Below are 53,747 nucleotides of genomic sequence, written 5' to 3'. Positions count from 1 at the left end.
CGCCGGTCAGGTGCCGGACCATGGCCGCGCGGGCGCCGTCGGCGTCGTGCGCGGCGATGCATTCGACCAGCTCGGCATGTTCGGCATACGCGTCCTGCAGGCGCTTGGGGTTGGTGGCGGTGGCCGGCCCCAGCAGGATCATGGGCGTCTGCAGCGCGCGCAGCGTGCTGATCACATAGCGGTTGTGCGCGGTGCGGTACAGCGCGTTGTGGAAGCGCCGGTTGTGGCGCTCGCGCTCGATGGGATCGTTCAGGACCGAGCGTTCGAACTCGAGCATCTCGCGCAGGACGTCGATCTCGGCATCGGTGGCGTTCTTGGCCGCCATGCCGACCGCCGCGGGCTCGATCACGAAGCGCAGCGCATAAAGCTCGTTCACCATCTGGTGGTCGAGTTCGGCGATCACGCGGCCCAGATAGGGCTGGTGCACGATCAGGCCGTCGGTCTCGAGCCAGGCGATGGCTTCGCGGACCGGCGTGCGGCTGATGGCGAGCCGGTCGGCCAGCGCGTTCACGCTGACGCGGTCGCCCGGCTTGAGGACGCCGGTTTCGATGGCTTCCTGCAATTGCCGATAGGCGGCCTGGCCTAGCGATTCAGGCTTCTTTTCTGGAATGTGTGGCATGGATTTCACCGCTCGGCGAGGAGGGACGGGCAGCGCGGTCGTAATGGTGCCACGTTTCGTGCCTGCGGTGGTTCGAAGGGGTACCGGCAGGCCCCGTCGGGGCGGCGGGGCCTGCGTACGCGGGGCGTCAGTCCGCGCGGATGTTGTTGCTGCGGATGATGTTCCCCCACAGCGCGATCTCGCTCGCCACGTAGGCGGTGAAATCGCGGCTGCCGCGGAACTCAACCTGCACGCCGGTCTTGCGCATGACCTCGGCCACCGCCGGATCTTCCAGCGCACGGCGATTGGCGTCCTCCAGCTTCTGCACGACGGCCGCCGGCGTTCCCGCCGGCGCGAACACGCCGGCCCAGGTGGCCGATACCACCGAGGGATAGCCTTTCTCGGCGAAGGTCGGCACGTCGGGCAGGGCGAAGTGGCGCGCGGGCGCCGCGACCGCCAGCGCGCGCGTCTTGCCCGCGCGCAGGTTGGGCAGCGAGACCGCCACCGTGTCGAACATCATGGTGATGTTGCCGGCCAGGAGATCGAGCGAGGCGGGGGCGCCGCCCCGGTAGGGCACGTGCACCAGATCGACCTTCGCGGCCTGCTTGAACAGTTCCCCGGCCAGGTGCAGCGAGGTGCCGTTGCCGGCCGAGCCGTAGGTCAGCTTGCCGGGTTCGCGTTTGGCCTGCGCGACCAGGTCCTCGACCGACCGGATGCTGGACGAGGCGTTGACCGCCAGCACGTTCGGCACCGAGCCCCAATGGGCCACGGGCACGAAGTCCTTGACCGCGTCGTAAGGCATCCTGGCGTACAGCGACGGATTGACGCCATGCGTGGCCGACGTGCCGACCAGCAGGGTATAGCCGGTGGGGGCCGCCCGGGCGACCTGCTCCGCGCCTATGTTGCCGCCCGCGCCGGGCTTGTTCTCGATCACGATGGGCTGGCCGAGTTCGCGGCCGAGCGCCGCGCCCACCGCGCGGGCCATCTGGTCGATGGCGCCGCCGGGCGCGAACGGCACGATGAGCTGGACCGGCCGGGTGGGGTAGTCCTGCGCGGCGGCGGCCAACGGCCAGCCGAAGGCGGCGGCCAGCGCGAGCATGCCGGCCCGCCGGGTGGGGCGGAAGAAGGAAGTCATGTTGTCTCCTGGTTCTTGGTCTGTGGCGGAGCCACGCGGCGATCGTGTGGGTGAAAAGGCCGGGTCGCCGAGGCCGGCCGAGGCGTTCAGCCCTGGGATTCCTTCTTGGCTTCGTGATCGGCGATGTTGGCCAGCAGTTCGGCGCCGCGGTTGGCGGCCGACAGCCCCCGGAACAGGAAGCACAGGCTGACGACCGCCTGCATTTCCTCCCAGGTCGCGCCGGCGCGGCGCGCGGCGATGCCATGCAGCACGGCGGCGTCGCTCAGGTCCATCAGCAGCATGCCGAACAGCATCAGCTGCGCGGTCTTCACGTCGAAGCACTTCGGGTACATCGCGTGCTCGCGCATCTTCTCCTGCAGGTCCACCAGCTTGGGATCGAGCGCGCCGGTCACCGCCAGGCGGGCCTCGATGCGGGGCGGAACGAAGCCGATCAGTTCCTGGTAGATGGCGGCGCGCTCGTCCAGGCTTTGTTCGGTGTCGGCGTAAGGGCCGATGCGGGAGTCGACGGCGGCGCGGTCGATGCGTTTGGGTAGCATGGGAAAATCCTCCTGATTGTCGATTTTCGTTTATATTTATTTAAATCGATTTTACAGTCAATATCGATTTTATGGCTGACCCCGGTCCATGAGCACATCCCTGACCTCCCAATTGACCCAGTCGCTGCGCGACGAATTGCTGAACGGCACCTTTGCGCCGGGCCAGCAATTGCGCCTGAACCAGCTCAGTCAGCAATTCCACGTCAGCCTCAGTCCGCTGCGCGAGGCTTTATCGCGGCTGGCGGCCGAGGGGCTGGTGATCGCGCAGGACCAGCGCGGCTACCAGGCCGCGCCCGTGTCCATGCGCAATCACCAGGAAATCACCGACCTGCGCACCATGCTCGAGCCGCATGCGCTGCGGATTTCCATGCAGCAGGGCGGCGAGGACTGGGAGGTCGCGGTGCTGGCGGCCCACCACCGCCTGCAGCAAGTCGAGAAGCGGGCCGCCTCCGATCCCGAGGCGCTGGTGGAATGGGAAATCCGCCACCGCGAGTTCCACCTGACGCTGATCGGCGGCGGCCAGATGCCCGTGCTGGCGCAGTTCTGCGAGAAACTGCTGGCGTTCTCCGACCGCTACCGCCGCATCTTCCTGCGCGAGCGTCCGCTGGACCGCGACATTCCCGACGAACACGAGGCCATCCTGCGTGCGACCCTGGACCGCGACGAGGCGCGCGCGGGCGAACTGCTGGCCCAGCACATCGGCCGCACGGCGGCCAACATCGCCATCCTGCTCGAGCAGTGGGAGTCCGGCGACGATGCCGCCGCCTAGGGGGCGGCGATGCCATAATGCCTGGCATGGAAATGATTTTCATCTATGGACCCGTTGCATCCGGCAAGTTGACCATTGCACGGGAGCTCGGTCGCCTGACCGGTTTTTCCGTCTTCCACAATCACTTGATTGTCGATGCCGTGGCGTCCGTGTTCCCCTTCGGTACCGAACAGTTTGTCAGGCTGCGGGAACGCATGTGGCTTGACATGATGCACGAGGCCGCGGTGGCCGCGCGCTCCCTGGTCTTCACGTTCGCGCCGGAGCCGTCGGTTGCCGAGGGCTTTGCCCAGCGCGCACGGGACATCGTGGAAGCCGCCGGTGGCAGGACACGGTTTGTTCGATTGAGCGTTCCAGCGGCCGAGCAGGAAAAACGCCTGGTCGCGCCGAGTCGTGCCGAGTTCGGGAAGCTGCGATCGCTCGATCTTCTACGGGAATTGCGCGAGCAGTTTGCGGCGTCCGAGCGCGCCATGCCGGAGCCGCAAGTAGCGATCGATACCTGCGCACTGGCTCCTGCGGAGGCGGCCCGCGCGATCGTCAGGGCCCTGGCCTTGCCCTTGGCATCCACCAAATAAAAAAGGCCCGCGGGGCGAACCCCGCGGGCCTTGGACCGCCAACCCAGCAACGGAATCAGGCGGGCACTGCAGCCGTTTCCGGCGCGTCGGCTTCCACCGACGAGCGGATCAGGTGATCGAAGGCGCTGAGCGCAGCCTTCGCGCCTTCGCCCGCGGCGATGATGATCTGCTTGTAGGGCACGGTCGTCACGTCGCCCGCGGCGAACACGCCGGGCACCGAGGTCTGGCCCCTGGCGTCGACCTCGATTTCCCCATGCTTGCTCAGCGACAGGGTGCCCTTGAGCCATTCGGTATTGGGCACCAGGCCGATCTGCACGAACACGCCTTCGAGTTCGATGTGGTGTTCTTCGCCCGATTGCCGGTCCTTGTACTTCAGGCCGTTCACCTTCTTGCCGTCACCGGTGATCTCGGTGGTCTGCGCCTGGGTGATGACCGTGACGTTGGACAGGCTGTTGAGCTTGCGCTGCAGCACCGCATCGGCGCGCAGCTCGGGGGCGAATTCGAGCAGGGTCACGTGCTCGACCAGGCCGGCCAGGTCGATCGCCGCTTCCACGCCGGAGTTGCCGCCGCCGATCACCGACACGCGCTTGCCCTTGAACAGCGGTCCGTCGCAGTGCGGGCAATACGCCACGCCGTGGTTGCGGTACTCGCGTTCGCCCGGGACGTTCACCTCGCGCCAGCGGGCGCCGGTGGCCAGGATGACGGATCGGCCCTTGAGCACGCCGCCGTTGGCCAGCCTGACCTCGATCATCTTGGCGCCGGGCACCAGGGCCTCTGCGCGCTGTACGTTCATGATGTCGACGTCGTAGGCCTTGACGTGTTCTTCCAGCGCGGTGGCGAACCGGGGCCCTTCGGTCTCCTTGACGGAGATGAAGTTCTCGATCGCCAGCGTGTCCAGGACCTGGCCGCCGAAGCGCTCGGCCACGACGCCGGTGCGGATGCCCTTGCGCGCCGCGTAGACGGCCGCGGCCGCGCCCGCGGGCCCGCCGCCGACGATCAGCACGTCGTACGGTTCGCGCGCGCTGAGTTTTTCGGCGTCGCGTTGGCCGGCGCCGCTGTCGAGCTTGGCAAGGAATTCTTCCACGCTCATGCGGCCCTGGCCGAATACTTCACCGTTCAGGTAGACCGTGGGCACGGCCATGACCTGGCGCTTCTCGACTTCGTCCTCGAACAGCGCGCCGTCGATCGTGACCTGGCGGATGCGCGGGTTCAGCAGCGACATCACGTTCAGCGCCTGGACGACTTCCGGGCAGTTCTGGCACGACAGCGACACATAAGTCTCGAACGAGAAATCGCCGTCCAGGTTCTTGATCTGCTCGATCACGTCGGCATCGAGCTTGATCGGGTGGCCGCCGACCTGGAGCAGGGCCAGGACCAGCGACGTGAATTCATGGCCCAGGGGAATGGCGGCAAAGCGGATGCCGATGTTCTCGCCGGGGCGGTTGATGGTGAAGGAGGGCTTGCGCTCGTCGTCGTCGCGTCGCTCGATCAGCGTGATGCGTTCCGACAGGCTGGCGATTTCCTTCAGGAGTTCAGCGAGCTCGCGAGACTTGTCGCCGTCGTCGAGGGACGCGACGATCTCGATCGGCTGCGTGATTTTTTCCAGGTAGGCCTGCAACTGGGTCTTGAGATTGGCGTCCAACATATTTCGCTCCCTTCGCTCCGTATCTTGTGTTCTCGGATGGCGCCCGGGCCGCTTGTGGCGCCCCGGGCGGTACTGCGTTTGCTACTGCTGCCGCGATTGCGTGCTTAGATCTTGCCGACCAGGTCCAGCGAAGGAGCCAGCGTCTTCTCGCCTTCCTTCCACTTGGCGGGGCAGACTTCGCCCGGGTGGTTGGCCACGTAGATGGCGGCCTTGACCTTGCGCAGCAGTTCCTTGGCGTCGCGGCCGATGCCTTCGGCGGTCACTTCGACGGCCTGGATCACGCCTTGCGGGTCGATGATGAAGGTGCCACGGTCGGCCAGGCCTTGGCCTTCACGCAGGACTTCGAAGTTTTGGGTGACTTCCCAGGTGGGGTCGCCGATCATCGTGTACTTGATCTTGCCGATGGCGGGCGAGGTGTCGTGCCAGGCCTTGTGCGAGAAGTGGGTGTCGGTCGAGACCGAGAACACCTCGACGCCCAGCTTCTGGAATTCGGCGTAGTTGTCGGCCAGGTCTTCCAGCTCGGTCGGGCACACGAAGGTGAAGTCGGCCGGATAGAACACCACCACGGCCCACTTGCCCTTCAGGGTCTGGTCGGTGACTTCGACGAACTTGCCTTCCTTGAAGGCGGTCGCTTTGAACGGCTTGACCTGAGTATTGACTAGAGACATTGCAGTTTCCTCTCTTGCTGGGTTGAAAAGACGTATATGAATGGTATACGTCACTGGATAATTGATCAAATTGATTGATTCAATGTCGCTGATCGTAAAATGCTATCGATCATCGTAGGCGACGGATGCTGCAGGAACATGTCGGAAGGGAGATCGTCCGTCCGGCCCCGGCCCCCGGCCCGGATGGAAAAGGATATGAGGCCGGACCGCCCGCTTACAAGCGATGTTGCAGTTGGACGTGCCGGGCTCAGGCGCGCAGCGAGGGCATGCGGCGCGCCTGCGGGCCGGCGGCTTCCAGCATGCGCTCGAGCCACTGCGCGACCACGTCGTCCTCGGCCAGGATGGGAAAGTCGCTGACGCAGCGGGCCCACTGGAAGCCGCCGAAGACGATGTAGTCGGCGTAGGCGGGGGCGTCGCCGCACAGGAAGGGCTGGGCCTTGAGCACCAGCCGCAGCGGGATCAGGCCGGCCCGGAAGTCCTCGACGCGGGTGTCGCGGTCGGCGCAGGCGGCGGCCAGCGGCATGCCCAGGCGTTGCTCGCGGCTGCTGTGGAAATAGGACCGGTCGCCTTCGTGCAGCGTGGCGGGGATATCGACCAGCACCAGGCGCGTCAGGCCGGGCAGTTGCACGGAATCGGCCCAGCTGTTGACGAACCTGGCCACGGCCTGGGCCTCCTGTCCGCCGAACAGCGACGGCGCATCGGGATAGGCCGTCTCGAGGTACTGCGCGATCTGCCAGGAGTCGGACACCACCCGGTCGCCGTCGACCAGCACCGGCACGCGGCCCTGGCCCGAGAACGCGAGCTTGTCCTTTTCCGTGAAGCGCCACGGCACGGTCTCGGCCTCCAGTCCCTTGTGCGCCAGTGCCAGCCGCGCGCGCCAGCAATAGGGGCTGAAGCGAAAGTCGGGATTGGCGCCGGCAAGGTCGTACAGGAGTCTGGCCATCGGTCGGGTCTCGAGGTGAAAGCGGAGCGAGCGACAACTATACCGCCATGCGGGGAACGGGGCTTGCTGGCAGGTGCAGCCAACCGTACATCGAGTGAGCACATCATGGGACCGAAGAAAGAGGACGAAAAGCTGCGCCCGTCGAACGAGCAGGGGGTGGGACAGCTCGCGTCGCTGCCCGAGAGCACCGGCGCCGAGGACGGCACGCCGCCGTCCCGGCGGGCGGAGCACAAGCCGGCCACCAGCTATGACGGATCGCCGCAGCCCGACCCCCGGCAGGATCGGCCCGGCCTGAGCGCGCCACAGGACGATACGCCCGCCGTGCTCGAGAAGCGGAAAGGGCGCAAGTAGGGGGCGGCCATCCGAGGGGCGCGCCGCCCGGGTACGTGGATTGCTGAGACCCCACGGTCTTGATCACAGGAGAATTGCCATGCATCGATTGCAGACCGCCGTATTGGCCGCTGCGCTGGCGTTCGGCGCCGGTTCGGCCGCAGCCGCCGACCTTGCCCGCAAGGACGCGCGCTTTCTACAGGACGCCGCCGAGAGCGGACAGCTGGAGATCGGCGCCAGCCAGATCGCCGAGCGCAACGCCTCGCATCCCGACGTGAAAAGCTTCGCCAGGATGATGGTGGACGATCACACGAAGGTGGACGGCGAGCTGAAGACGCTTGCTTCCAGCAAGGGCGTGCAGCTTCCGGCCGAGCCGACCCGCAAGGTCCGCTCGTCGCTGAGCGACCTGCAGAAGAAGAGCGGCCCGGATTTCGACAAGGAATACGCCGACGACATCGCGGTCGATGCGCACGAGGACGCCGTCAAGCTGTTCGAGAAGGCGGCCAAGGATGCCGAGGACGCGGACGTGAAGGCCTTCGCCACCAAGACGCTGCCCAGCCTGCAGCAGCACCTGGCCAAGGGCAGGGAGCTGAAAAGCCTGGTGAAGTCCACCCAGGACAACGCCAAGATGAAGCGTTAGCGTACGCAGGCGGACGCTCTTGCGCGGGGAGCGTCAGAACAGGGCCGGCTGTCGGCGGCTTTCCCGCGCCGCCAGCCGTACCCCCTCGTGTTCCAGCAGCCAGACCTTGCGGTGCAGTCCGCCGCCGTAGCCGGTCAAGCTGGCATTGGCGCCGATGACGCGGTGGCAGGGGACGACGATGCTGACCGGGTTGGCGCCGTTGGCCAGCCCCACTGCGCGCACCGCCTTGGGTCGTCCGATGCGTTGGGCGAGTTCTGAATAGCTGATGGTCTGTCCCACCGGGATGCGCCGGAGTTCGCGCCAGACGTCGCGCTGGAAGTCGGTCCCGGCGGTGGCTACTTCCAGGTCGTCGATGGCCGGCAACTCGCCCTGCATATAGGCATCCAGCCGTCGCCGCGCCTCGCTGGGGGCGCCGCGGTCGCGCAGCGCATAGCCCTGCCTGCCGTAGTGATGGCCCAGCAGTTCATGCATGCGCGGCTGGTAGTCTTCCCAATCGACCGCCCGCAGGCGGCCTTCCTCGTCGGTCAGTATCAGCATCCGCCCCACGGGAGTTGGGCGGTATTCCACGAGCAGTGTCAGCGTCGTCATGAGGAATGGGAATGGCGGGCGGTTCGCAGCAGCGCGTCGCGCAGTACGAGCGCATGATTGTGGTCGGGGTCCTTCGCGCCGTACAGCAAGGCGATCGGGCGGCTGCCGGCATCGCGCAGCAGGGCGGACAACCCCTGTCGCTGCGCGTCGCCCTTGAGTTCGGCGGCGTAGCGTTCGTGGAATTCGGCCCATCGTTCGGGACGGTGGCCGAACCAGCGGCGCAGTTCGGGGCTGGGCGCCAGGTCCTTGGGCCATGCGTCGTAGGCCAGGTCCTCGCGGCGGACGCCGCGCGGCCACAACCGGTCCACCAGGACCCGGTAGCGTCCCGGCGCGACGCCAGCGTGGTCGTAGACCCGGTGCAGTTCGATCTCGGGTTTCATCGCCATGTCTCTCAAGCCAGGCGGCCGTCGCGGAAATCGCTCAGCGCCTGGAAAATCTCCTGCTGGTCGTTCATGACGAACGGCCCGTACTGCGCGATGGGTTCGTGCAGAGGCTGGCCCGCGATCAGCAGCGCGCGGGCCGGTCCGCCGTGCGCGGCCAGGACGACGCCGTCGGCATCGGGCGTATTGTCCAGGATGGCCATGCGGCCGGCCTCGACCGTGGCGCCGCCGATGGCGACACTGCCGCGATACGCGTAGACGAAGGCGTTGTGGCCGGGGGGCAGGGGCTGCTCGAACCGCGCGTCCGCCGGCAGGTGCACGTCGAGGTAATACGGGTCGGTCGCCGGCCGCGACACCGCCCCTTCGACGCCGTGGCTGCGGCCCGCGATGACCGTGGCTTCGACGCCCGCGGCGGTCCTGGCGCGGGGCAGGTCCGCAGCCTGGAAGTCGCGATACCAGGGCGTCGACATCTTGTCGCGCGCGGGCAGGTTCAGCCAGAGCTGGAAGCCCTCCATGACGCCTGCTTCCTGTTGCGGGAGTTCGGAGTGGATCACTCCCCGGCCCGCGGTCATCCATTGCACGCCGCCGTTCTCCAGCAGGCCCTCGTGGCCGGCGCTGTCCCGGTGGCGCATGCGGCCCGCGATCATGTAGGTGATGGTCTCGAAGCCGCGGTGCGGATGGTCCGGGAAACCCGCGATGTAGTCATCGGGGTTGTCCGTGCCGAATGCATCCAGCATCAGGAACGGGTCCAGGCGGCGCTGCAGGTGCTGGTCGATCACCCGGGTGAGCTTGACGCCCGCCCCGTCGGACGTGGCGCGGCCGGCGACGATGCGTTCGACGTCGCGGAGGCGGCTGACCGTTTCGGAAGCGGCGAGCGGAGTGGACATGATGGGCTCCTCTTCGTGGCCTTTCAGCATAGATCCAAGTCGGCGCCGGGGGCAAAATGCCCGCGCGCTTGCTCTTGAAAAGGTGCCCGCCGATAATTAAGGACAAATGCAACAAATTGATAAATGAGAAACTGGGGGTATCCAATTGCGCCGACTTTGTGAATTCTCGAATTTGCCGGTACGAGCCTTGGCTGGCGGACTGGCGGCTGCGGTGTTGGCCGCGCTGGCCGCCTGCGGCGGCGACGGGGCCATTCCGCCACCGGTCGATCCCTTGCAGCCGTACCGCGACCAGGTTGTCAATTGGCAAAAGTGTGATGCCGATGTCGTGGGCGGAGGATCCTTCGTCCCCAAAGAGATCCTGGCCCGTTTGAGCTGCGCGACCATACGCGTCCCGCTCGACTACTCGAACCCCACGAAGGGCGATGCCGTCGTGGCCGTGTCCCGCGTGGCGGCGGGCGAGCCCTCGCAGCGGCTGGGCGCCATCCTGGTCAACCCGGGCGGCCCCGGCGGCGACGGCCTGGCCTGGTCGCTGAACCTGGCCGTGCTGTGGGGCAACGCCAGCGAATCCACGACCACGGGACAGCAGCTTCGCACGATCGTCCAGCGCTACGACATGATCGGTTTTTCGCCGCGCGGCGTCGGCGCCAGCAGCCGCATGTATTGCGGCACGAGCGGCATGCTCAGGCCCGAGCATCATAGTTCGGACCGCAGCGAGGCCAACGTCGCGGCCATGCTGTTCAACGCCAATGCGCTGGGCGATGCCTGCCTGCGCAATCCGCTGGTCAAGTACATCAACACCGATGCCACGGTCCGCGACATGGACCTGATCCGCGGCCTGCTGGGCGACGCCAAGTTCAACTACGTCGGCATTTCCTACGGGACCTGGCTGGGGGCCTGGTACGCGTCGCTGTTCCCCGAGCGGGTCGGGCGCATGGTGCTGGACAGTTCCATGGACGTCACCGGCAACATCGACGTCAACGTCGTGATGCAGCCCATGGCCATGCAGCGCGTGCTGGACCAGTTCATCTCGCCCTTCGCTTCCCGCCATCCCGACCGTTTCGGGATAGGGACCAACGCGGCCGAGATCGCGAACGTCTATCGCACCTTGCCCGAACCCATGCGGGTGGCGTTCGGCCAGCAGGCAAATCTGCATGCCATCCTGAGCAAGACCAATCGCGTTGCCAAGGGGGCGCAACTCATCGCCGCCGCGCGTGGCATGAACCAGGTCCTGATCGACAACCCCGGTATCGATGACCCCAGGGTGCTGGACGCGAAGCTGATGGAGTACGAGTTCGTGCCGGACTCCTTCGGCGACGATCTCGAAATCCGGGGCCTCGCCCAGGCCATGATCGAGCCGTATTTCCGTGCCTTTACGCCGACGGCTTCGCCGGTGGAGCTCAGCACCTTCAACTCCGTGTTCAACACCGTGGTGTGCAACGACACGGTGGCCACGAGCACCGACCCGCAATACTGGGTGAAACTGGGCAACGAGATGGCGGTCAGCTATCCCTACGAGGGCGGCTCTGTCACCCGCAGTCTGTGCGCGACCTGGGGCGGTCCTTCGGTCGCCAAGCCGCCGCTGTCGCGCGCCGGCGCGTCGGCCCCCATCCTGATGTTGCAAAGCGAATTCGATGCGCAGACCGCGACCGAAGGCGCGCGGCGCTCGTTCGACGCACTGCCGCCGGCGCACCTGGTCGTGGTTACGGGCGCCTATTCGCATGGCGTGGTGCCGGAAAGCAATGCCTGCGTCGATGCGACGATCGGAACCTACTTCGCCAACGGCGTGGTTCCGGGGCGCAGCAGCACGTGCGTGGAGCCGCCGCTGCCCTACGAGGGAACGGCGGATTCCGTTCGCATGGCCAAGGCCAGCGCCGGCGAGGCCGACGCGGCCGCCCAGGCCCGCGAGGCGCTGCGCCAGAGCCTGGACGCGATTTCCAACTCGGGCGCGCGGTTCTAGGCGGCCCAGCAGGAATCGTCCAGCCGCCCGGCTTTGAGCCGGGCGGTTTTTTTCGTTCCCGCGATGTCTATTGCTTGCAGGGGTAGGCTTCCCCCAGCGCGTTCACCAGTATCACCACGGCGGGCAGGCCGTGATCCTGCGGCCGGCTGGCCAGCCGCTCCCGGAAGAGTTCGACCGTGCGGCCGGTCGACACGTTGCCGGGCGCGCAGAACGGCAGCGGCGTCCGGGTGGCCATGGACTGGACACGCATGCCATCGATCGCGCCCATCACGAAGGAAGAGCAGCCCAGCGAGGCTTCGCCGCTTGCGCCCGGGGCGCATTGTTCGTTCCAGAACGCGCCCGTCCAGGGCTCGGCGGCATGGGCCGGCAGGACCGCCAGCGTGGCGAGCAACAGCAGGGGAGCGGCGATTTTCATGGCAGTGATCGGTAAGGCGCAGGCTTTGCGGAGCCGGGCGCAATGGAGTCGGAAAGAGGACGCGCGGCCCTCATTTGGCGCAGTTTGCGCGTGCCTGGTCGACATCGATCTTCCGCGTTTCCATGATGCGCACGAGTTGCGAGGTGGCGGTCAGGCAGGCATTGGCGGCTGGCGCGGCGGTGCGCGGTCCGGCGTTCGGCGCGCCGGGCAGCGAGGGCAGGGACGGCGCTGCCGGCACCGCGCGCACTGCCGATTGCGCGCGCGCCTCGCAATAGGCGGCCTTCAGATCGGCATCGCTCATGGCTTTCAGTTCGTCGTCGGTGCGCGGCATGCACGAGGCCATGGCATTGTGCGCGGCGAGGGCGCCGGCGGCGAGGAGGGCGAGTCTCAGCATGGCGGTCCTGTATGGAAAGGGGTATTCGCGATCCTGGACGGGTCCGGCGCGAGCACGGACTGCCGTGGCAATGGCCGATAGTATAAAAGTCATTCTCGACCAACCCTACTTTCGCAGCGACCACGAAAACATGCTTATCCGCGCCTACCGGACCGCCGACGAAGCGGCCATCATCGCCCTGTGGCAGGCCTGTGGCCTGACCCGGCCATGGAACGATCCCAGGAAAGACATTCAGCGCAAGCTCACCGCGCAGCCCGAATTGTTCCTCGTCGGGGAGTCCGAGGGCGCACCCATCGCCTCCGCCATGGTGGGCTTCGACGGGCATCGCGGCTGGGTGTACTACCTGGCGGTGCATCCCGGGCATCAGCGATGCGGTCATGGCAGGCGGCTGATGGCCCATGCGGAGCAGCTCCTGGTCGAGCGGGGCTGTCCGAAGATCAATCTGCTGGTGCGTACCGCGAACGGCGCGGTGGTCGATTTCTATCGAGCCCTGGGATATGTGCAGGACGAGGCGGTCAGTCTGGGCAAGCGGCTGATTCCCGATCTGTAACGGCCGATGGTTGCCCGATGGTAGTCAGCACGATCACCTCAAAGAACCGATAAGACCGGCGCGGACGTGTTTCCATTCCACGGGAAATCGTTTTGGATTCTTTGCAATCTGCCGTCGAATAACCAGCCGGCGCAGAAAAGAAAAACCCCGTGGATGGGAAATCCACGGGGTTTGTCAGGGGAGTTGGTGGAGCCGGCGGGAATTGAACCCGCGTCCGGAAGCCCTCTACAGACAGTTCTACATGTGTAGTCGATCTATTTGGATTTAACCGTGTGCTTAGCCAACCGACAGGCCGGCACACAGCGATTCACGTAGTTTAAGCATGAACCGTGTGACCCCAGTCCATACCGATTCCTTGAGAATGACACTGCTGCGGTTCAGAATCAGCTGCTTCGGGGGTTATGGCCCTAGACAGGGATCCTTAGGAAAGTTGCCCTTCCTCCGCCCGACCCAAGGACAGATCGGTGCAGCGGCTCACCGCTTAAGCGGCGAGAGCGAAACGCTCGTCGTTGGCGTTTATTTGCGTTCCAGTGGTTTAACGAGCTTACTGGTGCTCGACATGCCCTGTTCTGCTTCGCGACCCCCGTCGAAACCGGTACGGCCCCTTGAGGAGGATTGTATCCCATATGGAGGCATGGGGCGGGTTTTCAAGAGGGGCCAGCCCCATGGCCCCAGGCGTCATGCCGGCAGCAGGCGCCGTATCGCGGGCAGCAGGGCCGCAACCGAGTCGACGACCGCGTCCGCCCCCCAGGACTCGACGGGTACGCCGTTGCCGCAATAGCCATACGCGGTGGCGATGGTCTTCATGCCCGCGGCCTGGCCGGCAATGATGTCGCGCTGGTCGTCGCCCACGTACAGGCAGTGCTGCGGCGCGATGCCGACTTCCCGCGCTGCATGCAGCAGCGGTTCGGGGTGGGGCTTGGAGTAGGCGGTGGTGTCGCCGCAGACGACCACGGCGCTGTGCTGCTCGAGCGCCAGGTGGCGCACCAGCGGCGTGGTGAAGCGGGTGACCTTGTTGGTGACGATGCCCCACGCCCAGCCTTCCTGGACGAGATTGGCCAGCAGGTCTTCGACGCCGGGGAAAAGCACCGTGTGCACGGCGATGTTGGCGGCGTAGTCGTCCAGGAACTGTTGCTTGCACGCCTCGTATTCGGGGGCGTCGGGCGTGAGCCCCAGGGCCACGCCCAGCAGGCCGCGCGCGCCGTGCGAGGCCATGGGGCGCAGTTGCTCGTAGGGCAGGGCGGGCAGGCCGCGGCGCAGGCGCTGCTGATTGGCGGCCGCGGCCAGATCGGGGGCGGTATCGGCCAGGGTGCCGTCGAAGTCGAAAAGAACCAGCGGTTTCATGAGCGTATCGTCGCCACCATGTAATTGACGCTGCTGTCGTTGCTCAGCTTGTATATCTTCGTCAGGGGGTTGTATTCCAGCCCCTTGATGGCCGTTGCTTCCAGCCCGGCCTGCCGGGCGGCGCCCAGCAGTTCGCTGGGACGGATGAAGTGCTCGTAGCTGTGCGTACCCCGCGGCACCAGGCCCAATATGTATTCGGCGCCCAGGATGGCAAAGGTAAACGATTTTAAATTGCGATTCAGTGTGGAGAAAAAGACACGGCCGCCGGGTTTGACCAGCGAGGCGCAAGCGTGAATCACGGATTCCGGATCCGGCACGTGTTCCAGTAATTCCATGCAGGTCACGATATCGAAAGCGGCGGGCTGGTCGGCAGCCAGCTGTTCCACACTGATATTGCGGTATTCGACCTTCACGCCGCTTTCCAGGCTGTGCAGCCTGGCGACCTTCAGCGATTTCTCGGCCAGGTCGATACCGGTAACCGTTGCGCCGCGCGCCGCCATGCTTTCGGCCAGTATTCCGCCGCCGCATCCGACGTCCAGCACGGATTTGTTGCCCAGCCCCCCCGCCATCTGGCTGATCCATTCCAGGCGCAGGGGGTTGATGGCGTGCAGCGGCTTGAATTCGCTTTGCGGGTCCCACCAGCGCGAGGCCAGGGCGCTGAACTTGGCCAGTTCGGCCGCATCGGCATTGACGGGCCGGGATTCCTGGGCGGTGGTCGTCATGACGGACTCCATGTGACAGCACAAGAATGCCCCCCACGCTTGCCGCTGCGCGGCGGGGCTGCCCCCCGAGGGGGCGCTTTTTGCCTTGGGGCGGCCCGGCGGCAAAAAAACAAACCCCGCAGAGCGGGGTTTCAGCCGGCGATATCCCGAAGGATACCGCCGGAATCCAACTGGCAGGCAGTGGATTACTTGTTGCGCGTACCCACGACTTCGACTTCCACGCGGCGGTTCTTGGCGCGGCCGGCGGCGGTCTTGTTGTCGGCGATGGGCTGCTTCTCGCCCTTGCCTTCGGTGTAGACGCGGTTGGCTTCGATGCCCTTGCTGACCAGGTAGGCCTTGACAGCTTCGGCACGACGGACCGACAGGCGCTGGTTGTAGGCGTCGGTGCCGATCGAGTCGGTGTGGCCGACGGCGATCACGACTTCCAGGTTGATGCCGCGGATCTGGTTGACCAGCTCGTCCAGCTTGACCTTGGCTTCGGGCTTGACGACGGACTTGTCGAAGTCGAAGAAGGCGTCAGCCGAGTAGGTGACCTTCTGGCTGACCGGAACGGGCACGGGTGCCGGGGCCGGGGCAGGAGCGGGGGCGGGAGCCGGGGCAGCGGCGGGCGCAGCGACCTTCAGCGCGCCATCGCAGGACGGATCAGCGGTGGCGGGGGTCCAGAACCCATTGCGCCAGCACAGGCCGGTAGCGTTCTTGACTTGCACGCCGAACGCGGATTGCCAGTTGTCGTTGACCTTACCGGCTTGAGCAGAGGCCACGCCCGAGGCCGTCACGGCAGCGAAGGCGAGCGCCAGAGAGATTCCAATTTTGGAGCGTTTGTTCATGTTTCTCCTCTTAGCTTGAAATGAAACTCGCAGCGAACCCCCGCCGCAACATGGATATACATGCCCAGTATAGCATTGCGGTTGTTCTCTCATGCCACTCACTCCTGGGATAAGTAAGTGTTTGTGCCAGAAATCACACCGGCTGCACGCAAGCGCCACTGCGATATCCGGGACATTATCCTTTCGAGATCGCTTTTTGATGTTGAATTGGCGAGTTGTAGCTTTTTCGCAACTGATTGGCCACCGACCCAGACCTCTTCCACGTCCTCCCTGCCGGCCGCGTAGACCACGTGGGAAACCGGGTCGAATACCGGCGCGAGCCGGGCGGAATCGAGCCGGATCGCCACCAGGTCGGCGTATTTGCCCAGTGTGATCGAGCCGATTTCGCGGTCCCAGCCCAGCGCCTTCGCGCCGCCCAGGGTGGCCGCATGCAGCGCCCGGTGAGCGGGCAGCGCCCGCGCATCGCCGCTGGCCCCTTTGGCCAGCAGGGCGGCCAGGCGCAGCTCCGACAGCATGTCCAGGCGGTTGTTGCTGGCGGCGCCGTCGGTGCCTATGCCGAGGTTGACGCCGGCCTCGAGCAGGCCGGCCACGGGCGCGAAGCCGCTGGCCAGCTTGAGGTTGGAGGCCGGGCAATGGGCCAGGCTGACGCCGTGGGCGGCCAGCAGCGCGATGTCGTCAGAGTCCAGGTGCACGCCGTGCACGGCCACCAGGCGCGGGGACAGCAGGCCGAGGTGGGCCAGGCGCTCGGTGGGGCGCATGCCGTGCGTGGCCAGGGCTTCCTGCACTTCCTGCCGGGTCTCGTGCAGGTGGATGGCGATGGTCAGGTCGGCCTCTTCGGCCACCGCGGCCAGGTGGCGCAGCATGTCGTCGCCCACCGTATAAGGGGCGTGCGGGGCCAGCATGACGCGCAATCCCGGCTCGCCGCGATATTTTTCGTGGGCCGCCAGGGCCTGGGCGAGCATCTCCTGGGCGGGGGGCGCCCCGGGTATCTCGAACACGGTGCCGCCCACCGCCGCGCGGATCCCCATCGACAGCGCGGCGCGGGCGACCTCTTCGGGATGGAAGTACATGTCGGCGCAGCAGGTGGTGCCGCCGGCCAGCATCTCGGCGAAGGCGAGGGCGCTGCCGTCGTAGACGAAATCGGCCGACATCAGCTTGCGTTCCAAGGGCCAGATGCGCTCCTGCAGCCAGGCCATGAGCGGCAGGTCGTCGCCGGCGCCGCGCAGCAGGCTCATGGCCGCGTGCGTGTGCAGGTTGACGAAGCCGGGCAGCAGGGCGCAGCCGGGCAGGGCGCGTTCGGCGGCGTCCGGATGCCGGCCGCGCAGGACGGCGTGCGGTGCGATGTCGGCGATCCGGCCGTCGCGCACGGCGATGCCGTGGCCGGCCAGGACGGCTCGGTCGGGTTCGACGGGAATCAGCCAGTCGGGAAGCAGCAGGGTGGTCGAGGCCATGGACGGGTCGGGGGGCGGGCGGGCCCTAAGCATAACGCCAGGCCGGGGTGATAAACTCCCAAGCTTCGCCCGCCGTTCGTTCGCAAGCTGTTTTGCCCTCGCGAAATGCCTTGCGAGCGGGATGCGACAACACCTCTTGAAGCAGCTTGCCCATGGATTCCTTCGCCAAGGAAACACTACCGATCTCTCTTGAAGAGGAAATGCGCCGCAGCTACCTGGATTACGCGATGAGCGTGATCGTCGGCCGCGCGCTTCCCGACGTCAGAGACGGTCTGAAGCCCGTGCACCGGCGCGTGCTGTACGCGATGCACGAACTGAACAACGACTGGAACCGGGCCTACAAGAAATCGGCCCGTATCGTCGGCGATGTCATCGGTAAGTACCACCCGCACGGCGACCAGGCGGTCTACGACACGATCGTGCGCATGGCGCAGCCTTTCTCGCTGCGCTACATGCTGGTCGACGGCCAGGGCAACTTCGGGTCGGTCGACGGCGACGGCGCGGCGGCCATGCGTTACACGGAAATCCGCCTGGCCAAGATCGCGCACGAGCTGCTGGCCGACATCGACCAGGAAACGGTGGACTTCGGGCCCAACTACGACGGCAGCGAGAAGGAACCCCTGCTGCTGCCGGCCCGCCTGCCCAACCTGCTGGTCAACGGCAGCTCCGGCATCGCCGTGGGCATGGCCACCAACATTCCGCCGCACAACCTGGCCGAGGTCGTCGACGGCTGCCTGTACTGCCTGCGCAATCCCGAGTGCACGGTGGACGAGCTGATCGAGATCATCCCCGCCCCCGACTTTCCCACGGGCGGCATCATCTATGGCATGTCCGGCGTGCGCGAAGGCTATCGCACCGGCCGCGGCCGCGTGGTGATGCGCGCCAAGACCCATTTCGAGGACGTCGAGAAAGGCGGCCGCCAGGCCATCGTGGTCGACGAGATCCCGTACCAGGTCAACAAGCGTTCGCTGCTCGAGCGCATCGCCGAGCTGGTCAACGAGAAGAAGGTCGAGGGCATCTCCGACATCCGCGACGAGTCCGACAAGGACGGCATGCGCGTCGTGATCGAGCTCAAGCGCGGCGAAGTGCCCGAGGTCGTGCTCAACAACCTCTACAAGAACACCCAGCTGCAGGACACCTTCGGGATGAACCTGGTGGCGCTGGTGGAAGGCCAGCCGCGCCTGTTGAACCTGAAGCAGATGGTGGAGTATTTCCTTGCGCATCGCCGCGAGGTCGTGACCCGCCGCACGGTGTTCCAGCTGCGCAAGGCGCGCGAGCGCGGGCACGTGCTCGAAGGCCTGGCCGTGGCGCTGGCCAACATCGACGATTTCATCGCCATCATCAAGGCGGCGCCGACGCCGCCCATCGCCCGCCAGGAACTGATGGCCCGCACCTGGGACTCGTCGCTGGTGCGCGAGATGCTGACGCGCGCCGAGGCCGACACGGCCGGCGGCCGCGGCGCCTATCGTCCCGAAGGCCTGCCCGAGGAATTCGGCATGCAGGGCGACGGCCTGTACCGCCTGAGCGATACGCAGGCCCAGGAAATCCTGAACATGCGCCTGCAGCGCCTGACCGGCCTGGAGCAGGACAAGATCGTGGGCGAGTACAAGGACGTGATGGCCAACATCGCCGACCTGCTCGACATCCTGGCCAAGCCCGAGCGCGTGACCGTCATCATCGGCGACGAACTGTCGGCCATCAAGGCCGAGTTCGGCACCGACACGAAGGACGTCCGCCGTTCGCAGATCGAACTGAACGCGACCGAACTCGACACCGAGGACCTCATCACCCCGACCGACATGGTGGTGACGCTGTCCCATTCGGGCTACATCAAGAGCCAGCCGCTGTCCGAGTACCGTGCGCAGAAGCGCGGCGGACGGGGCAAGCAGGCCACGGCCACGAAGGAAGACGACTGGATCGACCAGCTCTTCATCGCCAACACGCACGACTCCATCCTGTGCTTCAGCAACCGCGGCCGCGTGTACTGGCTGAAGGTCTGGGAAGTGCCGCAGGGCACCCGCAACTCGCGCGGCCGGCCCATCGTCAACATGTTCCCGCTGTCCGAAGGCGAGAAGGTCACGGTGGTGTTGACCGTCAAGGCCTATAGCGAGGACCACTACGTCTTCATGGCCACGGCCAAGGGCACGGTCAAGAAGACGCCGCTGTCCGATTTCTCGAATCCGCGCAAGGCCGGGATCATCGCGGTGGACCTGGACGAGGGCGACTACCTGATCGGCGCCTCGCTGACCGACGGCAAGCATGACGTGATGCTGTTCTCCGACGCCGGCAAGGCCGTGCGCTTCGACGAGAACGACGTGCGTCCCATGGGCCGCACCGCCCGCGGCGTGCGCGGCATGATGCTGGAGGACTCGCACACGGTGATTTCGCTGCTGGTGGCCGAGAACGAGACCCAGAGCGTGCTGACCGCGACCGAACATGGCTACGGCAAGCGCACGCCCATCGGCGAATACACCCGCCATGGCCGGGGCACCAAGGGCATGATCGCGATCCAGACGTCCGAGCGCAACGGCAAGGTCGTGGGCGCCGTGCTGGTGGATCCGGCCGACGAGATCATGCTGATCACCACCGGTGGCGTGCTGGTGCGCACGCGCGTCAGCGAGATCCGTGAAATGGGCCGGGCCACGCAGGGCGTCACGCTGATCAACATCGACGAAGGTACGCACCTGTCGGGCGTGCAGCGCGTGGTCGAGTCCGACACCGAGGAGCCCGAAGGCAGCGGCGCCGACGCCGAGCCGCAGGCCCCGTCTTCCAGCGAGGCCGAATAAGGCGGCTGCCATGAATCGACCCTATAACTTCTCGGCCGGACCGGCCGTACTTCCCGAGGCCGTGCTGCAGCAGGCGGCGGCCGAAATGCTGGATTGGCACGGCAGCGGCATGTCCGTGATGGAAATGAGCCACCGCGGCAGGCACTTCGAGCAGATCTGCGACGAGGCCGAGGCCGACCTGCGCGAACTGCTCTCGATTCCGGACGACTACGCCGTGCTGTTCCTGCAGGGCGGCGGGCTGGGCGAGAACGCCATCGCCCCGATGAACCTGATCGGCCTGCGCGCGGCGCATGCGGCCGACTATGTGCTGAGCGGTTCGTGGTCGGTCAAGTCCTGCGCGGAAGCCCGGCGCTACGGCGACGTGGCGGTGGCGGCCACGGCCGAGCAGGCCGCCGTCGTGGACGGCGCGCAGCAAGGCCCGTGGACCTACATGCCGGACCCCGCCTCCTGGCGCGTGCGCCCGCAGGCGAGCTATCTCCACCTGTGCAGCAACGAGACCATAGGCGGCGTCGAATTCATGGACTGGCCGGACCTGGCCGCGCTGGGCGCGCCCGACACCGCGCTGACCGTGGACGCGTCCTCGCACATCCTGTCGCGGCCCATGGACGTGCGCCGCGCGGGGCTGATCTACGCCGGCGCGCAGAAGAACATCGGACCGGCCGGCCTGACCATCGTCATCGTCCGCAAGGACCTGCTGGGCCACGCGCTGCCCATCTGTCCGTCGGCGTTCGACTACACCATCGTGGCCAAGGAGCGCTCGCGCTTCAACACGCCGCCCACCTATGCGATCTACATCGCCGGGCTGGTGTTCAAGTGGCTCAAGCAGCAGGGCGGCGTGGCGGCCATGGAAGCCGCCAACGTGGCCAAGGCCGGGCTGCTGTACGACTACCTCGATGGTTCCTCGTTCTATCGCAACCCGGTGCACCGGCCCGTCCGGTCGCGCATGAACGTGCCGTTCATGCTGCGCGACGATGCGCTGAACGCGCCGTTTCTGCAGGCGGCCGAAGCCGCGCACCTGCTGCAGCTCAAGGGGCACAAGAGCGTGGGCGGCATGCGCGCGTCCATCTACAACGCGATGTCCATCGAGGGCGTGCGCGCCCTGGTCGACTTCATGAAGGAATTCGAGCGCAGCCATGGATGACGATCTGCAAAAGAAGCTGGGGCCGCTGCGCCAGCGCATCGACGCCATCGACGCCCAGGTGCTCGAGCTGCTGTCCGAGCGCGCGCGCACGGCGCAGGCGGTGGGCATGGCCAAGGAACACCACGCCGGGGCCGTGTTCCGGCCCGAACGCGAGGCCCAGGTCATCCGGCGGCTGCAGGAGCTCAACGCCGGGCCGCTGCCCGGCCAGGCGCTGTCGGCGATCTGGATGGAGATCATGTCGGCGTGCCGCGCGCTGGAGCAGCCCGCCCGCGTCGCCTATCTCGGTCCGCAGGGCACCTATTCCGAGCAGGCCGTGCTGGCGCATTTCGGCCATGCGGTCGATGCCATCTCGTGCGGCACGATAGACGAGGTCTTCCGCTCGGTGGAAACCCGCCGCGCGGACTTCGGCATCGTCCCGCTGGAGAACTCCAACGAAGGCGCCGTCAATCGCACGCTGGACCTGTTGCTGTCCTCGCCGGTGAAGGTGCTGGGCGAGCGTTCGGTGGCCGTGGTGCAGTGCCTGATGACCCAGAGCGGCACGCTGGACGGCGTGAGCGTCATCCGTTCGCATCCGCAGTCGCTGGCGCAGTGCCAGGGATGGCTGTCCGATCATCATCCCGAGCTGGCCCGCGCGTCGGCGGCCAGCAATGCCGAGGCGGCCCGCCTGGCGTCCGAGGACCCCACCGTCGCGGCCATCGCCAGCGAGCAGGCGGCGCAGCGCTGGGGGCTCAAGATCGTGGCCTCGGGCATCCAGGACGATCCGCACAACCGTACCCGTTTCCTGGCCATCGGCCATCTCGAGACCACGCCCTCGGGCCGCGACAAGACCAGCCTGATCCTGGCCGTGCCCAACGAAGCGGGCGCGGTCTACCAGATGCTGGCCCCGCTGGCCGAGAACGACGTGTCCATGACGCGCTTCGAATCCCGCCCGGCCCGCACCGGCCAGTGGGAATACTATTTCTACGTCGACATCGAAGGCCATCGCCAGGATCCCAAGGTCGCCAAGGCCCTGGCCGCGCTGCAAGCGCGCGTGGCGTTCTTCAAGGTGCTGGGGTCGTACCCGGTATCTGCTTGAGCGGAGACCTACCCATGTCGCATCCGGATTCGGCTCGGGGAACCCCAGGTTTCCCGCGGCCCCTGGTGCCGGTGCTCGCGGTCGTGGGCGTGGGGCTGATCGGCGGCTCGTTCGCCGCCGCGCTGCGGCGGGCGGGGCAGGTGGGCGAGGTCTGGGGCGTCGGCCGCCAGGCCGCGACGCTTGAACAAGCGCTCGAACTGGGCCTGATCGACCGGGCGGTCTCGCTGGAAGACGCCGCGCGGGCCGATCTGGTCCTGATGGCCGTACCGGTGGGCGCGACGCGCGCGACCCTGGACGGCCTGGCGCCGCACCTGGGGCCGGACACCATCGTCACCGATGCCGGCAGCACCAAGATGGACGTGGTGCGCGCCGCGCGCGAGGCGCTGGGCGCCCGCATCGGCCAGTTCGTGCCGGGCCATCCGATCGCCGGCAGCGAACGAAGCGGTCCGGCCGCCGCCTTTCCCGACCTGTACCGTGGCCGCACGGTGATCCTGACGCCGCTGGACGAGAATCCGCCCGCCGCCGTCGACCTGGTCGAACGGGCGTGGGCGACCTGCGGCGCCGAGATCCGGACGATGCGTCCGGGCGAACACGATACCGTGCTCGCCTCGGTCAGCCACGTGCCGCACCTGCTGGCCTTCGCCTACATGGCCCAGGTCCTGGAAGCCGCCGATGCGGGCCTGCGGCTGGATCTGGCCGGCAGCGGTTTCCGCGACTTCACCCGCATCGCCGGCGGCTCGCCCGATATGTGGCGTGACATCTTCCTGGCAAACCGCGACGCCATGATGCAGGAGACCGCCGCCGTGCGGCGGGCCCTGGATGCCTTCGAGCAGGCCATGAGCGAGGGCGACGAGGCGCGCCTGCGAGCCATGCTGGAGGCCGTGTCGGCGTCCCGGCGCGCCTGGCGGGCCGGGCAGCCATCCCCCGATACGAACGAATGACCATGACCGATTCCCCCCGCCATCCGCCGTACCTCGACCTGGCCCCGGCGCGGCACGCGCGGGGCGCCATCGACCTGCCCGGCTCCAAGAGCATTTCCAACCGCGTGTTGCTGTTGTCGGCACTGGCCGAGGGCTCGACCCGCCTGACCGGCCTGCTCGATTCGGACGATACCCAGGTCATGCTGGCGGCCCTGCGCAAGCTGGGCATCGCGATCACCGCGGGCCCGCGTCCCGACGAAGTGCTGGTCGAGGGCGCCCGGCGCTTTCCGGTCGGCCAGGCCGACCTGTTCATGGGCAACGCCGGCACGGCCATCCGTCCGCTGACCGCGGCGTTGGCGATGATGGGCGGCCTCTATGTGCTGCACGGCGTGCCGCGCATGCACGAGCGGCCCATCGGCGACCTGGTGGACGCGCTGCGCATGCTGGGCGCGCGCGTGGCCTACCAGGGCCGCGAGGGCTATCCGCCGCTGTCGCTGGGCTGGGGCGAACTGGACCTGTCCCGGCCGGTCAAGGTCAACGGGTCGGTCTCCAGCCAGTTCCTGACCGCGTTGTTGCTGGCCGCCCCGCTGGCCACCCAGGCCACCGGCCGGGGTTTCGTGGTCGAGGTCGAGGGCGAGCTGATTTCCAAGCCCTATGTCGAGATGACGCTGAACCTGATGCGCCGCTTCGGCGTGACGGTCGAGCGCGACGGCTGGCGGCGTTTCACCGTGCCTTCGCAAGCCGCCTACCGGTCGCCGGGCCATATGCTGGTCGAGGGAGACGCCTCGTCGGCTTCCTACTTCCTGGCCCTGGGCGCGATCGGCGGCGGACCGGTGCGCGTGACCGGCGTCGGCCGCGACAGCATCCAGGGCGACGTGGCGTTCGCCGATACCCTGGCGGCGATGGGCGCCCAGGTCGAGATGGGGCCGGACTGGATAGAGACGCGCGGCGTCAAGGTGGCCGAAGGCGGTCGCTTGAAGGCCTTCGACGCGGATTTCAACCTGATCCCGGATGCCGCGATGACGGCGGCGGTGCTGGCCCTCTATGCGGACGGGCCGTGCCGCCTGCGCAACATCGCGAGCTGGCGGGTCAAGGAAACCGATCGCATCCATGCGATGCAGACCGAGCTGGCCAAGCTGGGCGCGACCGTGACGGCCACGCCGGACAGCCTGACCGTGACGCCTCCGGCCACCTGGACGCCGGCCGAGATCGGCACCTGGGACGACCATCGCATGGCCATGTGCTTCTCGTTGGCAGCGTTCGGCCCCGTGGGGGTGCGCATCCTCGATCCCGGCTGCGTGAGCAAGACCTTTCCTACGTATTTCGACGTCTACGCGGGACTGGTGGGGGCCTGAGGCGCGGCGGCCAGGTGCCCGGCGCGCCGGCCCCGGTCCCAGAACTTGTCGAAGAAATAGTGCACGACGGTGTTGACGGCCGGTTCGATGAAGGTGACCGCGCCGCTCAGCGCCACGCTGCCGGTAATAATGTAGGTGACACTGAACGAGGTCACGATGTGCAGGCCGCCAAAGGCAAGGGTCTTGGCCATTGCCGTCTTCCTTGATTGGTAATGAGAATCGTTATTGAATTGTGCGTCCATTTCTGTCGCGGCGCCAATTGATCGATACGATAAAAACGATAGGTTTCATAAATGAATGGTTCCACCGTCCCCATGATCGCCATCGACGGGCCGACGGCCTCGGGCAAGGGCACCATCGCGGCGCGGGTGGCGGCCCAATTGGGTTGGCATCTGCTGGACAGCGGGGCCCTGTACCGCCTGACCGCGCTGGCCTGCCTGCAGCAGGGCGTCGCCGCGGATGACGCCCAGGGTGCGGCCGCCGCCGCGGCGGCGCTGGACGTGCGCTTCGTCGCCGACGGCGTCTTCATGGCCGGGCGCGACGTCAGCGCCGACATCCGCCGCGAGGAAGTCGGCAACATGGCTTCGCAAGTCGCGGTATTGGCACCGGTGCGGGCCGCGCTGCTCGACCGCCAGCGCGCGTTCCGGTGCGCGCCGGGACTGGTGGCCGACGGCCGGGACATGGGGACGGTTGTTTTTCCGGATGCCGACCTCAAGATATTCCTGGTGGCCAGCGCCGAGGCGAGGGCCCAGCGACGCTATAAACAGTTGATCGAAAAGGGTTTTTCGGCTAACCTCTTAACCCTTTTGCGCGATCTGGAAGCGCGCGATGCGCGCGATACGCAACGGGCGAATGCGCCACTGGCCGCCGCCCACGATGCCCTGGTGCTCGATTCCTCCCACCTCACCATCGACCAGACGGTCGAGCAGGTGATGAGCTGGTGGGGCGAGCGTTCGGGCGCAGCACGCAGTACAGGCCCTCAGCAATGAGGTATTGCAACTCCACCGATTGGTGCGGTGTCAGGTCGAATGTCTCGGCCGCCCCCATGAAGTGCGTAACCCGGTAACACTCAACAATGTCTTCGGTTTCCCAAGCCCCTGCCGGCGAAGAAAGCTTTGCCGCCCTGTTCGAAGAAAGCATCAAGCGCCAGGAAATGAAATCCGGCGAAGTCATCACCGCCGAGGTGGTGCGCATCGACCATAACTTCGTCGTGGTCAATGCCGGCCTGAAGTCCGAGGCCTTGATCCCGCTCGAGGAATTCCTCGACGACAAGGGTGAGCTCGAAGTCTCCGAAGGCGATTTCGTCTCGGTGGCCATCGACGCGCTCGAAAACGGCTACGGCGACACCGTGCTGTCGCGCGACCGCGCCAAGCGCCTGGCTGCCTGGCTGCAGCTCGAGAAGGCCCTGGAATCCGGCGACCTCGTCACCGGCACCATCACCGGCAAGGTCAAGGGCGGCCTGACCGTCATGACCAACGCGATCCGTGCCTTCCTGCCGGGTTCGCTGGTCGACCTGCGTCCCGTCAAGGACACCACCCCGTACGAAGGCAAGACCCTCGAATTCAAGGTCATCAAGCTCGATCGCAAGCGCAACAACGTCGTGCTGTCGCGCCGTGCCGTGCTCGAGGCCAACATGGGCGAAGAGCGCCAGAAGCTGCTCGAGACCCTGCACGAAGGCGCGATCGTCAACGGCGTCGTCAAGAACATCACCGACTACGGTGCGTTCGTCGACCTCGGCGGCATCGACGGCCTGCTGCACATCACCGACCTGGCATGGCGCCGTGTGCGCCACCCCTCGGAAGTCCTGTCCGTCGGCCAGGAAATCCAGGCCAAGGTCCTCAAGTTCGACCAGGAAAAGAACCGCGTCTCGCTGGGCGTCAAGCAGCTGGGCGAAGATCCGTGGGTGGGCCTGGCTCGCCGCTATCCGCAAGGCACCCGCCTGTTCGGCAAGGTCACCAACCTGACCGACTACGGCGCGTTCGTCGAAGTCGAAGCCGGCATCGAGGGCCTGGTCCACGTGTCCGAAATGGACTGGACCAACAAGAACGTCGATCCCAAGAAGGTCGTCACCCTGGGTGACGAGGTCGAAGTCATGGTTCTCGAGATCGACGAAGACCGTCGCCGCATCTCGCTGGGCATGAAGCAGTGCCGGCCCAACCCGTGGGAAGAGTTCTCGATCAACCACAAGCGTGGCGACAAGGTCCGCGGCGCCATCAAGTCGATCACCGACTTCGGCGTGTTCGTCGGCCTGCCCGGCGGCATCGATGGCCTGGTCCACCTGTCCGACCTGTCCTGGAGCGAAACCGGCGAAGAAGCCGTGCGCAACTTCAAGAAGGGCGACGAGGTCGAGGCCGTGGTGCTGGGCATCGACACCGAGAAGGAACGCATCTCGCTGGGCATCAAGCAGCTGGAAGGCGATCCGTTCAACAACTTCGTGGCCACCCATGACAAGGGCGCCGTCGTCCAGGGCACCGTGAAGTCGGTCGAGGCCAAGGGCGCCGTCGTGACCCTGTCGGTCGACGTCGAAGGCTACCTGCGCGCTTCCGAGATCTCTTCGGGTCGCGTGGAAGACGCCACCACGGTGCTGAAGGCCGGCGACAACATCGACGCCATGATCCTGAACATCGACCGCAAGACGCGTTCGATCCAGCTCTCGATCAAGGCCAAGGACAGCGCCGAGACGGCCGAGGCCATCCAGCGCATGTCCGATGCCAGCGCTTCGTCGGGTACCACGAACCTGGGCGCCCTGCTGAAGGCCAAGCTCGACCAGCAGAACGGCTGATAGGCCCACCCCCTACGCGCTTCGCGCGCCCTGTAGGGGTGAGCCCCCAAGCCGCTACGCGGCAGCCCCCCGAGGGGGCCGGGGCCCGCCTTGGGGCGGCACTGGCGGACCGGCAAAGCCGGATCCGCTGTGCCCTGGGGAGGGTTGCCAGGTTGCCCGGTACGGCGTTCTAAGAGGTTTCATGAACTCAATGACGAAGTCCGAGTTGATTGCCCGACTGGCCGCCCGGTATCCGCAACTGGTCGCCAAGGACGCCGACTACGCCGTCAAGACCATCCTCGATGCGATGGCCCAGTCCCTTTCGGAGGGGCAGCGCATCGAGATCCGTGGTTTCGGCAGTTTTTCGTTGTCCAGGCGTCCGCCGCGTATCGGGCGCAATCCCAAGTCCGGTGAAAAGGTGCTGGTTCCCGAAAAACGGGTCCCGCATTTCAAAGCCGGCAAGGAGTTGCGCGAACGGGTCGATGCCCCCGTGCAAGAGCCTTCCGGGAACTGACCGGGCCGCGCAGGCCGCAGGCAAGCCCGAAAAAAGACCCCGCCAGCTTTCGAGTCGGCGGGGTTTTTTCATTTCACACAGACTTCAGTACCGCACGAACCCGCTGGCGATCCGCTTGCAATTCGAGTTCGCGGGCCGGCGCTCTGAAGTCATCTCACTCCAATGGCAGTGGGGCGATCTGGAAAGGCTCCGTGTCGTCTGGCCCGACCATCATCAAGATAGATGAACGGTGCTCGGTGGCAGTCGCCGATATGAATTCCGGTGAACAGGGGCAAGCTCAGAGGTTCAACGCGTGAGCAATTCAACGTAGCCCTCATAGCTGTAGCTACGGTTCTTCTTCTGCCCGGTCACTTCCACCACGACGCCCAAGGCTTCTAGCACCTTCACAGCTGCGTTGGCGGTCGGGAATGTGGTATCCAACCGCTGTCGCACGCGCTCCACGGTGAAGCGCGGCATCATCGGCAGCAACTCAAACAACCTGTAGCTGGCCGGACTGGCCTTGGGCGATTGCAGCAGCTTGCGGCGGTCGGCGGCGATCAGGCTGGCGACGGCGATGATGCTCTGCTCGGCCTGCGCTGCGGCGGCCGCCACACCCTCCAGAAAGAACGACACCCATGACTCCCAGTCACCCTCGGTGCGAATGCCCGACAGGCGGCGGTAATACTCGGCCTGATGCTGCTTCAGGTAGCCGCTGAGGTACATCAAAGGCTCGGCCAGCAAGTTCCAGTGCTCCAGCAGCGCCGCGATCAACAGGCGGCCGATGCGCCCGTTGCCGTCCAGGAAGGGATGGATCGTCTCGAACTGAGCGTGGATCAGCGCGATCCTGACCAGCGGCGGCAGTTCTCCCGTTGCTTCGTGGACGAACCGCTCCAGATTCGACAACAGTTCCGACACGCGCTCAGGTGGCGGCGGCACGAACACCGCATTGCCCGGTCGCGTGCCGCCAATCCAGTTCTGCGAGTGTCGCAGTTCGCCGGGCTGCTTGCCCGCACCGCGCACACCATCCAGTAACAGCCGGTGCGCTTCGCACAGCAGGCGCGCGCTGATCGGCAGCCCTTTGGGGTCACGCAGTTGTTCCTGCACCAAGCGAAACGCGCGCAGATAATTGGTCACCTCGGCCACGTCGTCGGTGTTACCGACCTTGAAGCCCGCTTCTTCGTCAAACAGGTCGGTCAGGGTGGCCTGCGTGCCTTCGATCTGCGAAGTGAGCAAGGCTTCCTTGCGCACGGCGCTATAGAGCAGCCAGTCCACCGAGGGAACCAGCCCTGATACGCCCGACAGCCGGGCAAGCGCGAGTTCCGCCTGCCGATTGAGGTCGGCAAACGACGCCGGCGCCAGCAGAGGATCTGTGGGCGGCAGCGGATGAGGCACGAACGCCCGCACAGCTTCACCTAGCGTTGTGGAGATGGCGTAAGTACCTGTGCTGCGCGTCATCTAAAGTTCCTTTTCATTGCATTACGTCTAATTAAAGCATGCTTTAATTTAACTTGCGGAATGAAAGATGACTTTAATACGGAGCATCTCTTGATGGCACAGGGTGAAGGCAACGAAACTTATGCGGATTCTTCCGCCAGCACGGTCTTGCGTTTCCTGACCACGGAAGGGTAGGCCGATATCACGATCAGCAGCCCGGCGGCGATCAGCAGGCCGAGGGAAAGCGGGCGTGAATAGATGATGGACAGATCGCCCCGCGACACCATCAGCGCGCGCCTGAAGCTGTTTTCCAGCATCGGCCCCAGCACCATGCCCATCAGCAGCGGCACGGGCGATACCTCCAGCTTGATCAGCACGTAGCCCAGTATGCCGAACGCGCCCAGCAGGTAGATGTCGAATACCGATGCCCGCACTGTGAAGGCGCCAACCGAGCAGAAGACCAGGATGACGGGGAACAGGATGCGGTACGGTACGCGCAGCATCTTGACCCAGATGCCGACCATGGGAAGATTCAGCACCACCAGCATCAGGTTGCCGATCCACATCGAGGCGATCAGGCCCCAGAAAACCGCGGGGTGATTGGAAATGACCTGGGGGCCCGGCTGGATGTCCTGGATGATCATGGCGCCCAGCAGCAGGGCCATGATGGCGCTGCCGGGAATGCCCAGCGTCAGCAGCGAAATGAAGTTGGTCTGCGCCGCGGCATTGTTGGCGGACTCGGGGCCGGCCACGCCTTCGATGGCGCCCTGTCCGAGTTCGTCCTTGTAGCGGGATACTTTCTTTTCCAGCGCATAGCCGGCGAAAGAGGCCATGGTCACGCCCGCGCCGGGCAGGGCGCCAAGCAGCGAGCCGATGGCCGTGCCCCGCGCGATGGCGGGCATCATGCGGCGAATGTCCTGTTTCCCCGGTATCAATTGCGTGACCTTGGCCAGCGTCGCGTTCCTGTTGCGTTCACGGTTGTATTGCTCCAGGTTGAACGCGATTTCCGCCACACCGAAGACGCCCATGGCAAGGGCGGTCAGCTCGATGCCGTCGTAAAGATCGGAAATGTTTCCGGTGAAGCGGTATTCGCCCGAGTTGACGTCGGTGCCGACCAGGCTGAACAGCAAGCCCAGCACCATCAGGCCGAGCGACTTGTCGATGGTGTCCGAGGAAAGGGCTATGGAGCCGACCAGGCCGAGCACCATCAGCGAAAAATACTCGGCGGGCCCGAACAGGAAGGCGACCTGGGTCAGGGGCTCGGCCACCGTGGCGAGCAGAAGGACCCCGAAGCTGCCCGCGATGAACGAGCCGATGGCCGCGGTGGCAAGCGCCACGCCCGCGCGTCCCTGCCTGGCCATGGCGTGGCCGTCGATCATGGTGACGGCCGAGGAGGATTCGCCTGGAAGCTTCAGCAGGATGGCTGTCGTCGATCCGCCGTATTGGGCGCCGTAGTAGATGCTGGCCAGGAGGATCAGGGCGCCGGCGGGAGGCAGGCTGTAGGTGATGGGCAGCAGCATGGCGACGGTCGAGATCGGACCCAGGCCCGGCAGCAGCCCGATGAAGGTACCGATCAGGCAGCCGAGCAGCGCGTAGCCGGCGTTTTGCCATGTCAGGGCGGTGGCGAAGCCCAGCGCCAGATTGTCGAATAAATCCATGGGACTCTAGAGCGGGAAGGCGGCGATCTGGGGCAGCACGGGGAAGGGAATGGAAAGCCCGTAGACGAAGCCGCCCACATTGAGCACGACCATGACGGTGGCATTGACGAGCGTGGTCTTCCAGGTGAATTCGTGGCTGGCCAGGCTGGCCAGTATGACCAGCAGCACCAAGGCGACGACCAGCCCCAGCGGCTGCAGCGCGAGACCGAACATGATGATCGATCCGACCATCCAGAGCAGCGAGCGCAGGTTCCAGGGCGCGAGCCTGACCCGCACGCCCCGGACCAATATGGCGCGCAGAACGATCCAGGCGCCGATGGCCGCCAGCAGAGTGCCAAGCATGAACGGGAAGTAGCCCGGACCCATGTAGGCCAGCGTGCCCATGTCATATCGGCTGGCCGCGGCGGCGAAGCCGCCGCCGGCCAGGATGTACAGCAAGCCCAGTACGAAGTCTGGCTGGTTTCTTATGAATGAAGGCGCCACGTTCGCTTCCTACAGTTTCAGGCCTGCCTTGCGGGCGACTTCGGCATACAGCTTGCTGTCATTCGCAATGGTCTGGTTGACGTCAGCCGGGTTGGATGCCGTTACGATGAAGCCCAGGTCTTCCAGCGCGTTCCTGTTTTCCGGTTTCTGCAGGATGCCGGCAACTTCGCCGTAGATTTTCTGGATGATGGGGGCCGGTGTGCCGGCGGGCGCAACCAGGCCCTGCCAGCTTTGGAAGGCGTAGCCCTTGATGCCGGCCTCCTGAAGCGTGGGGATGTCCGGCAAGGCCTTGGAGCGGAACGGCGTGGTGACCGCCAGTCCTTTCAGTTTCCCGGCGCGAACGTTTTCCGTCGCGGCCGCCAGGGTAATGATCTGCGCATCGATGTGCCCGCCAATCACGTCCAGCATGGCGGGGCCGCCACCCAGGGACGGAATCACGTTGATCTTCACGCCGGTCAATTGGGACAGCAGTTCGACCGCCAGGTGCTGGTGGCTGTTCTTGGCGCCGGAAAGGGCCAGGGACGTCTTGCCTTCGTTGGCCTTCAGGAACTGCAGGTACTCCTGGATGTTGTTGACGCCGAGATTCGGCCTGACCATGATGAGTAGCGGGTTGACCACGGCCTTGATGACGCCGGTCAGGTCTTTTTGCGGGTCGTACGGCAATGGCCTGGTTTGCTGGATGGCATCGATGGACAGCCCGTCGCCGCCGAGCAGCAGCGTATAGCCGTCGGGTCTCGCCTTTGCGACGGTGTTGGTGGCAATGGACCCGCCGCCGCCCGGCTGGTTCTCGACGAGCGTGCGGGTGCCCCAGACCGCATCGAGCTTCTGTCCGATCGTCCGGGCGAGTTTGTCGGCACTGCCGCCGGGCGATGCGGATACGAGAATGCGCAGATTCTTCGCAGGGAATCCATCCGCGGATTGCGCATGGCCGGACAAGGGGATGCCGAACAGGGACGACGCGGTCGCCATCCCGGCGGCGCCTAGAAATTCACGGCGTTTCATTGGAAACTCCAATCAGGGGCTTATCGGACGGTTTGTGCGCCGAGCACGGTAAACGGGGTCTCGGCGCCTTTGCGTTTCAATTGCTCGACCAGTCCGACCTCCCAATCGAGGTATTCCTTGAATTTCTCGTTGCGCACGGAAATGTCGGCGTGGTCATAGGCGTTGAACCATGCGTATTCTTCGCCGCTCAGGTTGTTCTCGGCGCCGCTTTCGGCGGGCAGGCCCGCTTCGAACCAGGCGCGATTGCCGCCGAGCAACGCCCTGGCCGCCAGGCCCCGGGTCTGGAGCCTGCGCGCGACGAGATCGGCAAGGATGCCGTCGGAGGAGGTGATGACCAGGGTCTTGCCGCCCGAAAGCAGTCGTGGCGCGAAGTGCTCGATGCGTTCGGCGACGATGTAGTAGGCCGATGGAATGTGCTTTTTCGCATAGTGCCGGGCGGAATCGACATCGACCACGGCGATGTCGCCCCGTTCCTGTGCCCGCGCCACTTCCTCCAGGGAAATCCATGCCGAAGGGCCCGTGCCGGGGTCCCTGAGCAGGTATGCCGGTTCGTCGCCCGTTTCCAGCTGTGCCGGATGTTCCGGCAGGTACAGGTGGACGTCATACCGGCCCAGCTGGACCAGCCAGGCGGCGACGGTGGCCGCGCGCACGCCGTCCCAGTCGGCGATCACGACGCGTGCGCCCAGTGTGCCGATGTACTCGTCCGTGGCCTGGACCAGCTGCCCCCCCGGCGCCCAGCGCCAGCCCGCCAGATGGCCCGCGCGATACTCTTCCCTGGTGCGGATGTCGAACAGGAAAGTGCTTCTGTCCGGGGCGTTGCGCCATTGTTCGAGCGTCCTGCCGTCGATGTAGGAAACGCCGGTCCGTTCCCGCAGCCGTTGGGCATGGTCCTGCGCCTGCCGGAGATGTTCCGGGGACGGTTCGGGCAGGATCCCGCGTTTTCCATGTGCCAGCGCATGGCCGTCGAGCAGCCACGCCATGGTGCCGTCCTGCAGCGAGACGACGGGATTGGGAACGCCGGCGTCGATGAGGGTTTGCGCGCCGATGATGCTGCGGGTGCGGCCCGCGCAATTGACGACGATCGGTGTCGTGGGGTCGGGCGCCAGTTCGCGGATGCGGTACGGCAGTTCCGCGTTCGGCAGGTTGTGGGCGCCGGGAATGCTGAAATTGAAAAACTCTTCGGGCGTGCGGCCGTCGACGATGACCAGGTTTTCTCCGGCCTGGATGCGGTCATGCAACTGGCGGGCGCTGATGTGCGGCGTGTTCGCTTCGACTTCGACGATTTCGCCGAATGCCTTGCTCGGGACGTTTTCGCCGCTGAATACCTCGAGGCCCGCGTCTTCCCAGGCGGCGATCCCGCCCTCGAGAATGGCGATGTCCGAATAGCCGAGCCGGTCGAGCAGCCCGGCGGCTTCCTTCGCGAGCAGGCCGTGGTCATCCGTGACGACGATGCGGGTCTGCTTGCGCGGCACTTTCCGCCGGATCAGCAGTTCCAGGCGCCATAGCGGCACGGAAACCGCATAGAGAATGTGTCGCCGGGCGAACGCGCCGGTTTCCCGGACGTCGACCAGGGCCAGTTCTTTCCTGTCCTGGAGCAGCGATGCCAGCCGCTGCGGATCGATGCGGCCGATTTCACGTGCCTCGTGCCGTGTTTCTGTCGTTGCTGGGTGGTTCATGGATGGGCCCGCGGGCGCGGCGCTGGTTCATGCGAGCGGGCCAGTCTATATTTGCAGGTTGAGCGCGCCTACGATTCTTCTTGCATGAATTTATGAGTTTATTGGCCGGGCAGTATTGGCCGGCCCGTGCCGGAAGCGTGCGGAGGTAGGGTCATTTACAATCGCGGGATACCCCATTTTCCACCTGGAGCATAACCATGCGATATCTCGTCTGGGCGCTGAGACTGGTCATATTCGTCGTGGTCCTGCTGTTCGCGCTCAAGAATACCGACCGGGTGAACGTCTATTTCTTCGCCGATCACCTGATCAGCGAAGTGCCGCTGATCGTCGTCATGCTGGCCAGCTTCGTGGTGGGCGCGGTATTCGGCCTGTTGCTGACCGTGCCGGGCGTGATGCGCCGCCGGCGCGAGATCGCCTCGCTGCGGCGCGAGCTGGACCAGGCGCGGGCCGTGGCCAAGGGCGGCTTGGCCGCGGATGCGCCGCCGTCGCCCGACGCCATCCTGCCCGTGACGCCGTTGTAAGGGACCGCTGTGGATTTCGAACCCTGGTGGCTGATCGCCGTCCCCCTGTTGTTCGGGCTGGGCTGGGTGGCCGCGCGCGTGGACATCCGGCAGATGCTGTCCGAGCATCGCAGCGTGCCCGATTCCTATTTTCGCGGACTGAATTTCCTGCTGAACGAGCAGCACGACCGCGCCATCGATGCCTTCATCGAAGTGGCCAAGCTCGACCCCGAGACCACCGAGCTGCACTTCGCCCTGGGCAGCCTGTTCCGGCGCCGCGGCGAGATCGAGCGCGCCATACGGGTGCACCAGAACCTGCTGCAGCGCGCCGACCTGCCGGACAACCAGCGTGAGCAGGCCCTGCACGAGCTGGCCCAGGACTATCTGCGCGCCGGCATGCTGGACCGGGCCGAGGCGGCCTTCGACCAGTTGAAGGGAACGCGATTCGCGCCCGACGCGCTGCGCGCGCTGATCCGCATCCACGAGACCGAGCGCGATTGGCCGCACGCCATCCAGGCCGTTCAGGCCCTGCAAGGGTTGATCGACGAACCGGTGCCGCAGGCCGTGCATTTCCATTGCGAGGAAGCGGCGGCCGCGCTGGCCGCCGGCAACACCGATGCGGCCCATGCGGCGCTGGACGCGGCCACGCATGCCTCGGTCCAGGCCCAGCAGGGCGGCGGCGCGGCCCCCCATGTGCGCATCGCCATGATGCGTGCCGACCTGGCCAGGCGCGAAGGCGACCTGCGGGCGCAGCGCCTGCACCTGGAGTCCGTGCTGTCCGCGCATCCCGAATATGCGGGGCTGGTGGCCGAGCAGTTCCTTGCCAACCACGAAGCGCGCGGGACGGCCAACGAGGGGCTGGAGAAGCTCGAGGCGCACTACGCGCGCCATCCCTCGCTGGATCTGTTCGACGCCATCTTCCAGGCGCTGCGCCGGCAGCGCGGCCTGGCGCAGGCCTGGAACTTCGCGCGCGGCGCCTTGCAGCGCAATCCGTCGCTGCTCGGACTGGACCGGCTGCTGGAAGCGCAGGTGGCGGGCGAGAAGGCGGCGCAGGTCGAGCCGGGGCAGCAGGCCGCCGCGAACGTGGTGACGCTGAACAATCCGCAGGCCGATGCCGCCTCGCCGTGGACGCCCGCGGACGATGCCGTGCTGATGCGCAGCCTGATACACAAGCATACCCAGCGCCTGGACCGCTACGCCTGCCAGGCGTGCGGTTTCAAGGCCAAGCGGTTCCATTGGCAATGCCCGGGCTGCAACGCCTGGGAAACTTATGCGCCCAAACGATTGGAAGAATTGAATGCAACATGAGGCTCGTATTCCGTGTGGGAGTAACGCATGAGCGCGTCGGCGTTGGGGGTGTTTCCCTCGGATGAGCAGCGCGCGGCGGCGCGGGTGTTGGTGGTGGGGGATGTGATGCTGGACCGGTATTGGTTCGGCGAGGTGCATCGCATTTCTCCCGAGGCGCCGGTGCCGGTGGTGCATGTGTCGCGCAGCGAGGATAGGCTGGGCGGGGCGGCGAACGTGGCGCGCAACGCGGCGACGCTGGGGGCGCACGTGACGCTGGTGGGCGTGGTGGGCGACGACGATTCGGGGCGCGCCATCGCGCGGCTGTGCGAGGACGAGGGTGTGCGCGCGGATCTGGTCGCGGATCCGTCGGTGCCGACCACGATGAAGATGCGCGTGTTGGGACGCCAGCAGCAACTGCTGCGCGTGGACTTCGAGCAGCCGCCTTCGCCGGGCGTGCTGGCCGACCTGGCGGCGCGGGTGGCGGTGCACATCGCCGACCACGACGTGATCGTGCTGTCCGACTACGCCAAGGGCGTGCTGGACCAGGTGCAGGACCTGATCGCGCTGGCCCGCGCGCGCGGCTGCGTCGTGCTGGTCGATCCCAAGGGCGACGACTACGGCCGCTATCGCGGCGCCACGCTGGTCACGCCCAACCAGTCCGAGATGCGCGAGGCCGTGGGCCGCTGGCGCGACGAGGCGCAACTGGCCGAGCGTGCCCAGCACCTGCGCCAGGCGCTGGACCTGGAGGCCTTGCTGGTGACGCGTTCCGAACTGGGCATGACGCTTTTCACGGCCGAGGGGCGCGACCACGTCGAGGCGCTGGCGCGCGAGGTGTTCGACGTGTCGGGTGCCGGCGATACCGTGATCGCCACGCTGGCCGTCATGCGCGCGGCGGGACTGGACCTGCATGCGGCCATGAGATGGGCCAACCTGGCGGGCGGCATCGTCGTCGGCAAGCTGGGAACATCGATCGTGACGCCGGACGAATTGCGCGCCGGCCTGGCGATCTAGATTGAGGAATTTGCCATGATCATCGTAACGGGAGCCGCAGGCTTCATCGGCAGCAACCTGGTCAAGGGCCTGAACGCCAGCGGCGAGCGCGACATCATCGCGGTCGACGACCTGCTCGAAGGCGACAAGTTCGTGAACCTGGTCGACGGCGAGATCGCCGACTACCTGGACAAGAACGATTTCCGCCGCCGCGTGGCGGACGGGTCCCTGCCCAAGGTGGATGCCATCCTGCACCAGGGCGCGTGTTCGGACACCACCGAGCGCAACGGCCAGTACATGATGGACAACAACTACCGCGTCACGCTGGAGCTTTTCGAGTATGCCCAGCGCGAACGGATTCCCTTCCTGTACGCCTCGTCGGCCGCCGTATACGGCGCGGGCCCGGTCTATGCCGAGGACCTGCGCAACGAGAAGCCGCTGAACGTCTACGGCTATTCGAAGTTCCTGTTCGACCAGGTCCTGCGCCGCCGCCTGGGCGCGCTGACCGCGCCGGTGGTGGGGCTGCGCTATTTCAACGTCTATGGCCCGCGCGAACAGCACAAGGGCAGGATGGCCTCGGTCGCCTTCCACAACATGAACCAGTTCCTGAAGGAAGGCCACGTGCGCCTGTTCGGCGGCTGGGACGGCTATGGCGATGGACAGCAGCAGCGGGATTTCATCTCGGTCCACGACGTGGTGGCAGTGAACCTGCATTTCCTGGGCCGTCCGGTGTCCGGGGTCTACAACTGCGGGACCGGCCGCGCCCAGCCCTTCAACGACGTGGCGGCCGCGGTGGTCAACACGCTGCGCGAGGAACGCGGCGAGGCGCCGCTGCCGCTGGCCGACCTGGCGGCGCAGGGGCTGCTGCGCTACATCGAATTCCCCGAGGACCTCAAGGGCCGCTACCAGAGCTACACCCAGGCCGACACCACGCAGCTGCGCGCGGCCGGCTTCACCGCGCCGATGCGCGACGTGCAGACCGGCGTTTCCGAATACATCCGCGAGCTGCGCGGCATGTCGAAGTAGGGGCGCCTCGGCTTTCCTACGCATTTCCCCCCTTGGACAGCGGGTCGTTGGCGCCCGTTTTCCGGGCGGCTCCAGGAGCAAGCTTGCGATGACGCCGAACGGTGTCGCGGCGGCCGGACCGGTCGCCGGCAACTTTCAACGGAGCCTAGCCATGAATCCCTTTCTCGATCCCACGCGCGCCCAGCCCGACCCCAGACCCCATCGCCTGCGGGGGGCCCGGCTTTGCGCGGGGCGGCTGGCGGTTGCCGCCGGTCTCGGGCTGGCCGCGCTCGGCGGCGCGCATGCCGCCAGCGTGGACGCGAACACCGCCACGTCCGCCCAGCTGGAAGCCATACGCGGCATCGGCGCCAGGACCGCTGCCAGCATCGTCCAGGAGCGGCGCCGCGGCGGTCCGTTCTCGTCGTTCGAAGACCTGGCCGGGCGCGTGCGCGGGCTCGGCACGAAGCGCCTCCAGGGGCTGCGCGCCGCCGGCTTGTCCATCGGCCCGGCCGGCCGCGAGGGGCCGTCCATCCTGGTCAATATGCCTCCAGGCAGTAAGGGGAAAGGGAAGCAAACCGGGCCGGCTGGATTATGATGGGGCGCATGAGAAGCTACCCCACCATCGAACAGACCATCGGCAACACGCCCCTGGTCCGCCTCCAGCGCATTCCCGGAGAAGGGAATGCCGCGCGCGGCAACGTCATCCTCGCGAAGCTGGAAGGCACGAATCCGGCCGGTTCGGTCAAGGACCGGCCGGCCCTGTCCATGATCGCCCGGGCCGAGTCCCGGGGCGAGATCAAGCCGGGCGATACCCTGATCGAGGCAACCAGCGGGAACACCGGCATCGCCCTGGCGCTGGTGGCGGCCATACGCGGCTACCGCATGATCCTGATCATGCCGGACAACCTGTCGCTAGAGCGCCGCGCGGCCATGACGGCCTACGGGGCGGAGTTGATCCTGACGCCGGCTTCGCAGGGGGGCATGGAGTACGCCCGCGACCTGGCCTTGCAGATGCAGGCCGAGGGCAAGGGCAAGGTACTGGACCAGTTCGCCAATCCCGACAACCCCCTGGCCCACGTCGAGACCACCGGGCCGGAAATCTGGCGCGACACCGACGGACAGGTCACGCATTTCGTCAGCGCCATGGGCACCACGGGAACCATCGTGGGCGTCTCGCGCTATTTGAAGAGCCGCAATCCGGCGGTCCAGGTGGTGGGCGCGCAGCCCGCCGAAGGCTCGCAGATCCCCGGCATCCGCAAGTGGCCCGAGGCCTACCTGCCCAAGATCTACGATCCGTCGGCGGTGGACAGCCAGGAGTCCGTCACGCAGGCCGAGGCCGAGGACATGGCCCGCCGGCTGGCCGCGGAAGAAGGCATCTTCGGCGGCATCTCATCCGCCGGAGCCCTGGTGGCGGCGCTGCGCGTGGCCGAGACCGTCAGCAACGCCACCATCGTCTTCATCGTCTGCGACCGTGGCGACCGCTACTTGTCCACCGGCGTGTTCAACTGACTGACACGGTTCGCCAGCCGGCCGCGCCGTTCCAGTTCCACGGCCAGGTCGGTGACCGAAGTGGCGTAGAAATAGCTGCGGTTGTATTCGGTCAGGGCGAAGAAGTTGGGCGCGGCGACGCGGTACTCGGTCGTGCCCGTGGCGCCGTCGTACAGGTCGATGACGGCCAGCGGCCATTCCATCCACGCATCCGACATCCCCGCCACCTTGGGCGCCCGCGCGCCGGCCTCCTGCAACTGGGTCCAGTTGAGCGTGGGCTTGAGTCCGCCATCGACCAGCGCGGCCGGGTCGCCGGGTAGCCGGACCGGCAGGAACACCGGCTGGCCGCGCTGCCATCCATGTTCGACCAGGAAGTTGGCCACCGAGGCGATGGCGTCGGCGGGGCTGGCCAGCAGGTCGATGCGGCCGTCGCCATCGCCGTCCACGGCGAACTGGCGCAGGCTGCCGGGCATGAACTGCGGCAGGCCCATCGCGCCCGCGTACGAACCCTTCACGGCCAGCGGATCGGCGCCGGTTTCCCGGCACCAGATCAGGAACTGCGCCAGTTGTTCGCGGAAGAAGGCGCTGCGGTCGCTGCGGGCCTGGGCCGGATAGTTGAAGGCCAGGGTGGTCAGCGCGTCGATGATGCGGAAGTTGCCGGTGACCCGGCCATAGAAGGTTTCGACGCCGATGACGCTGACGATGATGGAGGCGGGCACGCCGTAGCGGGTTTCGGCCCGCGCCAGGTCCTGCGCATGTTCCTCCTGGAACGCGACGCCTTCCTTGATGCGGCGGCTTTCGATGAAGCGCGCGCGGTACCGGGGCCAGCTGCGTACGGTGGGCGAGGAGGGCGGCAGCACGAGCCGCGCGACGGTTTCCGAATATTTCGCCTGGTCGAGCAGGGCGCCGACCCGGGCGGCATCCAGGCCCCGGCCGGCCATGTCGGCCACGAAGGCGCGCCTTGCCTCGGCCGCCGACAGGGGGCTGGAGGGAGCGGGCACGGGAACCGGGACGGCCACCGGCGCGGCAGGAGCCGGCGCCGCGGGCCGCGGGACCGGGGCGCCGGCACGCGGGGCGGCCTGCATGTCGGGGGCGGCCGGGACGCCCTGCATGGGCGCGGCGGCAGGAGGCGGGGACGAGGCGCAGCCCCACAGGGCCAGCGCGGCAAGGCCGGCGGCTATCGGACCGCTGCGCGGCCCGGTCGAAAAGCGGGGGGTGGCATTCACGCGTAAGATTTCCGGAAAAGCGATATCGATAGCGTGATGCTGCCGGCTGTTCGGCCGCGATGCAAGTCGGGCGCATAATGGAGTCCATGGCTACGCTTTACTTCACGCACCCGGCGTGCAGGCAACACGAGATGGGCGAAGGGCATCCCGAGTGCCCGGCGCGGCTGGACGCGATATCCGACCAGTTGCTCGCCTCGGGCGTGGCGGCGCACCTGGTCGAGCGCGAAGCGCCGCAGGCCACGCAGGAATCGCTGCTGCGCGTGCATACCTTCGAATACCTGGAATCATTGGTCGAGCGTTCGCCGGCGCACGGCTACGTCGAACTCGATCCCGATACCTGCATGAATCCCCATACCTACACGGCGGCCCTGCACGCAGCGGGCGCCGCGATCGCGGCCGTCGATGCCGTGCTGGCGGGCGAGGGCGAGTCGGCGTTCTGCGCGGTGCGCCCGCCCGGCCATCATGCCTGCCCCGACCAGGCCATGGGCTTCTGCTTCCTGAACAACGTGGCGATCGCCGCGCGCCATGCCATCGCACACCACGGATTGACGCGCGTCGCGATCGTGGATTTCGACGTGCACCACGGCAACGGCACCGAGGCGGCGCTGGCCGGCGACGAACGCGTGCTGATGTGCGGCTTCTTCCAGCATCCGTTCTATCCGTTCAGCGGCACCGCGCCGTGGGCCGGCAACATGCTGAACCAGCCCGTGCCCGCCTATACCGAGGGCGCGGCGATACGCGAACTGGTGTCGGCCCGGTGGCTGCCCAGGCTGGAGCAGTTCCGGCCCCAGCTCGTGCTGGTGTCGGCGGGCTTCGATGCGCACCGCGAGGACGATCTCGGCAGCATGGGCCTGGTCGAGTCGGATTTCGCGTGGATCACCGGGCAGCTCGTGGCGCTGGCCGGGCGCCACGGCGCGCGGGTCGTCAGCTGCCTGGAGGGCGGTTACAACCTGTCGGCGCTGGGGCGCAGCGCCACGGCCCACATACGCGCGCTGGCGGGAATCTGAGCCCCATGCGCGCGCTGTCCGTATTTACCCGTATTCCAAGCCCGGGAGAGGAAAATGTCGATTACCTATAATCGACAGGTTTCCCTGTGGCGGGGCGACCGCGGCGCGAGTGGGCCCGGTTCTTCGCGCCCCCCCGTGCCCGTTACCCAGGCGTAGCCGGTTTATCTACAACGAGGTCGCAAACAATGAAGGTGTTAGTGCCAGTCAAGCGAGTGGTGGACTACAACGTGAAGGTCCGGGTGAAGTCGGACCAGACGGGCGTGGACATCGCGAACGTGAAAATGTCGATGAACCCGTTCGACGAGATCGCCGTGGAAGAGGCGACGCGCCTGAAGGAAAAGGGCGTGGCCAGCGAGATCCTGGCGGTGTCGTGCGGTGTCGCGCAGTGCCAGGAGACGCTGCGCACGGCGATGGCCATCGGCGCGGACCGAGCCATCCTGGTCGAGACGCAGGAAGAACTCCAGCCGCTGGCGGTGGCCAAGCTGCTGAAGGCGCTGGTCGACAAGGAACAGCCGCAGCTGGTGATCCTGGGCAAGCAGGCGATCGACGACGACGCGAACCAGACGGGTCAGATGCTGGCCGCGCTGCTGGACTGGCCGCAGGCGACCTTCGCGAGCAAGGTCGAGGTGGCCGACGGCAAGGCGACGGTGACGCGCGAAGTGGACGGCGGCCTGGAAACGCTGTCGTTGTCGCTGCCGGCCATCGTGACCACGGACCTGCGGTTGAACGAGCCGCGCTACGTGACGCTGCCCAACATCATGAAGGCCAAGAAGAAGCCGCTGGAAACCGTCAAGCCGGAAGACCTGGGCGTGGACGTGGCGCCGCGGCTCAAGACGCTGAAGGTGGCCGAACCGCCGGCGCGCAAGGCCGGGGTGAAGGTGGCGGACGTGGCCGAGCTGGTGGGCAAACTCAAGAATGAAGCGAAGGTGGTGTGAAGATGGCGATACTGGTCGTAGCGGAACATGACAATGCGCACCTGCGCGCGGCGACGCTGAACACGATCGCAGCGGCGCAGCGCCTGGGCGGCGACGTGCACGTGCTGGTCGCGGGCGCGGGTGTGGGCGGGGCGGCGCAGGCGGCCGCGCAGGTGGCGGGCGTGGCCAAGGTGCTGTCGGCCGACGGCGCTTCGCTGGCCGACGGCCTGGCCGAGAACGTGGCGGCGCAGGTGCTGGCGCTGGCGCAGGGCTACAGCCACATCCTTTTCCCGGCCACGGCTTACGGCAAGAACGTCGCGCCGCGCGTGGCGGCGAAGCTGGACGTGGCGCAGATCTCGGACATCATCGGCATCGATTCGGCCGACACGTTCGAGCGTCCGATCTACGCGGGCAACGCGATTGCCACGGTGCAGTCGGCCGATGCCGTCAAGGTGATCACCGTGCGCACGACGGCCTTCGACGCGGCCGCGGCCACGGGCGGTTCGGCGGCGGTGGAAAACCTGGCCGCGGTGGGCGACGGCGGCAAGTCCTCGTTCGTCGGGCGCGAGGTCGCCAAGAGCGACCGTCCGGAGCTGACCGCGGCCAAGGCCGTGGTGTCGGGCGGGCGCGGGATGGGCAGCGCCGAGAACTTCAAGCTGCTCGAACCGCTGGCGGACAAGCTGGGCGCGGCCATGGGCGCTTCGCGCGCCGCGGTCGACGCGGGCTACGCGCCCAACGACTGGCAGGTCGGCCAGACCGGCAAGATCGTCGCGCCGCAGTTGTACGTGGCGGTGGGGATTTCCGGCGCTATCCAGCATCTGGCGGGCATGAAGGACTCGAAGGTGATCGTGGCGATCAACAAGGACGCCGAGGCGCCGATCTTCGGCGTGGCCGACTACGGCCTGGTGGCGGACCTGTTCACCGCCGTGCCCGAGCTGACGAAAGCGCTGTAAGCGCCAACGCCGCCGCGCCCGCGCGGGGCGGCGGCGCACCCTAACAGGGCCGGGCCGCCGGTCTTGCCGCCGCCCGCCGCACGGCCCTCGGTACCAACTGACCGGAGGTTTGCATGGCTTACGTGGCTCCATTGCGGGACATCCGATTCGTGCTGAACGAATTGGCCGGCCTGGACAAGGTCCATCAATTACCCGGTGGCGAGGAAGCCGGCCAGGAAGTCGTCGACGCGATCCTGGACGAGAACGCACGCCTGCTCCAGGAGGCGATCGCGCCGCTCAACCGTGACGGCGATCTCCAGCCGCCCACGTGGCGCGACGGCGCCGTCACCGCATCGCCGGGGTTCGCCCAGGCATTCCGCAGTTTCGTCGAAGGGGGCTGGCAGGGCTTGCAGCATCCGGTGGATTTCGGCGGGCAGGGCCTGCCCAAGGTCGTCGCCACTCCCTGCATGGAAAACCTGAACGCCGCCTGCCTGTCGTTCGCGCTGTGTCCCTTGCTGACCGACGGCGCCATCGAGGTGCTGCTGACGGCCGGGACCGAAGAGCAGAAGCGGCGCTTCATCCCGTCGATGATCGATGGTTCCTGGACCGGGACCATGAACCTGACCGAGCCGCAGGCCGGTTCGGACCTGTCGCTGGTGCGCACGCGCGCCGTCGCGCAGCCCGACGGCAGCTACCGGTTGCACGGGCAGAAGATCTTCATCACCTACGGCGAGCACGACATGGCACGGAACATCGTGCACATGGTGCTGGCCCGGCTGGCCGACGCGCCCGAGGGCGTCAAGGGCCTGTCGCTGTTCGTCGTGCCCAAGTTCCTGGTGAACGACGACGGGTCGCTGGGCAAGCGCAATGACGTCTGGTGCGCCTCGATCGAGCACAAGCTGGGCATCAAGGCCAGTCCCACGGCCGTGCTGCTGTATGGCGAGGACAAGGGCGAGGTCGGCCCGGGCGCCATCGGCTACCTGGTGGGCGAGCCCAACCGCGGCCTGGAAACCATGTTCATCATGATGAACGCGGCGCGTTTCGCCGTCGGCTTGCAGGGCATCGCGGTGGCCGAGCGTGCCAGCCAGCATGCCGTCGCCTATGCCAGGGACCGCGTGCAGAGCCGGGCGGTCGAGGGTTCCGCCGGGCCGGTGGCCATCGTCCATCACCCGGACGTGCGGCGGATGCTGCTGACCATGCGCACGCTGACCGAGGCCGCCCGTGCCGTGGCCTACGTGGCCGCCGGGGCGCACGATTTCGCGCACCGGCATCCCGATGCGCAGATGCGCGCGCGCAACCAGGCCTTCTACGAATACATGGTGCCCATCGTCAAGGGTTTTTCGACCGAGATGGCGGTGGAGGTGGCCTCGCTGGGCATACAGGTGCACGGCGGGATGGGCTTCATCGAGGAGACCGGCGCCGCCCAGTACTACCGCGACGCCCGCATCCTGTCGATCTACGAAGGCACGACCGCGATCCAGGCCAACGACCTGGTGGGGCGCAAGACCGCGCGCGACGGCGGCGCGGTGGCCGCCGCCATCATCGGCCACATGCGCGAGACGCTGGCCGAGCTGGATGGCGACCAGGAGTTGTCGGCGCTGCGCGCGCAGTTGGCCGATGCCATCCAGGCCTACGAGGAAGTGGTCCGTTTCGTGGTCGAGCGCTATCGCGACGACGTGCGCGAGGTCTACGCGGGCAGCGTGCCCTACCTGATGCTGGCGGGGCTCACGCACGGCGGGTGGCAGATGGCGCGCGCCGCGCTGGCCTGCCGGCGCCGGATCGCCAAGGGGGACGTCGATGCCTTCTACCCGGCCAAGCTGGCGGGCGCGCGGTTCTATTGCGCCCATCTGCTGCCGCGGGTCGAGGCGCTGCGCCGCGAAATCCTGCAGGGCGGGGCCAGCACGCTGGCCATGCCGGTCGACGCGTTCTAGCGTGAACAGATGCCAAGGCCTGCCGGCCGGCGCCGTTCAGGGCGAGGGACGGTGGTGGCCGGGCGCCTGCGACGGCGGCAGCGGAGGCGTGCGGCAGGGGGCGACGGGAATGCGCCAGTGCGACCGGCGCCGCAGGGCCGCCAGCAGTTTCAGGCCCTGTGGCCATTCGCCGTAGCCCGACTCGGCGTTGATGTGGCCGGCGTCGTCGAGCTGCTCGAAGCGGCTGCCCCAGGCCTCGGCGAATTCGCGGGCACGGTCCAGCGAGCAATACGGATCGTTGGTGCTGGCGACCACCACGCTCTGGAAGGGCAGGGTCTGCATCGGCACGGGGCAGAACGAGCGCAGCCGTGCCGGGGCGTTCGCACGCTCGACGTCGGCGGGGGCCACCAGCAGGGCGCCCGCCACCTTCTCGCGTACGCGCAGCGGCAGGTGGCAGATGGTGATGCAGCCCAGGCTGTGGGCGATCAACAGCGGCGGCCGCTGCGCCGCCTCGATGGCGGCGGCCAGGGTCGCGGTCCATGCATGCAGGTCGGGCGAGGCCCAGTCGCTCTGCTGCACGCGCACCGCGCGCGGCAGACAGGCCTCCCACAGGCTCTGCCAATGGCCGGGGCCGGAGTTGTTCCAACCTGGGACGATCAAGGGTTGCAGTCGCATGAGCGCATGATGGCGTCGCCGCTCATTACTGGGAACGAAGAATTTTGCGTTTGTTAATTACCGCAGCTTGGATGGCGGAGCTGTGGCGCGCGGGCGCGCCCTTATGTGAAAAAATAAGTATCAACCTTCCTCGTTATGGTGGAAAGCTATATGGATATGTGCAAACATTTGTTCCCGCTTCCCCGGCGGAACGCCAGAATGCTTCATTTGGAAACGTAGGAGACCGACATGGCCGCATTGCGTCTGGGCGACACCGCTCCCGATTTCGAACAGGATTCCTCCAAGGGACATATCCATTTCTACGACTACCTCGGCGACAGCTGGGGCGTGCTGTTCTCGCACCCGGCGGACTTCACGCCGGTCTGCACGACCGAACTGGGCTATACCGCCAAGCTCGCGCAGGAATTCGCCAAGCGCAACGTGAAGGTGCTGGCGCTGTCGGTCGACCCGGTCGATTCCCACCAGCAGTGGATCGGCGACATCAACGACACGCAGAACACCCGGGTGGACTTCCCCATCCTGGCCGACGCCGACCGCAAGGTCTCCACGCTCTACGACATGATCCACCCGAACGCCAGCGCCACCGCCACGGTGCGCTCGGTCTTCGTGATCGATCCGGCCAAGAAGGTCAGGCTCATCATCACCTACCCGGCCAGCACGGGGCGCAACTTCGACGAGATCCTGCGCGTGATCGATTCGCTGCAACTGACCGACAACTACAGCGTGGCGACGCCGGTGAACTGGAAGGACGGCGAAGACGTCATCATCGTGCCCTCGCTGCAGGACCCCGAGGTGCTCAAGCAGAAGTTTCCCAAGGGCTACAAGGTGGTGCGGCCCTACCTGCGTACCACGCCCCAGCCCAACAAGGAGTAGGTCCGCGCAGGGAAGAAGTGCCCGTGTCACGCACATGTGCTGTAATGCGGGCCTTCGTTTCCCTCCGATAGGACTTCCATGCTCCAGACCGCCGACGATCTCGGAAAACTCCTGCTGCGCGTGTTCGTAGGGGTGCTCATGCTCATGCATGGCATTCCGAAGGTCATCGGCGGCATCGGCTTCGTGAAGGGGCTCGTCGCCTCGCACGGGCTGCCCACCTTCCTGGCCTATTTCGTCTACGTGGGCGAAGTGGCCGCTCCCATCCTGCTGCTGGTGGGCATCTACAGCCGGCTCGGCGGCCTCCTGGTCGCCATCAACATGGTCGTGGCCATCGCGCTCGCCCATTCAAGCCAGATCTTCTCCGTAGCCAAGAACGGCGCCTGGACGCTGGAGCTCCAGGGGCTGTACCTGTGCGGCGGCCTCGTCATCGCGCTGATCGGCGCCGGCCGCTTCAGCGCCGGCGGCAAGGGCGGCACCCTGAACTGATCAGGCGCCCGCCGGCTCGGGCTGGCGCGCCGCGGCCGCGTCCTCGTCCTGCTGCGCGGTGATCGTGTTGCGGTCCAGGTGCGGCGCGAACATCTCGATGAAGGCAATCGCGAAATTGCGCAGGTAGGCGCCGCGGCGCACCGCCAGGCGCGTCATGTTGGACGCGAACAGGTGATCGGCCGCCAGCGACCGCAGCTTGGTGTCTTCCTCGCTGTCGTAGGCCATGGCGGCGATGATGCCTATGCCCAGGCCCGCCGCCACGTAGGTTTTGATCACGTCGGCGTCCATCGCCGTCAGCACGATGTCCGGCACGATGCCGGCGCGCGCGAAGGCCTCGTCGATGTGCGAACGGCCCGTCAGGCCGGTGTCGTAGGTGATCAGCGGGTGCCGGGCCAGTTCCTCGACCGTCGGCCGCTCGCGCGCCAGGATGGGATGCCCCGGCGGCGCGACGATGACGTGGTTCCACCGGTAGCCGGCGAACGTCGAGAGCCGGGCATCGGCCTGCAGCCCTTCGGTGGCGATGCCGATGTCGGCCTGGCCGCTGGCCACCCATTCGGCGATGTGCAGGGGCGAGCCCTGCTGCAGGTTCAGGTGGACCTGGGGAAAGCTGCGCCGGAACGCCTGCACCACCACGGGAAGTGCGTAGCGGGCCTGGGTGTGGGTCGTGGCGATGGTCAGCCGGCCCTGGTCGCGGGCGCCGAACTCCTGGGCCGCGCGCTTGAGGTTCTCCTGTTCGAGCAGCAGGCGCTCGATGATGATGACGATTTCCTTGCCCGGCTCGGTCAGTCCGGTCAGGCGCTTGCCGGCGCGTTCGAATATCGTCGTGCCCAGTTCGTCCTCCAGTTCGCGTATCTGGCGGCTGACGCCCGGCTGCGAGGTGTACAGGGTGTTGGCGACCTCGGTCAGGTTGAAATTGCGGCGCAAGGCTTCGCGGACGGAGCGCAGTTGCTGGAAGTTCAAGATGATTCTCCTGCTTGGGCCGGCGCGACAGCGGGCCGGCGGCGATCAATCATGTTGCGTCGCAAACAAAAAAATCAGAACGAAAATTTGAAAATGATCTAATGCGCATCCGGGCATAACGGCGTATTTGTCTGTGCCGCGCCGGGTTTATGCCGCCGTGGAATAAGTAACCATCCAAGATGTCGTTCCCAAGCAAGGGGCTTGTGACCGACCATGCATTCCTCGAAAAGACGGAATGGAGCCTCGGATGGCCGGATTGCTGGGAAGGACCCTGGGTGTTGCCGTGCTGGCCATGGCGGCCGCCGTGTCGCCTGTTGCGGCACAGCAGAAGCAGACCCTGCTGAATGTTTCCTATGATCCGACGCGTGAACTGTACAAGGATCTGGACAAGGCCTTCGCGGCCGAATACAAGAAAAAAGCCGGTGTCGACCTGACCATCCGCCAGTCCCATGGCGGCTCCGGCGCCCAGGCGCGCTCGGTCATCGACGGCCTGGAAGCCGACGTGGTCACGCTGGCCCTGGCCTACGACATCGATGCCCTGCATGCACGCGGCAACCTGCTGCCCGCCGACTGGCAGAAGCGGCTGCCGCAGAACAGCTCGCCGTACACCTCCACCATCGTGTTCCTGGTGCGCAAGGGCAATCCCAAGGGCATCAAGGACTGGGGCGACCTGATCAAGCCGGGAGTCTCGGTCATCACGCCCAATCCCAAGACCTCGGGCGGCGCGCGCTGGAACTACCTGGCGGCCTGGGCCTATGCCCTGAAGCAGCCCGGCGGCAGCGAGGCCAAGGCGCGCGAGTTCATCGCCGAGCTGTTCAAGCACGTGCCCGTGCTGGACAGCGGCGCCCGCGGCGCGACCACGACCTTCGTCGAGCGCGGCCAGGGCGACGTGCTGCTGGCCTGGGAGAACGAGGCGCTGCTGTCGTTGAAGGAACTGGGCCCGGACAAGTTCGACATCGTCGCGCCCTCGCTGTCCATCCTGTGCGAGCCGCCCGTGGCGGTGGTCGACAAGAACGTCGACAAGAAGGGCACGCGCCAGGCGGCGCAGGCCTACCTGGAATACCTGTACACCAAGGACGCACAGGAGATCATCGCCAGGAACTATTACCGTCCCCGCAATCCCGAGGTGGCCGCCAAGTACGCGTCGGCCTTTCCCAAGGTGAACCTGATCACCATCGATGAGGTCTTCGGCGGCTGGCAAAAGGCCCAGAAGACCCACTTCGAGGATGGCGGCACGTTCGACCAGCTCTACCAGCCGGGCAAGCGTTGAAGGCCTCCATCTCCACCCTCGGCATCCTGCACCCGCCCGCGGCCAGGCCCAGGCGGGCGCAGCGTTTCGGCGTGCTGCCCGGGTTCGGGCTGAGCATGGGCTTCACCGTGTTCTACCTGAGCCTGATCGTCCTGATCCCGCTGTCCACGCTGTTCTTCAAGAGCGCGACCCTGGACTGGCAGACGTTCTGGGCGGCGGTGACCGCGCCCCGCGTTCTGGCCTCGTACCGGCTGACCTTCGGCGCCGCGCTGCTGGCGGCGCTGGTCAACCTGGTGGCCGGCCTGGCCGTGGCCTGGACGCTGGTTCGCTACGAGTTCCCGGGCAAGAAGATCGTCGATGCGCTGGTAGACCTGCCGTTCGCGCTGCCGACCGCGGTGGCGGGTATCGCCCTGACCGCGCTGTACGCCTCGAACGGATGGATGGGCCGCTGGCTCGAGCCGCTGGGCATCAAGGTGGCGTACACGCCGCTGGGCGTGGTGGTGGCGCTGATCTTCATCGGCCTGCCGTTCGTGGTCCGGACGGTGCAGCCGGTACTGGAGGACGCCGAGCGCGAGCTGGAAGAGGCCGCCGCCAGCCTGGGCGCCAGCCGGCTGCAGACCTTCCTGAAGGTCCTGTTGCCCACGATCCTGCCCGCCTTGCTGACCGGCTTCGCGCTGGCTTTCGCGCGCGCCGTCGGCGAGTACGGATCGGTGGTCTTCATCGCCGGCAACATGCCCATGGTGTCCGAGATCACGCCGCTGCTCATCATCACCAAACTCGAACAGTACGACTACGCCGGCGCGGCCTCGATCGCGCTGGTCATGCTGCTGCTGTCCTTCGTGCTGCTGCTGTTCATCAACCTGCTGCAGTGGTGGCAGGCGCGGCGCGGCCTGGGGAAGAACGTATGAGTACCGCCAACCGGCCCGTCCACCTCGATGAGCCCGCCTGGGTGCGGCGCCTGCTGCTCGCGGTGTCGCTGGGTTTTCTCGCGCTGTTCCTGCTGCTGCCGCTGGCCGTGGTGTTTTCCGAGGCGCTGAAGAAGGGCTGGGAACTGTATGCCGAGGCCCTGATCGAGCCCGACGCGCTGGCCGCGATCCGGCTGACGCTGCTGGTCGCGGCCATCGCCGTGCCGCTGAACCTGGCGCTGGGCGTGGCGGCGGCGTGGGCCATCACCAAGTTCCAGTTCCGCGGCAAGCAGGCGCTGGTCACGCTGATCGACCTGCCGTTCTCGGTCTCGCCGGTGGTCGCGGGGTTGATCTATGTGTTGCTGTTCGGCGCGCACGGCTGGCTGGGCCCGCTGCTCAAGGCCTACGACCTGAAGGTGGTCTATGCCGTCCCGGGCGTGGTGCTGGCCACGCTGTTCGTGACCTTTCCCTTCATCGCCCGCGAACTGATCCCGCTGATGCAGGCCCAGGGCAGCGAGGAAGAACAGGCGGCGCTGACCCTGGGCGCCTCGGGCTGGCAGATGTTCCGCCGCGTGACGCTGCCCAACATCAAATGGGGCCTCCTGTACGGCGTGATTCTCTGCAATGCCCGGGCCATGGGAGAATTCGGAGCGGTATCGGTGGTATCGGGCCATGTCCGCGGCCTGACCAACACCATTCCGTTGCACGTGGAAATCCTCTACAACGAATATGCATATCAAGCCTCGTTCGCGGTTGCCTCGGTGCTCGCGCTGCTGGCCCTCGTCACGCTGGTCCTCAAGAGCGTGGTCGAATGGCGCAGCGGCCGGCAGCTCAAGGACCAGGCGCTCCCCTCCGAATTTCCAGGCGCCGCGCCGCTGCAACTGAAGGCGGCCGGCTGACCGTCCCGGGAAGGTAAAAGACATGAGTATCGAAGTTCGTCATCTCTCCAAGCGTTTCGGAAACTTCCACGCCCTCAAGGATGTGTCCCTGCACATCGAGTCGGGCGAACTGGTCGCGCTGCTGGGGCCGTCGGGCTGCGGCAAGACGACCTTGCTGCGCATCATCGCCGGGCTCGAGACGCCCGATGAAGGCAGCGTCTATTTCTCGGGCGAGGACGCCACCGACGTGCACGTGCGCGAACGCCAGGTCGGCTTCGTGTTCCAGCACTATGCGCTGTTCCGCCACATGACCGTGTTCGAGAACGTGGCCTTCGGCCTGCGCGTCAAGCCGCGCGGCCAGCGGCCCTCCGAGGCGCAGATCAAGGACAAGGTCCACCAGCTGCTGAACCTGGTTCAGCTCGACTGGCTGGCCGATCGCTATCCCTCGCAGCTCTCGGGCGGGCAGCGCCAGCGCATCGCGCTGGCGCGTGCGCTGGCCGTGGAGCCGCGGGTGCTGCTGCTGGACGAGCCGTTCGGCGCGCTGGACGCCAAGGTGCGCAAGGAACTGCGCCGCTGGCTGCGGCGCCTGCACGACGAACTGCATGTGGCCAGCGTGTTCGTCACCCATGACCAGGAAGAGGCGCTGGAAGTGGCGGACCGGGTGGTCCTGATGAACTCCGGCCGCATCGAGCAGGTGGGCACGCCCACCGAGGTCTGGGAGCGGCCCGCCACGCCCTTCGTCTACGGCTTCCTGGGCGACGTCAACCAGTTTCACGGCCAGGCCCATGCCGGCGTGCTGCATGCCGACGGACTGACCATCTCCACGCCCGACCTGGCCGATGCCCAGCACGCCAAGGCCACGGCCTACATCCGGCCGCACGAATTCGACGTGCAGCGCTACAGCGACGGCGACATCGGGCTGGTCACCACGTTCAACCGGGCCTATCTGTCGGGGCCCAGCGCCTACCTGGAACTCACCCGCCAGGGTTCGGACCAGCCGGTCGAGGTGGAACTGCCCGCCGAGGTCTTCCGCCAGCTCGACCTGAAGGGCGGCGAGGCGCTGGTCGCCAAGCCGCGCAACGCGCAAGTCTTCCTTACCTGAGCCATGGCCGCCGTGACCGCTTCTTCCTTCCCGTCGCAACGCTGGTCCGAACTGCTCGACCGGCTGGGCGGCATCGCCCGCGCGCATGCCGACGTGGCGCTGGCCTCGTCGCTGGCCGCCGAGGACATGGTGCTGACCCACGCCATCCTGGATGGCGGGCTGCCCATCGAGATCTTCACGCTGGACACCGGCCGGCTCAACGCCGAGACCGTCGCGATGATCGATCGCATCGCCGGGCGCTACGGCCGCGCCATCGGCGTCGTGCGGCCCGATCCTGCCGCCGTCGAGGAATACGTTGCCGCCCACGGCCCGAACGCGTTCTACGAAAGCGTGGACCTGCGCAAGGCCTGTTGCGAGATCCGCAAGGTCGCGCCGCTGCGGCGGGTGCTGGCGGGCCGCAGCGCGTGGATCACCGGGCAGCGCCGCGAACAGGCCGTGACCCGCGGCGAGCTGCCGCTGGACGAGCCCGATCCCGTGTTCGGGCTGCACAAGTACAACCCGCTCGCGCTGTGGACCCAGGAAGAAGTCTGGGCCGCCATCCGCGCGCTGGACATTCTCTACAACCCGCTGCACGACCGGGGCTATCCCTCGATCGGCTGCGAACCCTGTACCCGCGCCATCCGGCCCGGCGAGGACCTGCGCGCGGGCCGCTGGTGGTGGGAATCGTCCGACTCCAAGGAGTGCGGACTGCACGCCGGCAACCTGTCGGCCATCCCGGTCTCCGTCGTCACAACCAAGCAACCAGGCTGAATCATGCCCGCTATCCTGAACACCACGCGCAGCCATCTCGACTGGCTGGAATCCGAAGCCATCTTCATCATGCGCGAAGTCGCGGCCGAATGCGCCCGGCCCGTGCTGCTGTTCTCCGGCGGCAAGGATTCCTGCGTGCTGCTCAGGCTGGCGGAGAAGGCCTTCCGGCCCGGAAAGTTCCCCTTCCCGCTGATGCACATCGACACCGGCCACAACTTCGACGAGGTCATCGCCTTCCGCGATGCCCGCGCCGCCGAACTGGGCGAGCAACTGATCGTGCGCAGCGTGGAAGACTCCATCGCGCGCGGTTCGGTCGTGCTGCGCAAGGAAACCGATTCGCGCAACGCCGCGCAGGCCGTCACGCTGCTGGAGGCGATCGAGGAATTCGGCTTCGACGCCTGCATAGGCGGCGCCCGCCGGGACGAGGAAAAGGCGCGTGCCAAGGAGCGCATCTTTTCGTTCCGCGACGAGTTCG

57 protein-coding genes and 1 other RNA gene (2 of these 58 cut by a window edge) are annotated in these 53,747 nt (G+C 66.7%); 32 read left to right on the top strand and 26 right to left on the bottom strand.

Going from position 1 to position 53,747, the window contains the following annotated elements; translation table 11 throughout:
- The 3 genes from EV675_RS22575 to EV675_RS22565 form a co-directional block, all read right to left on the bottom strand.
- On the bottom strand, nucleotides 1-619 hold the 5' portion of the coding sequence (locus EV675_RS22575) for a GntR family transcriptional regulator (RefSeq protein WP_130359986.1). It extends 47 nt beyond the left edge of the window; 619 of the gene's 666 nt are visible here — the first part of the coding sequence; its start codon is at nucleotides 617-619; its stop codon lies beyond the left edge, outside the window.
- A gap of 127 nt (nucleotides 620-746) precedes the next feature.
- Nucleotides 747-1,733, bottom strand: coding sequence for a Bug family tripartite tricarboxylate transporter substrate binding protein (locus EV675_RS22570; protein WP_130359984.1), 987 nt, complete (start codon nucleotides 1,731-1,733; stop codon nucleotides 747-749).
- A gap of 86 nt (nucleotides 1,734-1,819) precedes the next feature.
- Nucleotides 1,820-2,269, bottom strand: coding sequence for a carboxymuconolactone decarboxylase family protein (locus tag EV675_RS22565; protein WP_130359982.1), 450 nt, complete (start codon nucleotides 2,267-2,269; stop codon nucleotides 1,820-1,822).
- Nucleotides 2,270-2,357: 88 nt separating this feature from the next.
- Between EV675_RS22565 and EV675_RS22560 the strand changes: the two genes are divergently transcribed.
- Entirely contained in the window at nucleotides 2,358-3,038 is a 681-nt protein-coding gene (locus EV675_RS22560) for a GntR family transcriptional regulator (RefSeq protein WP_130359980.1), read from the top strand.
- Between the two features lie 32 nt (nucleotides 3,039-3,070).
- Nucleotides 3,071-3,610, top strand: coding sequence for an AAA family ATPase (locus EV675_RS22555; RefSeq protein WP_242621546.1), 540 nt, complete (start codon nucleotides 3,071-3,073; stop codon nucleotides 3,608-3,610).
- 55 nt (nucleotides 3,611-3,665) lie between these two features.
- Here EV675_RS22555 and ahpF read toward each other — a convergent pair whose 3' ends face one another.
- The 3 genes from ahpF to EV675_RS22540 all read right to left on the bottom strand — a co-directional run bounded on the left by ahpF (nucleotide 3,666) and on the right by EV675_RS22540 (nucleotide 6,866).
- Nucleotides 3,666-5,255: an alkyl hydroperoxide reductase subunit F gene (ahpF, locus tag EV675_RS22550; protein WP_130359976.1), complete on the bottom strand. Its 1,590-nt coding sequence runs from the start codon at nucleotides 5,253-5,255 to the stop codon at nucleotides 3,666-3,668.
- Nucleotides 5,256-5,359: 104 nt separating this feature from the next.
- Nucleotides 5,360-5,923: an alkyl hydroperoxide reductase subunit C gene (gene ahpC, locus EV675_RS22545; RefSeq protein ID WP_124688638.1), complete on the bottom strand. Its 564-nt coding sequence runs from the start codon at nucleotides 5,921-5,923 to the stop codon at nucleotides 5,360-5,362.
- A gap of 247 nt (nucleotides 5,924-6,170) precedes the next feature.
- A complete protein-coding gene (locus EV675_RS22540; RefSeq protein WP_130359974.1) occupies nucleotides 6,171-6,866 on the bottom strand; it encodes a glutathione S-transferase family protein in 696 nt (231 codons plus the stop codon).
- A gap of 105 nt (nucleotides 6,867-6,971) precedes the next feature.
- Between EV675_RS22540 and EV675_RS22535 the strand changes: the two genes are divergently transcribed.
- Nucleotides 6,972-7,217, top strand: coding sequence for a hypothetical protein (locus EV675_RS22535; protein WP_130359972.1), 246 nt, complete (start codon nucleotides 6,972-6,974; stop codon nucleotides 7,215-7,217).
- Nucleotides 7,218-7,296: 79 nt separating this feature from the next.
- The gene (locus EV675_RS22530; protein WP_130359970.1) at nucleotides 7,297-7,836 is read left to right on the top strand and encodes a DUF4142 domain-containing protein; all 540 of its coding nucleotides are present in this window, start codon (nucleotides 7,297-7,299) and stop codon (nucleotides 7,834-7,836) included.
- Between the two features lie 33 nt (nucleotides 7,837-7,869).
- Here the strand turns inward: EV675_RS22530 and ogt are convergent, their stop codons facing one another.
- The 3 genes from ogt to EV675_RS22515 are packed head-to-tail and all read right to left on the bottom strand — an operon-like array spanning nucleotide 7,870 to nucleotide 9,691.
- Entirely contained in the window at nucleotides 7,870-8,424 is a 555-nt protein-coding gene (ogt, locus tag EV675_RS22525; protein WP_207222014.1) for a methylated-DNA--[protein]-cysteine S-methyltransferase, read from the bottom strand.
- A complete protein-coding gene (locus tag EV675_RS22520) occupies nucleotides 8,421-8,804 on the bottom strand; it encodes a DUF488 domain-containing protein (RefSeq protein ID WP_130360328.1) in 384 nt (127 codons plus the stop codon). The genes ogt and EV675_RS22520 overlap by 4 nt, the downstream gene beginning before the upstream one ends.
- An 11-nt stretch (nucleotides 8,805-8,815) precedes the next feature.
- A complete protein-coding gene (locus EV675_RS22515) occupies nucleotides 8,816-9,691 on the bottom strand; it encodes a pirin family protein (RefSeq protein ID WP_130359968.1) in 876 nt (291 codons plus the stop codon).
- Nucleotides 9,692-9,878: 187 nt separating this feature from the next.
- Between EV675_RS22515 and EV675_RS22510 the strand changes: the two genes are divergently transcribed.
- Entirely contained in the window at nucleotides 9,879-11,648 is a 1,770-nt protein-coding gene (locus tag EV675_RS22510; protein WP_130359966.1) for an alpha/beta hydrolase, read from the top strand.
- A gap of 67 nt (nucleotides 11,649-11,715) precedes the next feature.
- Here EV675_RS22510 and EV675_RS22505 read toward each other — a convergent pair whose 3' ends face one another.
- Both EV675_RS22505 and EV675_RS22500 read right to left on the bottom strand, forming a co-directional pair.
- Nucleotides 11,716-12,063 carry a Rap1a/Tai family immunity protein gene (locus tag EV675_RS22505; protein WP_130359964.1) on the bottom strand — a complete coding sequence of 116 codons (348 nt, stop codon included), beginning with the start codon at nucleotides 12,061-12,063 and terminating at the stop codon, nucleotides 11,716-11,718.
- A gap of 70 nt (nucleotides 12,064-12,133) precedes the next feature.
- Nucleotides 12,134-12,457 (bottom strand): hypothetical protein, encoded by a 324-nt coding sequence (locus EV675_RS22500; protein WP_130359962.1) that lies wholly within the window; start codon nucleotides 12,455-12,457, stop codon nucleotides 12,134-12,136.
- Nucleotides 12,458-12,587: 130 nt separating this feature from the next.
- Between EV675_RS22500 and EV675_RS22495 the strand changes: the two genes are divergently transcribed.
- Nucleotides 12,588-13,007: a GNAT family acetyltransferase gene (locus EV675_RS22495; RefSeq protein ID WP_130359960.1), complete on the top strand. Its 420-nt coding sequence runs from the start codon at nucleotides 12,588-12,590 to the stop codon at nucleotides 13,005-13,007.
- Nucleotides 13,008-13,191: 184 nt separating this feature from the next.
- Here the strand turns inward: EV675_RS22495 and ssrA are convergent.
- The 6 genes from ssrA to EV675_RS30205 all read right to left on the bottom strand — a co-directional run bounded on the left by ssrA (nucleotide 13,192) and on the right by EV675_RS30205 (nucleotide 17,505).
- Nucleotides 13,192-13,612: a transfer-messenger RNA gene (ssrA, locus tag EV675_RS22490) on the bottom strand.
- Between the two features lie 73 nt (nucleotides 13,613-13,685).
- On the bottom strand, nucleotides 13,686-14,351 hold the full coding sequence (gph, locus tag EV675_RS22485; RefSeq protein ID WP_130359958.1) for a phosphoglycolate phosphatase: 666 nt from the start codon (nucleotides 14,349-14,351) through the stop codon (nucleotides 13,686-13,688).
- Nucleotides 14,348-15,073 carry a bifunctional 2-polyprenyl-6-hydroxyphenol methylase/3-demethylubiquinol 3-O-methyltransferase UbiG gene (ubiG, locus tag EV675_RS22480; RefSeq protein WP_130359956.1) on the bottom strand — a complete coding sequence of 242 codons (726 nt, stop codon included), beginning with the start codon at nucleotides 15,071-15,073 and terminating at the stop codon, nucleotides 14,348-14,350. Before ubiG ends, gph begins: the two co-directional genes overlap by 4 nt.
- Before the next feature lie 185 nt (nucleotides 15,074-15,258).
- Nucleotides 15,259-15,900 (bottom strand): outer membrane protein OmpA, encoded by a 642-nt coding sequence (gene ompA / locus EV675_RS22475; protein WP_130359954.1) that lies wholly within the window; start codon nucleotides 15,898-15,900, stop codon nucleotides 15,259-15,261.
- Between the two features lie 98 nt (nucleotides 15,901-15,998).
- Complete coding sequence (locus EV675_RS22470; protein WP_130359952.1) at nucleotides 15,999-17,351, bottom strand: TRZ/ATZ family hydrolase; 1,353 nt, start codon at nucleotides 17,349-17,351, stop codon at nucleotides 15,999-16,001.
- Between the two features lie 25 nt (nucleotides 17,352-17,376).
- On the bottom strand, nucleotides 17,377-17,505 hold the full coding sequence (locus EV675_RS30205) for a hypothetical protein (protein ID WP_278044773.1): 129 nt from the start codon (nucleotides 17,503-17,505) through the stop codon (nucleotides 17,377-17,379).
- On the opposite strand from EV675_RS30205, the gene gyrA reads away from it, so the two are divergent.
- The 5 genes from gyrA to aroA are packed head-to-tail and all read left to right on the top strand — an operon-like array spanning nucleotide 17,504 to nucleotide 24,628.
- Nucleotides 17,504-20,137: a DNA gyrase subunit A gene (gene gyrA / locus EV675_RS22465; RefSeq protein ID WP_130359950.1), complete on the top strand. Its 2,634-nt coding sequence runs from the start codon at nucleotides 17,504-17,506 to the stop codon at nucleotides 20,135-20,137. The genes EV675_RS30205 and gyrA overlap by 2 nt on opposite strands.
- Before the next feature lie 10 nt (nucleotides 20,138-20,147).
- Nucleotides 20,148-21,278: a 3-phosphoserine/phosphohydroxythreonine transaminase gene (gene serC, locus EV675_RS22460; RefSeq protein WP_130359948.1), complete on the top strand. Its 1,131-nt coding sequence runs from the start codon at nucleotides 20,148-20,150 to the stop codon at nucleotides 21,276-21,278.
- On the top strand, nucleotides 21,271-22,353 hold the full coding sequence (gene pheA / locus EV675_RS22455; protein ID WP_130359946.1) for a prephenate dehydratase: 1,083 nt from the start codon (nucleotides 21,271-21,273) through the stop codon (nucleotides 22,351-22,353). Before serC ends, pheA begins: the two co-directional genes overlap by 8 nt.
- A gap of 14 nt (nucleotides 22,354-22,367) precedes the next feature.
- On the top strand, nucleotides 22,368-23,294 hold the full coding sequence (locus EV675_RS22450; protein ID WP_130359944.1) for a prephenate dehydrogenase: 927 nt from the start codon (nucleotides 22,368-22,370) through the stop codon (nucleotides 23,292-23,294).
- A 2-nt stretch (nucleotides 23,295-23,296) separates the two neighbouring features.
- On the top strand, nucleotides 23,297-24,628 hold the full coding sequence (gene aroA / locus EV675_RS22445; protein WP_130359942.1) for a 3-phosphoshikimate 1-carboxyvinyltransferase: 1,332 nt from the start codon (nucleotides 23,297-23,299) through the stop codon (nucleotides 24,626-24,628).
- Here the strand turns inward: aroA and EV675_RS22440 are convergent.
- Nucleotides 24,604-24,819, bottom strand: coding sequence for a DUF2061 domain-containing protein (locus EV675_RS22440; protein WP_130359940.1), 216 nt, complete (start codon nucleotides 24,817-24,819; stop codon nucleotides 24,604-24,606). The two genes, aroA and EV675_RS22440, sit on opposite strands and share 25 nt — an antisense overlap.
- Nucleotides 24,820-24,921: 102 nt before the next feature.
- Here EV675_RS22440 and cmk point away from each other — a divergent pair, with 102 nt between their 5' ends.
- The 3 genes from cmk (at nucleotide 24,922) to EV675_RS22425 (ending at nucleotide 27,903) form a co-directional block, all read left to right on the top strand.
- Complete coding sequence (cmk, locus tag EV675_RS22435; protein ID WP_130359938.1) at nucleotides 24,922-25,617, top strand: (d)CMP kinase; 696 nt, start codon at nucleotides 24,922-24,924, stop codon at nucleotides 25,615-25,617.
- Between the two features lie 86 nt (nucleotides 25,618-25,703).
- Nucleotides 25,704-27,410 carry a 30S ribosomal protein S1 gene (gene rpsA / locus EV675_RS22430; protein ID WP_130359936.1) on the top strand — a complete coding sequence of 569 codons (1,707 nt, stop codon included), beginning with the start codon at nucleotides 25,704-25,706 and terminating at the stop codon, nucleotides 27,408-27,410.
- Between the two features lie 190 nt (nucleotides 27,411-27,600).
- On the top strand, nucleotides 27,601-27,903 hold the full coding sequence (locus tag EV675_RS22425; RefSeq protein ID WP_087778781.1) for an integration host factor subunit beta: 303 nt from the start codon (nucleotides 27,601-27,603) through the stop codon (nucleotides 27,901-27,903).
- Between the two features lie 285 nt (nucleotides 27,904-28,188).
- Here the strand turns inward: EV675_RS22425 and EV675_RS22415 are convergent, their stop codons facing one another.
- The 5 genes from EV675_RS22415 to EV675_RS22395 all read right to left on the bottom strand — a co-directional run bounded on the left by EV675_RS22415 (nucleotide 28,189) and on the right by EV675_RS22395 (nucleotide 34,135).
- Complete coding sequence (locus EV675_RS22415) at nucleotides 28,189-29,337, bottom strand: Fic family protein (protein ID WP_130359932.1); 1,149 nt, start codon at nucleotides 29,335-29,337, stop codon at nucleotides 28,189-28,191.
- Nucleotides 29,338-29,456: 119 nt separating this feature from the next.
- Nucleotides 29,457-30,974 (bottom strand): tripartite tricarboxylate transporter permease, encoded by a 1,518-nt coding sequence (locus EV675_RS22410; RefSeq protein ID WP_130359930.1) that lies wholly within the window; start codon nucleotides 30,972-30,974, stop codon nucleotides 29,457-29,459.
- A 6-nt stretch (nucleotides 30,975-30,980) separates the two neighbouring features.
- Nucleotides 30,981-31,457 (bottom strand): tripartite tricarboxylate transporter TctB family protein, encoded by a 477-nt coding sequence (locus tag EV675_RS22405; RefSeq protein WP_130359928.1) that lies wholly within the window; start codon nucleotides 31,455-31,457, stop codon nucleotides 30,981-30,983.
- 9 nt (nucleotides 31,458-31,466) lie between these two features.
- Nucleotides 31,467-32,459, bottom strand: a complete 993-nt coding sequence (locus EV675_RS22400) for a Bug family tripartite tricarboxylate transporter substrate binding protein (protein WP_242621545.1) — start codon at nucleotides 32,457-32,459, stop codon at nucleotides 31,467-31,469.
- Between the two features lie 20 nt (nucleotides 32,460-32,479).
- Nucleotides 32,480-34,135 carry a rhodanese-like domain-containing protein gene (locus EV675_RS22395; RefSeq protein ID WP_130359926.1) on the bottom strand — a complete coding sequence of 552 codons (1,656 nt, stop codon included), beginning with the start codon at nucleotides 34,133-34,135 and terminating at the stop codon, nucleotides 32,480-32,482.
- Nucleotides 34,136-34,332: 197 nt separating this feature from the next.
- Between EV675_RS22395 and EV675_RS22390 the strand changes: the two genes are divergently transcribed.
- From EV675_RS22390 to cysM, 6 genes are all read left to right on the top strand, one after another.
- On the top strand, nucleotides 34,333-34,656 hold the full coding sequence (locus EV675_RS22390; protein ID WP_130359924.1) for a LapA family protein: 324 nt from the start codon (nucleotides 34,333-34,335) through the stop codon (nucleotides 34,654-34,656).
- A 9-nt stretch (nucleotides 34,657-34,665) separates the two neighbouring features.
- Nucleotides 34,666-35,943, top strand: a complete 1,278-nt coding sequence (lapB, locus tag EV675_RS22385) for a lipopolysaccharide assembly protein LapB (protein ID WP_130359922.1) — start codon at nucleotides 34,666-34,668, stop codon at nucleotides 35,941-35,943.
- 27 nt (nucleotides 35,944-35,970) lie between these two features.
- A complete protein-coding gene (rfaE1, locus tag EV675_RS22380; protein ID WP_165404710.1) occupies nucleotides 35,971-36,933 on the top strand; it encodes a D-glycero-beta-D-manno-heptose-7-phosphate kinase in 963 nt (320 codons plus the stop codon).
- A gap of 15 nt (nucleotides 36,934-36,948) precedes the next feature.
- Nucleotides 36,949-37,938, top strand: a complete 990-nt coding sequence (rfaD, locus tag EV675_RS22375) for an ADP-glyceromanno-heptose 6-epimerase (protein ID WP_130359920.1) — start codon at nucleotides 36,949-36,951, stop codon at nucleotides 37,936-37,938.
- Nucleotides 37,939-38,089: 151 nt separating this feature from the next.
- Nucleotides 38,090-38,512 carry a ComEA family DNA-binding protein gene (locus EV675_RS22370; protein ID WP_165404709.1) on the top strand — a complete coding sequence of 141 codons (423 nt, stop codon included), beginning with the start codon at nucleotides 38,090-38,092 and terminating at the stop codon, nucleotides 38,510-38,512.
- 8 nt (nucleotides 38,513-38,520) lie between these two features.
- The gene (cysM, locus tag EV675_RS22365; RefSeq protein ID WP_130359916.1) at nucleotides 38,521-39,426 is read left to right on the top strand and encodes a cysteine synthase CysM; all 906 of its coding nucleotides are present in this window, start codon (nucleotides 38,521-38,523) and stop codon (nucleotides 39,424-39,426) included.
- Here the strand turns inward: cysM and mltB are convergent.
- On the bottom strand, nucleotides 39,399-40,631 hold the full coding sequence (gene mltB / locus EV675_RS22360; protein WP_242621544.1) for a lytic murein transglycosylase B: 1,233 nt from the start codon (nucleotides 40,629-40,631) through the stop codon (nucleotides 39,399-39,401). The genes cysM and mltB overlap by 28 nt on opposite strands.
- Before the next feature lie 86 nt (nucleotides 40,632-40,717).
- On the opposite strand from mltB, the gene EV675_RS22355 reads away from it, so the two are divergent.
- From EV675_RS22355 to EV675_RS22340, 4 genes are all read left to right on the top strand, one after another.
- Nucleotides 40,718-41,638, top strand: coding sequence for a histone deacetylase family protein (locus EV675_RS22355; RefSeq protein WP_130359914.1), 921 nt, complete (start codon nucleotides 40,718-40,720; stop codon nucleotides 41,636-41,638).
- A 185-nt stretch (nucleotides 41,639-41,823) separates the two neighbouring features.
- Nucleotides 41,824-42,573 (top strand): electron transfer flavoprotein subunit beta/FixA family protein, encoded by a 750-nt coding sequence (locus EV675_RS22350; protein WP_130359912.1) that lies wholly within the window; start codon nucleotides 41,824-41,826, stop codon nucleotides 42,571-42,573.
- A gap of 2 nt (nucleotides 42,574-42,575) precedes the next feature.
- Entirely contained in the window at nucleotides 42,576-43,505 is a 930-nt protein-coding gene (locus tag EV675_RS22345) for an electron transfer flavoprotein subunit alpha/FixB family protein (protein ID WP_130359910.1), read from the top strand.
- A 113-nt stretch (nucleotides 43,506-43,618) separates the two neighbouring features.
- A complete protein-coding gene (locus tag EV675_RS22340) occupies nucleotides 43,619-45,415 on the top strand; it encodes an acyl-CoA dehydrogenase (protein WP_130359908.1) in 1,797 nt (598 codons plus the stop codon).
- A gap of 36 nt (nucleotides 45,416-45,451) precedes the next feature.
- Here EV675_RS22340 and EV675_RS22335 read toward each other — a convergent pair whose 3' ends face one another.
- Entirely contained in the window at nucleotides 45,452-46,069 is a 618-nt protein-coding gene (locus EV675_RS22335) for an RBBP9/YdeN family alpha/beta hydrolase (protein ID WP_130359906.1), read from the bottom strand.
- 228 nt (nucleotides 46,070-46,297) lie between these two features.
- On the opposite strand from EV675_RS22335, the gene EV675_RS22330 reads away from it, so the two are divergent.
- Nucleotides 46,298-46,942, top strand: a complete 645-nt coding sequence (locus EV675_RS22330; protein ID WP_124688670.1) for a peroxiredoxin — start codon at nucleotides 46,298-46,300, stop codon at nucleotides 46,940-46,942.
- Nucleotides 46,943-47,020: 78 nt separating this feature from the next.
- Complete coding sequence (locus tag EV675_RS22325; RefSeq protein ID WP_130359904.1) at nucleotides 47,021-47,428, top strand: DoxX family protein; 408 nt, start codon at nucleotides 47,021-47,023, stop codon at nucleotides 47,426-47,428.
- Here EV675_RS22325 and EV675_RS22320 read toward each other — a convergent pair whose 3' ends face one another.
- Nucleotides 47,429-48,388, bottom strand: a complete 960-nt coding sequence (locus tag EV675_RS22320; protein ID WP_130359902.1) for a CysB family HTH-type transcriptional regulator — start codon at nucleotides 48,386-48,388, stop codon at nucleotides 47,429-47,431.
- Between the two features lie 292 nt (nucleotides 48,389-48,680).
- On the opposite strand from EV675_RS22320, the gene EV675_RS22315 reads away from it, so the two are divergent.
- The 6 genes in view from EV675_RS22315 to cysD are tightly spaced (at most 23 nt apart) and all read left to right on the top strand, a layout consistent with a single transcriptional unit that may run on beyond the window.
- A complete protein-coding gene (locus EV675_RS22315) occupies nucleotides 48,681-49,658 on the top strand; it encodes a sulfate ABC transporter substrate-binding protein (protein ID WP_165404724.1) in 978 nt (325 codons plus the stop codon).
- A gap of 23 nt (nucleotides 49,659-49,681) precedes the next feature.
- Nucleotides 49,682-50,545, top strand: a complete 864-nt coding sequence (cysT, locus tag EV675_RS22310) for a sulfate ABC transporter permease subunit CysT (RefSeq protein ID WP_242621565.1) — start codon at nucleotides 49,682-49,684, stop codon at nucleotides 50,543-50,545.
- On the top strand, nucleotides 50,542-51,441 hold the full coding sequence (cysW, locus tag EV675_RS22305; RefSeq protein WP_130359898.1) for a sulfate ABC transporter permease subunit CysW: 900 nt from the start codon (nucleotides 50,542-50,544) through the stop codon (nucleotides 51,439-51,441). The genes cysT and cysW overlap by 4 nt, the downstream gene beginning before the upstream one ends.
- A 22-nt stretch (nucleotides 51,442-51,463) precedes the next feature.
- On the top strand, nucleotides 51,464-52,522 hold the full coding sequence (locus EV675_RS22300; RefSeq protein ID WP_130359896.1) for a sulfate/molybdate ABC transporter ATP-binding protein: 1,059 nt from the start codon (nucleotides 51,464-51,466) through the stop codon (nucleotides 52,520-52,522).
- 3 nt (nucleotides 52,523-52,525) lie between these two features.
- Nucleotides 52,526-53,272, top strand: a complete 747-nt coding sequence (locus EV675_RS22295; protein ID WP_130359894.1) for a phosphoadenylyl-sulfate reductase — start codon at nucleotides 52,526-52,528, stop codon at nucleotides 53,270-53,272.
- Between the two features lie 3 nt (nucleotides 53,273-53,275).
- Nucleotides 53,276-53,747, top strand: the 5' portion of a protein-coding gene (cysD, locus tag EV675_RS22290) for a sulfate adenylyltransferase subunit CysD (protein ID WP_130359892.1). It continues 443 nt past the right edge of the window; 472 of the gene's 915 nt are visible here — the first part of the coding sequence; it begins with the start codon at nucleotides 53,276-53,278; the stop codon falls past the right edge of the window.

The organism is Pigmentiphaga kullae (assembly GCF_004216695.1).
Classification (GTDB): domain Bacteria; phylum Pseudomonadota; class Gammaproteobacteria; order Burkholderiales; family Burkholderiaceae_B; genus Pigmentiphaga; species Pigmentiphaga kullae.
This window is presented reverse-complemented; position numbering and strand designations above follow the sequence as displayed.

What these genes read in the sequence shown, in the direction of transcription:
- EV675_RS22570 (WP_130359984.1), bottom strand. Translation starts at nt 1,733, where the DNA reads ATGACTTCCTTCTTCCGCCCCACCCGGCGGGCCGGCATGCTCGCGCTG.
- EV675_RS22565 (WP_130359982.1), bottom strand. Translation starts at nt 2,269, where the DNA reads ATGCTACCCAAACGCATCGACCGCGCCGCCGTCGACTCCCGCATCGGC.
- EV675_RS22560 (WP_130359980.1), top strand. Translation starts at nt 2,358, where the DNA reads ATGAGCACATCCCTGACCTCCCAATTGACCCAGTCGCTGCGCGACGAA.
- EV675_RS22555 (WP_242621546.1), top strand. Translation starts at nt 3,071, where the DNA reads ATGATTTTCATCTATGGACCCGTTGCATCCGGCAAGTTGACCATTGCA.
- ahpF (WP_130359976.1), bottom strand. Translation starts at nt 5,255, where the DNA reads ATGTTGGACGCCAATCTCAAGACCCAGTTGCAGGCCTACCTGGAAAAA.
- ahpC (WP_124688638.1), bottom strand. Translation starts at nt 5,923, where the DNA reads ATGTCTCTAGTCAATACTCAGGTCAAGCCGTTCAAAGCGACCGCCTTC.
- EV675_RS22540 (WP_130359974.1), bottom strand. Translation starts at nt 6,866, where the DNA reads ATGGCCAGACTCCTGTACGACCTTGCCGGCGCCAATCCCGACTTTCGC.
- EV675_RS22535 (WP_130359972.1), top strand. Translation starts at nt 6,972, where the DNA reads ATGGGACCGAAGAAAGAGGACGAAAAGCTGCGCCCGTCGAACGAGCAG.
- EV675_RS22530 (WP_130359970.1), top strand. Translation starts at nt 7,297, where the DNA reads ATGCATCGATTGCAGACCGCCGTATTGGCCGCTGCGCTGGCGTTCGGC.
- ogt (WP_207222014.1), bottom strand. Translation starts at nt 8,424, where the DNA reads ATGACGACGCTGACACTGCTCGTGGAATACCGCCCAACTCCCGTGGGG.
- EV675_RS22520 (WP_130360328.1), bottom strand. Translation starts at nt 8,804, where the DNA reads ATGAAACCCGAGATCGAACTGCACCGGGTCTACGACCACGCTGGCGTC.
- EV675_RS22515 (WP_130359968.1), bottom strand. Translation starts at nt 9,691, where the DNA reads ATGTCCACTCCGCTCGCCGCTTCCGAAACGGTCAGCCGCCTCCGCGAC.
- EV675_RS22505 (WP_130359964.1), bottom strand. Translation starts at nt 12,063, where the DNA reads ATGAAAATCGCCGCTCCCCTGCTGTTGCTCGCCACGCTGGCGGTCCTG.
- EV675_RS22500 (WP_130359962.1), bottom strand. Translation starts at nt 12,457, where the DNA reads ATGCTGAGACTCGCCCTCCTCGCCGCCGGCGCCCTCGCCGCGCACAAT.
- EV675_RS22495 (WP_130359960.1), top strand. Translation starts at nt 12,588, where the DNA reads ATGCTTATCCGCGCCTACCGGACCGCCGACGAAGCGGCCATCATCGCC.
- gph (WP_130359958.1), bottom strand. Translation starts at nt 14,351, where the DNA reads ATGAAACCGCTGGTTCTTTTCGACTTCGACGGCACCCTGGCCGATACC.
- ubiG (WP_130359956.1), bottom strand. Translation starts at nt 15,073, where the DNA reads ATGACGACCACCGCCCAGGAATCCCGGCCCGTCAATGCCGATGCGGCC.
- ompA (WP_130359954.1), bottom strand. Translation starts at nt 15,900, where the DNA reads ATGAACAAACGCTCCAAAATTGGAATCTCTCTGGCGCTCGCCTTCGCT.
- EV675_RS22470 (WP_130359952.1), bottom strand. Translation starts at nt 17,351, where the DNA reads ATGGCCTCGACCACCCTGCTGCTTCCCGACTGGCTGATTCCCGTCGAA.
- gyrA (WP_130359950.1), top strand. Translation starts at nt 17,504, where the DNA reads ATGGATTCCTTCGCCAAGGAAACACTACCGATCTCTCTTGAAGAGGAA.
- EV675_RS30205 (WP_278044773.1), bottom strand. Translation starts at nt 17,505, where the DNA reads ATGGGCAAGCTGCTTCAAGAGGTGTTGTCGCATCCCGCTCGCAAGGCA.
- serC (WP_130359948.1), top strand. Translation starts at nt 20,148, where the DNA reads ATGAATCGACCCTATAACTTCTCGGCCGGACCGGCCGTACTTCCCGAG.
- pheA (WP_130359946.1), top strand. Translation starts at nt 21,271, where the DNA reads ATGGATGACGATCTGCAAAAGAAGCTGGGGCCGCTGCGCCAGCGCATC.
- EV675_RS22450 (WP_130359944.1), top strand. Translation starts at nt 22,368, where the DNA reads ATGTCGCATCCGGATTCGGCTCGGGGAACCCCAGGTTTCCCGCGGCCC.
- aroA (WP_130359942.1), top strand. Translation starts at nt 23,297, where the DNA reads ATGACCGATTCCCCCCGCCATCCGCCGTACCTCGACCTGGCCCCGGCG.
- EV675_RS22440 (WP_130359940.1), bottom strand. Translation starts at nt 24,819, where the DNA reads ATGGCCAAGACCCTTGCCTTTGGCGGCCTGCACATCGTGACCTCGTTC.
- cmk (WP_130359938.1), top strand. Translation starts at nt 24,922, where the DNA reads ATGAATGGTTCCACCGTCCCCATGATCGCCATCGACGGGCCGACGGCC.
- rpsA (WP_130359936.1), top strand. Translation starts at nt 25,704, where the DNA reads ATGTCTTCGGTTTCCCAAGCCCCTGCCGGCGAAGAAAGCTTTGCCGCC.
- EV675_RS22425 (WP_087778781.1), top strand. Translation starts at nt 27,601, where the DNA reads ATGACGAAGTCCGAGTTGATTGCCCGACTGGCCGCCCGGTATCCGCAA.
- EV675_RS22415 (WP_130359932.1), bottom strand. Translation starts at nt 29,337, where the DNA reads ATGACGCGCAGCACAGGTACTTACGCCATCTCCACAACGCTAGGTGAA.
- EV675_RS22410 (WP_130359930.1), bottom strand. Translation starts at nt 30,974, where the DNA reads ATGGATTTATTCGACAATCTGGCGCTGGGCTTCGCCACCGCCCTGACA.
- EV675_RS22400 (WP_242621545.1), bottom strand. Translation starts at nt 32,459, where the DNA reads ATGAAACGCCGTGAATTTCTAGGCGCCGCCGGGATGGCGACCGCGTCG.
- EV675_RS22395 (WP_130359926.1), bottom strand. Translation starts at nt 34,135, where the DNA reads ATGAACCACCCAGCAACGACAGAAACACGGCACGAGGCACGTGAAATC.
- EV675_RS22390 (WP_130359924.1), top strand. Translation starts at nt 34,333, where the DNA reads ATGCGATATCTCGTCTGGGCGCTGAGACTGGTCATATTCGTCGTGGTC.
- rfaE1 (WP_165404710.1), top strand. Translation starts at nt 35,971, where the DNA reads ATGAGCGCGTCGGCGTTGGGGGTGTTTCCCTCGGATGAGCAGCGCGCG.
- rfaD (WP_130359920.1), top strand. Translation starts at nt 36,949, where the DNA reads ATGATCATCGTAACGGGAGCCGCAGGCTTCATCGGCAGCAACCTGGTC.
- EV675_RS22370 (WP_165404709.1), top strand. Translation starts at nt 38,090, where the DNA reads ATGAATCCCTTTCTCGATCCCACGCGCGCCCAGCCCGACCCCAGACCC.
- cysM (WP_130359916.1), top strand. Translation starts at nt 38,521, where the DNA reads ATGAGAAGCTACCCCACCATCGAACAGACCATCGGCAACACGCCCCTG.
- EV675_RS22355 (WP_130359914.1), top strand. Translation starts at nt 40,718, where the DNA reads ATGGCTACGCTTTACTTCACGCACCCGGCGTGCAGGCAACACGAGATG.
- EV675_RS22350 (WP_130359912.1), top strand. Translation starts at nt 41,824, where the DNA reads ATGAAGGTGTTAGTGCCAGTCAAGCGAGTGGTGGACTACAACGTGAAG.
- EV675_RS22345 (WP_130359910.1), top strand. Translation starts at nt 42,576, where the DNA reads ATGGCGATACTGGTCGTAGCGGAACATGACAATGCGCACCTGCGCGCG.
- EV675_RS22340 (WP_130359908.1), top strand. Translation starts at nt 43,619, where the DNA reads ATGGCTTACGTGGCTCCATTGCGGGACATCCGATTCGTGCTGAACGAA.
- EV675_RS22335 (WP_130359906.1), bottom strand. Translation starts at nt 46,069, where the DNA reads ATGCGACTGCAACCCTTGATCGTCCCAGGTTGGAACAACTCCGGCCCC.
- EV675_RS22330 (WP_124688670.1), top strand. Translation starts at nt 46,298, where the DNA reads ATGGCCGCATTGCGTCTGGGCGACACCGCTCCCGATTTCGAACAGGAT.
- EV675_RS22325 (WP_130359904.1), top strand. Translation starts at nt 47,021, where the DNA reads ATGCTCCAGACCGCCGACGATCTCGGAAAACTCCTGCTGCGCGTGTTC.
- EV675_RS22315 (WP_165404724.1), top strand. Translation starts at nt 48,681, where the DNA reads ATGGCGGCCGCCGTGTCGCCTGTTGCGGCACAGCAGAAGCAGACCCTG.
- cysW (WP_130359898.1), top strand. Translation starts at nt 50,542, where the DNA reads ATGAGTACCGCCAACCGGCCCGTCCACCTCGATGAGCCCGCCTGGGTG.
- EV675_RS22300 (WP_130359896.1), top strand. Translation starts at nt 51,464, where the DNA reads ATGAGTATCGAAGTTCGTCATCTCTCCAAGCGTTTCGGAAACTTCCAC.
- EV675_RS22295 (WP_130359894.1), top strand. Translation starts at nt 52,526, where the DNA reads ATGGCCGCCGTGACCGCTTCTTCCTTCCCGTCGCAACGCTGGTCCGAA.